Source organism: Bifidobacterium saimiriisciurei (genome assembly GCF_010667655.1).
In the GTDB taxonomy this organism is placed as follows: domain Bacteria; phylum Actinomycetota; class Actinomycetes; order Actinomycetales; family Bifidobacteriaceae; genus Galliscardovia; species Galliscardovia saimiriisciurei.
On sequence record NZ_WHZU01000004.1, the window covers coordinates 1 to 57,671 of the forward strand.

42 protein-coding genes, 1 tRNA gene and 1 riboswitch are annotated in these 57,671 nt (G+C 62.3%); of the genes, 25 read left to right on the top strand and 18 right to left on the bottom strand.

Annotation, left to right across the window (positions count from 1 at the left end; translation table 11 throughout):
* Positions 1-115 precede the first annotated feature (115 nt).
* The 3 genes from GFD18_RS03120 to GFD18_RS03130 are packed head-to-tail and all read left to right on the top strand — an operon-like array spanning position 116 to position 2,886.
* Positions 116-1,459 carry a glycoside hydrolase family 28 protein gene (locus GFD18_RS03120; RefSeq protein WP_100511503.1) on the top strand — a complete coding sequence of 448 codons (1,344 nt, stop codon included), beginning with the start codon at positions 116-118 and terminating at the stop codon, positions 1,457-1,459.
* A gap of 34 nt (positions 1,460-1,493) precedes the next feature.
* A complete protein-coding gene (locus tag GFD18_RS03125; protein ID WP_163199112.1) occupies positions 1,494-2,228 on the top strand; it encodes a hypothetical protein in 735 nt (244 codons plus the stop codon).
* Positions 2,215-2,886 (top strand): SGNH/GDSL hydrolase family protein, encoded by a 672-nt coding sequence (locus GFD18_RS03130; protein WP_163199114.1) that lies wholly within the window; start codon positions 2,215-2,217, stop codon positions 2,884-2,886. The genes GFD18_RS03125 and GFD18_RS03130 overlap by 14 nt, the downstream gene beginning before the upstream one ends.
* A gap of 10 nt (positions 2,887-2,896) precedes the next feature.
* Here the strand turns inward: GFD18_RS03130 and GFD18_RS03135 are convergent, their stop codons facing one another.
* Entirely contained in the window at positions 2,897-3,958 is a 1,062-nt protein-coding gene (locus GFD18_RS03135) for a LacI family DNA-binding transcriptional regulator (protein ID WP_163199116.1), read from the bottom strand.
* A gap of 123 nt (positions 3,959-4,081) precedes the next feature.
* Between GFD18_RS03135 and GFD18_RS03140 the strand changes: the two genes are divergently transcribed.
* The 6 genes from GFD18_RS03140 to GFD18_RS03165 all read left to right on the top strand — a co-directional run bounded on the left by GFD18_RS03140 (position 4,082) and on the right by GFD18_RS03165 (position 14,093).
* Positions 4,082-7,255 (top strand): glycosyl hydrolase 115 family protein, encoded by a 3,174-nt coding sequence (locus tag GFD18_RS03140; RefSeq protein WP_163199118.1) that lies wholly within the window; start codon positions 4,082-4,084, stop codon positions 7,253-7,255.
* A 313-nt stretch (positions 7,256-7,568) separates the two neighbouring features.
* The gene (locus GFD18_RS03145; RefSeq protein WP_163199120.1) at positions 7,569-10,283 is read left to right on the top strand and encodes an exo-rhamnogalacturonan lyase family protein; all 2,715 of its coding nucleotides are present in this window, start codon (positions 7,569-7,571) and stop codon (positions 10,281-10,283) included.
* A 32-nt stretch (positions 10,284-10,315) separates the two neighbouring features.
* The gene (locus GFD18_RS03150) at positions 10,316-11,899 is read left to right on the top strand and encodes a GDSL-type esterase/lipase family protein (RefSeq protein ID WP_100511498.1); all 1,584 of its coding nucleotides are present in this window, start codon (positions 10,316-10,318) and stop codon (positions 11,897-11,899) included.
* A 36-nt stretch (positions 11,900-11,935) separates the two neighbouring features.
* Positions 11,936-12,670, top strand: coding sequence for an SGNH/GDSL hydrolase family protein (locus tag GFD18_RS03155; RefSeq protein WP_100511497.1), 735 nt, complete (start codon positions 11,936-11,938; stop codon positions 12,668-12,670).
* 66 nt (positions 12,671-12,736) lie between these two features.
* Positions 12,737-13,558, top strand: coding sequence for an alpha/beta hydrolase (locus tag GFD18_RS03160; protein WP_100511496.1), 822 nt, complete (start codon positions 12,737-12,739; stop codon positions 13,556-13,558).
* 274 nt (positions 13,559-13,832) lie between these two features.
* On the top strand, positions 13,833-14,093 hold the full coding sequence (locus tag GFD18_RS03165; RefSeq protein WP_100511495.1) for a hypothetical protein: 261 nt from the start codon (positions 13,833-13,835) through the stop codon (positions 14,091-14,093).
* A gap of 662 nt (positions 14,094-14,755) precedes the next feature.
* On the opposite strand, the gene GFD18_RS03170 is transcribed toward GFD18_RS03165, so the two are convergent.
* Positions 14,756-16,318, bottom strand: a complete 1,563-nt coding sequence (locus GFD18_RS03170; RefSeq protein ID WP_100511493.1) for an MFS transporter — start codon at positions 16,316-16,318, stop codon at positions 14,756-14,758.
* Positions 16,319-16,726: 408 nt separating this feature from the next.
* Here GFD18_RS03170 and GFD18_RS11265 point away from each other — a divergent pair, with 408 nt between their 5' ends.
* Positions 16,727-21,532 carry a DUF4982 domain-containing protein gene (locus GFD18_RS11265; protein WP_163199122.1) on the top strand — a complete coding sequence of 1,602 codons (4,806 nt, stop codon included), beginning with the start codon at positions 16,727-16,729 and terminating at the stop codon, positions 21,530-21,532.
* A 41-nt stretch (positions 21,533-21,573) separates the two neighbouring features.
* Here the strand turns inward: GFD18_RS11265 and GFD18_RS03180 are convergent, their stop codons facing one another.
* Positions 21,574-22,572, bottom strand: coding sequence for a LacI family DNA-binding transcriptional regulator (locus GFD18_RS03180; RefSeq protein WP_100511491.1), 999 nt, complete (start codon positions 22,570-22,572; stop codon positions 21,574-21,576).
* A 328-nt stretch (positions 22,573-22,900) separates the two neighbouring features.
* Between GFD18_RS03180 and GFD18_RS03185 the strand changes: the two genes are divergently transcribed.
* The gene (locus GFD18_RS03185) at positions 22,901-24,379 is read left to right on the top strand and encodes an amino acid permease (RefSeq protein WP_163199124.1); all 1,479 of its coding nucleotides are present in this window, start codon (positions 22,901-22,903) and stop codon (positions 24,377-24,379) included.
* 146 nt (positions 24,380-24,525) lie between these two features.
* Here the strand turns inward: GFD18_RS03185 and GFD18_RS03190 are convergent.
* From GFD18_RS03190 to GFD18_RS03200, 3 genes are all read right to left on the bottom strand, one after another.
* A tRNA-Asn gene (locus tag GFD18_RS03190) sits at positions 24,526-24,601 on the bottom strand.
* 256 nt (positions 24,602-24,857) lie between these two features.
* Complete coding sequence (locus tag GFD18_RS03195; RefSeq protein WP_163199126.1) at positions 24,858-26,516, bottom strand: ATP-binding cassette domain-containing protein; 1,659 nt, start codon at positions 26,514-26,516, stop codon at positions 24,858-24,860.
* Between the two features lie 356 nt (positions 26,517-26,872).
* Entirely contained in the window at positions 26,873-27,379 is a 507-nt protein-coding gene (locus tag GFD18_RS03200) for a hypothetical protein (RefSeq protein ID WP_100511488.1), read from the bottom strand.
* Between the two features lie 346 nt (positions 27,380-27,725).
* Here GFD18_RS03200 and GFD18_RS03205 point away from each other — a divergent pair, with 346 nt between their 5' ends.
* The 6 genes from GFD18_RS03205 (at position 27,726) to GFD18_RS03230 (ending at position 34,797) form a co-directional block, all read left to right on the top strand.
* On the top strand, positions 27,726-29,090 hold the full coding sequence (locus GFD18_RS03205) for a site-specific integrase (protein WP_163199128.1): 1,365 nt from the start codon (positions 27,726-27,728) through the stop codon (positions 29,088-29,090).
* 408 nt (positions 29,091-29,498) lie between these two features.
* Positions 29,499-31,412 carry a DNA primase family protein gene (locus tag GFD18_RS03210; protein WP_163199130.1) on the top strand — a complete coding sequence of 638 codons (1,914 nt, stop codon included), beginning with the start codon at positions 29,499-29,501 and terminating at the stop codon, positions 31,410-31,412.
* Between the two features lie 147 nt (positions 31,413-31,559).
* Positions 31,560-31,970: a hypothetical protein gene (locus GFD18_RS03215; protein ID WP_163199132.1), complete on the top strand. Its 411-nt coding sequence runs from the start codon at positions 31,560-31,562 to the stop codon at positions 31,968-31,970.
* A gap of 376 nt (positions 31,971-32,346) precedes the next feature.
* Positions 32,347-32,838, top strand: coding sequence for a hypothetical protein (locus GFD18_RS03220; protein WP_163228256.1), 492 nt, complete (start codon positions 32,347-32,349; stop codon positions 32,836-32,838).
* A complete protein-coding gene (locus GFD18_RS03225; protein WP_163199136.1) occupies positions 32,835-34,361 on the top strand; it encodes a relaxase/mobilization nuclease domain-containing protein in 1,527 nt (508 codons plus the stop codon). The genes GFD18_RS03220 and GFD18_RS03225 overlap by 4 nt, the downstream gene beginning before the upstream one ends.
* A 73-nt stretch (positions 34,362-34,434) precedes the next feature.
* The gene (locus tag GFD18_RS03230; protein WP_163199138.1) at positions 34,435-34,797 is read left to right on the top strand and encodes a hypothetical protein; all 363 of its coding nucleotides are present in this window, start codon (positions 34,435-34,437) and stop codon (positions 34,795-34,797) included.
* Positions 34,798-35,563: 766 nt separating this feature from the next.
* Here GFD18_RS03230 and GFD18_RS03235 read toward each other — a convergent pair.
* Positions 35,564-36,334, bottom strand: coding sequence for a hypothetical protein (locus tag GFD18_RS03235; protein WP_163199140.1), 771 nt, complete (start codon positions 36,332-36,334; stop codon positions 35,564-35,566).
* Between the two features lie 169 nt (positions 36,335-36,503).
* Here GFD18_RS03235 and GFD18_RS03240 point away from each other — a divergent pair, with 169 nt between their 5' ends.
* The 5 genes from GFD18_RS03240 to GFD18_RS03260 all read left to right on the top strand — a co-directional run bounded on the left by GFD18_RS03240 (position 36,504) and on the right by GFD18_RS03260 (position 42,187).
* Positions 36,504-36,656, top strand: a complete 153-nt coding sequence (locus GFD18_RS03240) for a hypothetical protein (RefSeq protein ID WP_156963114.1) — start codon at positions 36,504-36,506, stop codon at positions 36,654-36,656.
* Positions 36,649-39,072 (top strand): EcoAI/FtnUII family type I restriction enzme subunit R, encoded by a 2,424-nt coding sequence (hsdR, locus tag GFD18_RS03245; protein ID WP_163199142.1) that lies wholly within the window; start codon positions 36,649-36,651, stop codon positions 39,070-39,072. Before GFD18_RS03240 ends, hsdR begins: the two co-directional genes overlap by 8 nt.
* A gap of 3 nt (positions 39,073-39,075) precedes the next feature.
* Positions 39,076-40,602, top strand: a complete 1,527-nt coding sequence (locus GFD18_RS03250) for a class I SAM-dependent DNA methyltransferase (RefSeq protein WP_163199145.1) — start codon at positions 39,076-39,078, stop codon at positions 40,600-40,602.
* Positions 40,599-41,432, top strand: a complete 834-nt coding sequence (locus tag GFD18_RS03255; protein ID WP_163199147.1) for a restriction endonuclease subunit S — start codon at positions 40,599-40,601, stop codon at positions 41,430-41,432. The genes GFD18_RS03250 and GFD18_RS03255 overlap by 4 nt, the downstream gene beginning before the upstream one ends.
* Before the next feature lie 62 nt (positions 41,433-41,494).
* Positions 41,495-42,187: a restriction endonuclease subunit S gene (locus GFD18_RS03260; protein WP_163199149.1), complete on the top strand. Its 693-nt coding sequence runs from the start codon at positions 41,495-41,497 to the stop codon at positions 42,185-42,187.
* Between the two features lie 455 nt (positions 42,188-42,642).
* On the opposite strand, the gene GFD18_RS03265 is transcribed toward GFD18_RS03260, so the two are convergent.
* From GFD18_RS03265 to GFD18_RS03275, 3 genes are all read right to left on the bottom strand, one after another.
* Positions 42,643-43,197, bottom strand: a complete 555-nt coding sequence (locus GFD18_RS03265) for a recombinase family protein (protein ID WP_163199151.1) — start codon at positions 43,195-43,197, stop codon at positions 42,643-42,645.
* A gap of 265 nt (positions 43,198-43,462) precedes the next feature.
* On the bottom strand, positions 43,463-44,104 hold the full coding sequence (locus GFD18_RS03270) for a hypothetical protein (protein WP_163199153.1): 642 nt from the start codon (positions 44,102-44,104) through the stop codon (positions 43,463-43,465).
* Positions 44,105-44,193: 89 nt separating this feature from the next.
* Positions 44,194-44,895 (bottom strand): antirestriction protein ArdA, encoded by a 702-nt coding sequence (locus GFD18_RS03275; protein ID WP_163199155.1) that lies wholly within the window; start codon positions 44,893-44,895, stop codon positions 44,194-44,196.
* A 293-nt stretch (positions 44,896-45,188) separates the two neighbouring features.
* Here GFD18_RS03275 and GFD18_RS03280 point away from each other — a divergent pair, with 293 nt between their 5' ends.
* A complete protein-coding gene (locus GFD18_RS03280; RefSeq protein WP_163199484.1) occupies positions 45,189-45,401 on the top strand; it encodes an excisionase in 213 nt (70 codons plus the stop codon).
* A gap of 140 nt (positions 45,402-45,541) precedes the next feature.
* On the opposite strand, the gene glnA is transcribed toward GFD18_RS03280, so the two are convergent.
* From glnA to GFD18_RS03300, 4 genes are all read right to left on the bottom strand, one after another.
* Positions 45,542-46,990 carry a type I glutamate--ammonia ligase gene (gene glnA, locus GFD18_RS03285; RefSeq protein ID WP_100511487.1) on the bottom strand — a complete coding sequence of 483 codons (1,449 nt, stop codon included), beginning with the start codon at positions 46,988-46,990 and terminating at the stop codon, positions 45,542-45,544.
* Between the two features lie 356 nt (positions 46,991-47,346).
* On the bottom strand, positions 47,347-48,066 hold the full coding sequence (locus GFD18_RS03290) for a DUF4191 domain-containing protein (RefSeq protein ID WP_100511486.1): 720 nt from the start codon (positions 48,064-48,066) through the stop codon (positions 47,347-47,349).
* 108 nt (positions 48,067-48,174) lie between these two features.
* A complete protein-coding gene (locus tag GFD18_RS03295) occupies positions 48,175-49,674 on the bottom strand; it encodes an FAD-dependent oxidoreductase (protein WP_163199157.1) in 1,500 nt (499 codons plus the stop codon).
* Between the two features lie 151 nt (positions 49,675-49,825).
* Entirely contained in the window at positions 49,826-50,443 is a 618-nt protein-coding gene (locus GFD18_RS03300) for a DUF3043 domain-containing protein (protein WP_100511485.1), read from the bottom strand.
* A gap of 75 nt (positions 50,444-50,518) precedes the next feature.
* Between GFD18_RS03300 and GFD18_RS03305 the strand changes: the two genes are divergently transcribed.
* Positions 50,519-51,889 (top strand): dipeptidase, encoded by a 1,371-nt coding sequence (locus tag GFD18_RS03305; RefSeq protein WP_100511484.1) that lies wholly within the window; start codon positions 50,519-50,521, stop codon positions 51,887-51,889.
* Positions 51,890-51,913: 24 nt separating this feature from the next.
* Here the strand turns inward: GFD18_RS03305 and GFD18_RS03310 are convergent, their stop codons facing one another.
* The 4 genes from GFD18_RS03310 to GFD18_RS03325 all read right to left on the bottom strand — a co-directional run bounded on the left by GFD18_RS03310 (position 51,914) and on the right by GFD18_RS03325 (position 56,901).
* Complete coding sequence (locus GFD18_RS03310) at positions 51,914-52,714, bottom strand: SDR family oxidoreductase (protein ID WP_100511483.1); 801 nt, start codon at positions 52,712-52,714, stop codon at positions 51,914-51,916.
* A 26-nt stretch (positions 52,715-52,740) separates the two neighbouring features.
* Positions 52,741-54,279 carry an acyl-CoA reductase gene (locus GFD18_RS03315; protein ID WP_163199159.1) on the bottom strand — a complete coding sequence of 513 codons (1,539 nt, stop codon included), beginning with the start codon at positions 54,277-54,279 and terminating at the stop codon, positions 52,741-52,743.
* Positions 54,276-55,403, bottom strand: a complete 1,128-nt coding sequence (locus GFD18_RS03320) for a LuxE/PaaK family acyltransferase (RefSeq protein ID WP_163199161.1) — start codon at positions 55,401-55,403, stop codon at positions 54,276-54,278. The genes GFD18_RS03315 and GFD18_RS03320 overlap by 4 nt, the downstream gene beginning before the upstream one ends.
* A gap of 145 nt (positions 55,404-55,548) precedes the next feature.
* A complete protein-coding gene (locus GFD18_RS03325) occupies positions 55,549-56,901 on the bottom strand; it encodes a solute carrier family 23 protein (protein WP_163199163.1) in 1,353 nt (450 codons plus the stop codon).
* 161 nt (positions 56,902-57,062) lie between these two features.
* A riboswitch (TPP riboswitch) is annotated at positions 57,063-57,168 on the bottom strand.
* A 281-nt stretch (positions 57,169-57,449) separates the two neighbouring features.
* Between GFD18_RS03325 and GFD18_RS03330 the strand changes: the two genes are divergently transcribed.
* Positions 57,450-57,647 (top strand): hypothetical protein, encoded by a 198-nt coding sequence (locus GFD18_RS03330; protein ID WP_163199164.1) that lies wholly within the window; start codon positions 57,450-57,452, stop codon positions 57,645-57,647.
* Positions 57,648-57,671: the final 24 nt, after the last annotated feature.

Consider the following 57,671-nt stretch of genomic DNA (forward strand, 5'->3'; position numbering starts at 1 on the left):
GCCGTCGGCGAGGCCGACCGAGGGGCGTGTCTTGGCGGAATCGTTCCCGGTGGTGTAGACTCGTTGTCATTCATCGATGTTATCGATGTCATTTTCATTCAACGGAGAACCACCCATGGATTACCTCATCACCGCATACGGCGCCGTCGCCGACGGCGTGACCAACAACCGCAAGGCCATCCAACAGGCCATCGACGCCGCCAACGAGGCCGGCGGCGGTCGCGTCGTCGTGCCGACCGGCCGGTTCCTCACCGGAGCACTGGTATTGAAAAGCAACGTGACGTTGCATCTCGGGACCGGCGCATGGCTCATCGGCAGCCTGGACCTCGCCGACGGCATCGACTTCGCCGCCGAATTCGACGACGACACCGAGAACGCCGGCTGGACCGGCGGCTGCTTCCTCTTCGCCCGCCACGCCGAGAACATCACCATCGAAGGCCACGGCACCATCCACGGCCAGGGCGACACGGTGTTCTACGACGACAACGCCGACAATGGGCTGCACGAATGTCCCAAGAACGTACGCACCCCCGCGTGGGAACGCCCGCGCACCACGTTCTTCGAGGACGTGGAGAACCTCACCGTGCGCGACGTCACCTTCCGCGACGCCGCGTTCTGGACCCTGCACATGGCCGGCTGCCGTCACGTGCTCGTCGACGGCGTGCGCATCCTCAACGACCAGCGCGGCGCCAACAACGACGGCATCGACCCCGACACCTGCCAGGACGTCGTCATCACCAACTGCATCGTCAAGGCCGGCGACGACGCCATCGTCGTGAAGAACACCCCGCCCATGGCCGCCAAATACGGCGCCTGCGAGAACATCGTCATCTCCAACTGCGTGCTGTACTCGCATGACTCCGCATTGAAGATCGGCACCGAGACGGCGAACGCCATCCGGCATGTGGTGCTCTCCGACTGCGTGTTCCGCGACTGCTCGCGCGGTGTCGGCATCTGGGCGCGCGACGGCGCGACCATCGAGGACATCCACGTGCATCACGTCTCCGGCAACACCCGTCACTTCGCCGACTGCCCGCAGCGTGAGTTCGCGCCGCGCTGGTGGGGCAAGGGCGAGCCCGTCTTCATCTCCGCGACGCCGCGCGTCAGGCCGTCGTCGCCGCTGCCGGGCGTGATCCGCGACGTGACGTTCGACCACATCTGGATGACCTGCGAATCGGGCGTGTTCATCGCCGGCGAGGAAGACGCGGTCATCGAGAACGTCGACATCGCGGACCTTTCGCTCACCCAGCGCGTGCAGGGCACGCAGAGGCCGGCCCTCTTCGACGAGCAGCCAAGCGTGCACGGCGTCTACGAGCACGAGATCCCCGCCCTGTACGTGCGGCATGGGCGCGATATCCGCGTTTCCGGTACGGTGCGGCGCGAGGGCGAGTTCCGCGCGTTCCCGCTCGTCGAGACCGAATCGTCCGAACGCGTGAGCGTGAACCTGCGCGAACGGTGATGAGGCGAAGTACGGACCTGAAGGAGTGATGATCATGGCGAATGTTGAACGGGCGTCGTATCGGGCGGTGCTGAGGCCCGGGGCCGACGGCACCGAATCCCTGGAGGCCGCGGTCCGGGACGCCGCCGCGCAGGCGAAGCGCCTCGTCGACGACGGAGCGCTGCTTACGGTCGGCATGTACCGGCACGGCGACCAGCTGTTCCTGTACGCCGAGCACATGTACGAAGGCGATTGCCGTTCCGGTTCGGACGCCGTCCGCCGCGCGCCCGACGACTGGGGCTGGCTGCATGGTCTGCTCAGGCCGTTCCCGTCCATGAACGGCCGTGACGTCGAAGAGGTCGAATGGGCGGCCATGCATCCGGTGTTCTGGTTCGACGAGCCGAAAAGCGCGGACTATTACACGCGCCGTCCGAGGCCGGACGCCCGGTGCGGACGCATCGCCGTGCTCTACCCGGACAAGCTCATGGACTACGTATGCCATCATCAGGCCATCGTGCGCGAGGGTCTGCTCGTCGGCGACCGCTACCAGTTCATCTCCATCCACGACAATGTGCTGTTCAGCTACTTCGAACGGCCCCGTGACCGCGGCCGGCGGAACATCAGCGGCGTCGACCGGCCGTCCGAGGAGATTCGGCGGTGGCTGGACGTCGACCCCGCCTCGCATTTCAATCATTTCCCCGAGGCGAACGGTGACGACTTCCTCGTCATCGACACGCTGTTCGATTTCGGACTGTCATCGGTCCAAGAAGGGAATCATGATGATGCGTGATTTCTCACGGGTCTCCATCAACTGTCTCGGCGATTCCACCACATGGGGTGACGACGGCACGCGCGGCGGCGGTCCGACGATCTCCTGGCCGGCCCATCTGCAACGGCTGCTTGGGGCCGGGACGGTGCGCAACTACGGCATCAAGGGATGCAGCGTGGCCAAACACCCCGACCGCACCGACAGTTTCATCGAGCGCTATGGGGATATGGACCCGGACGCCGACATCGTCCTGGTGTTTGGCGGAGTCAATGACTTCAACTATGGATTGCCGCTTGGCGGTATGGGCGATACCGATGTGCGATGCTTTTTCGGCGCGGTCGATACGCTGATTCGCGGGCTCGTCCACCGGTATCCGGATGCCGACATCGTGTTCATGACATCGGCGAAGACCGGAGGGGTGGATCATGGGCATTTTCCTGCGTTTTTCGACCATAACGCCGCCGGTCTGCAGCAGGCCGACTATGCCGATGCCATGAAGCGGGTGTGCGCATGGTATGGCGTTCCCGTCATCGACATGTTCAACGAATCCGGGATGTCGGCATTGACGCCGGAGCATCAACCGGCGTATCTGCCGGATGGACTGCATTACAGCATCGCCGGGTATGATCGGTTGGCTCGGCGCGTCGCCGCGGAGCTGCTGCGGTTCGTGGCGTTCTGAGGTCGCCCGGTCAACGTTCCCCATCGGCCCATCGTGTGGACCGCCTTCGGGGATGTCGCTTCTTCGGGAGAGCGGTTGATGACGTGGAGGCGCGCTGGATCAGGTTGCCCGAAACCGTGATCATGCCGTGATGGGGGTTGCCTTGGATGGCGTCGAGCAGCGCCATCGCCGCCACCCGGCCGATGCGTTCGCAGTCGCTGTCCACGGTGGTGAGCGGCACGGCGGCATCGACGATCTGCCGTTCCCAGTTGTCGTGTCCGATCACCGCCACGTCGTCGGGCACATGCAGGCCGTGTCCCATCAATGTCTCCAGTGCCCCACGGGCGATGCGATCGTTGAGGCAGTACAGTCCGTCAAACGGCATGTCGTCCTGCAGCAGCAGTTCGGTGGCCTTGCGTCCCCAAGAGACATCCCAGCTGCCGAATCTTGGCGGGGCCACCGGGCGAAGCCCATGCATGGCGAACGCGTGTTTCACGCCGATCATGCGTTCGGATGTGGCGCGTGCATGCTCGGGTCCTCCGATCACCGCGATGCGTCTTCGACCGCGGTCGATCAGATGGCTGATCGCCAACTCGGCCCCTTGCCGGGAATCCGCCGTCACGGAACAATCGTCGGGATCGCGTGACGGGCCATAGACGTATACCACCGGGGTGTCCCCGATCAGGCTACGGGGGATGGGGGAACGCGGATCCACGGACTTGTTGACGACGAGCAGTCCGTCAATGTTGCGGGACATAAGCTGCTCTATGCGACTGGTCTCCAATCTGGCGTCGCCGCGCGAATTGGCCAGCAGGATGGAATGCTTCATCGGGCCCAGCGCGTCTTCGGCCCCGATGAGCACCGGCAGCGACGGTCGGCCCTCAAGATCGGTGGTGATGAGTCCGACCATGCCGGAATGCCAGGTCTTGGCGCGTCCCTTGTCGCCCGGGGTGTATCCCAATTGCACGGCGACCTGATGTACGAGTCTCTTGGTGCCGGCCGCGGTGCCGCCGTGGTCGGCCAATGCGCGGCTCACCGTGGACACCGATACGTGCGCCGCTCTGGCGATGTCCTCCATCGTTGGTTTGACCATGCCGGCCATCATAGACGATGCCCATTGCAAAATTGCAAAAACGGATGCGCCGCGAGTGCACTGCCGGAATAGTCGGTACCGTGGGAATGTAATCGATGACAAAGTGGTCTGTAAGGAGTACTCATGACCTCCACCATGATCTACGACGGCGTACGTACTGCCCCGATACTGACTGACGCCGCCTACGAGCCCAACGCATCCGATCCGTTTGCGCCGCGCAGCTACGCGCAGGTCCTACGGGCGGTCGGCGACCTACGCCAGGACATCGCCATGGTCACGGGGGCGATTCGCTATCACGTCGTGCGTGACGCCATGGTCGACGACGCCGTCGCCCGTGATGCCCGACTTGCCGCTGCGGACGGGAACAAGGTCCCGGCGCTGGAGACGGACCCCGCCCTGGTCGCCGGTTCGAATGCGATCATCATCGGATCCATGGCGTCAAGCGCACTGCTGCGTGCCATCGTGGCCAACGGCGGGTTCGACGAAGCGCGGACCATCGCCGGCGAGCGCGAGTCCTATGCGATCAAGTCCATAGACGATCCGCTGCCCGGTATCGGTCATGCGCTGGTCGTCGCCGGCTCGGACGCCAGGGGGACGATCTACGGCACCTACGCGGTGTCGGAACGCATTGGCGTCTCCCCGTTCTACTGGTACAGCGATGTTCCGGTCGTCGTGCGCCCCCATATCGACGTCGATTTCACCGAAGCCCTCGTTGTGCATGCGCCGGCGGTGCGGTTCCGCGGATTGTTCATCAACGATGAGGATCTGTCCGTCACCAATTGGGCGGCCCGCAAGTTCCCGGTCGGTCATGGCACTCCCGACGTGAACTACTACCGGCACCTGTTCGAGATGATGCTGCGACTGGGGCTGAACACGTTATGGCCGGCCATGCATCCCGTATCCACGGCGTTCAACATGGCCGAAGACGATGCCGGCGTGCCGATCAACGCCAGGGAGGCATCCCGATACGGCATCGTCATCGGTACTTCGCACTGCGAAAACATGCTGCGATCCAATCCGGGCGAATGGGAGCCGTGGTACCGTGCGCACAAGAGCGAATACGCCATGACGAGCAATGGCGTCGAGCATGCCGATTACACGGGTGCCCAGCGCGCCCGGTTCACCGGCGTCTCCTTGGAGGCCGACCGCGCGTTCGATTTCACGACCAATCGTGACGCGGTGATTCAGTATTGGCGTGAACGACTGGAGGCGAACAAGGGTTTCGAAAGCATACTCACACTCGGCATCCGAGGCATTCACGACGGCGGATTCAATGCGAGCGGGCTCGACGAATGCTATGAGGGCGCCACCGTTCAGGAGCGTCAGGTGGCGTTCATGACCGACGTGATTCGTACGCAGCGTGCGCTCATCGACGAGGTGTATGGCGAGGGCGCCTCCCGCAGCGTGCCGCAGGTGCTTATCGTGTACAAGGAGATCGCCGACGTCTACAATGCCGGCCTGCGCGACGTCATGACGTCCGAATTCGACGATGTCATGCTCATGTGGGCCGAAGACAACTACGGGTATCTGCGGCAGTATCCCACCGGACGCGAAGCGGCCCGTTCCGGCGGTTCCGGCGTATACTACCACAGTTCGTATCTTGGTTCGCCCGGTTCGTGGCTGTGGCTCAACAGCATCCAGCCGGCTCTGATGGGCGAGCAGTTGCGCCATGCCTACGACACGGGCATGCGCGCTGTGTGGATCCTCAATGTTGGCGATGTCAAGCCGGGTGATCTGGTCACGGAATATTTCTCCCGGCTCTCATGGGATCCCGATATGTGGAGCGCCGACCGGATCCGTGAATATCTGGTGGGACAGGCCCGGCGCGACTATCGGCTCGACGGTCCGGACGCCGCCGCGGTGGCCGAGGCCGTGTCCGACTATCATCGGCTGATCGGTGTCAAGCGAGCCGAGTTCTACACCACGTTCTATCACGATTTCGACCTGAGCGTCACCGACGAGGGGGATGAGGCGCAGCGCATGCTCGATCGCGCCCGCGATGTGGTGGAGCGCCTTGATCGGGTGGCGGCCCGTCTTGACGGGGACGCCGCCGACGCCTTCTATGAGCAGATCCGCTACCACGCGCTGTCCATGTTCGACGTGCTGGACGAGTATGTCAACTGGTGGAAGTGCCGGAGGGCGGTGAAACAGGGGCGCTTCGGCAGCGCCCGTGTTCACGAGCGTGCATCGATCGCCGCCGCCGATCGCATCAGGGCGCGTGTGCAGGACTTCGGCGGGTGCACTCACGGCAAGTGGGTGGGATACATGGGCTGGCAGGGCATTATGTGCACCAATCCGATAGACGTCGAAACCTGGGGCGCCGACATCATCCAGCGTGACCAGTATCCGTATCTTGACGAGCCGGGGACGGGTGTGGGCGCCGTCGCCGAAGGGGAGACGGACGTCCTGCGGTTCAGCGTCCGCGAACCCCGACGGCATCTGTTCCTCGACGTGTTCTCCCGTGCGGACGGGCCGGCTGCGTGGGTCATCGACGCGCCGCAATGGGTGGTTCTATCGTCCCGTTCGGGCGTCACCGACACCGAGCGGCGCATCATCGTGGGCATCGACTGGAATGCGGTCGCCGCCGCCGGCGCGCATGCGGACGTCGTCGTTCGCAACGCGGCGCTCGGCGAGGACGGGGAGGCCGGGGAACCCGGCGACGTGGCGGCCGTGTTCCATGTGGAGGCCGACGCCGCATGGCCTGATGCCGCCGTCGGTGGACATGGTTTCGTGGAGGCCAACGGCCGGGTGGTGATGCGGGCGGAGCATAGCTCAAAGGTCGTCGTGGGGGCGGACGGCAGCGAATGGCGGTATGTCGCCGATGAAGGGCCGCATGGCGGCGTGATGAAGGCGTATCCGCAGACCGGACGGTCGGCTGTCGGTCGCGGGGCGGCGATGCTGTTCGATGCGTATTTCGACCGGGCCGGCGACTATCGCGGCATCGTCAAGCGTCTGCCCACGCTGAGCGAGGGGGTCGAGGACGACGGATCCGAGCGTTCGTGCGCCCTCGCCGTGGAGGTGAACGGCGGCGGCGCGCAATTGCTGCGGGGCAATCGTTCGTGGATCGCCCAGAAAGGCAACAGCTTCACCGTGGCGGACATGGGCAATCCATGGGTCGTGAACATGCTGCGCGGGGTGGAGCCGTTGGAATTTCGTGTCAGGGCCCGCGCCGGATGGAACACCATCGTGGTGCGTCGTGTCGATCCTTCGATAATCGTCGACGGCATTGAGGTCGAAACACGCGAGGGTGCTTTGGGGGCGTCTCTGACCGGTCCTGGTGAGAGTCCTCGGGCGTGAGCGCCGGCCGCCGGATGCATCGATATGACCTTGTGGTGATATCGATAGGGAGATATGCGTATTCATCATGGGTAAACCCTTTGCTATCATTAATGTTATCGATAAAATTACAGAATCAAAAAAAGATATCTATCTATCACGATTTGATATTTTTTGACCTGTAAAACGATGGCAACGCTGATAGATTGTTCAGCAAGAGGCAGCCCGCCGCGAATGCGGCGGACCGCCCGACAAACGACGATGTTGCACAGCGACAACCGTTCCCACCACAACGGCGTAGGACGATGGGGCGGTCGTAAGGAGATGAACGCAGATGAAACTTCATGCGATGCGAAAGAACGGCAGTGGCGGATACGTCACCTTCGGCAGCATGTGGAAGCGCGGCGAATGTTCCGCCGACGCCGCCCGCGCCAATTCCTTCAAAATCACGACGGCCGACGGCGCCGAGGTGCCGGCGCAGTCGCGCATCACCGCCTACTGGCCCGACGGCACGGTCAAGTGGATGGCCCACACCGCCGACGCCGCCAGGCTCGGCGACGAGATCGACGTGACCATGACCGACGGCGCCAACCCCGTCGCCGCCGCCGAATCCCAGACCGTCGAGGACGACGGCACGACCATCACCGTGACCGGCGGCAGGTCCAGGGTCGTCATCCGCCGCGGCGCCAACCGTCTCGTGGAATCCTTCGACTTCGACGGCCGCCGCATCGTCTCCGACGCCGTCGAGGTGCTCGACCTCGAGGACCCGAACGCCGGCGAACATGAGGGCGACGTCGTGCGCCGCACCTCGTACACCGGCCGCATCGACGACGTCGAACTCGAGGAGCGCGGCCCGCTCGTCACCGTCGTCAGGTTCACCGGCACCCACGTGGCCGCCGACGGCACCGAACGACTGCCGTTCATCATCCGCATGACCATCGGCCACGACGCCGACCGTCTCGACTTCCAGCACACGTTCATCTACGACGGCGACGAGAACCACGACTTCCTCAAGGGCCTCGGCGTGCGGTTCGAGTCCCCGATGGCCGGCAAGCCCTACAACCGCCACGTGCGGTTCGAAGGAGACCACGGCACCATCCACGAATGCCTCGCCCAGCTGCTCACCTGGAAGCCCGTCATCCCCAGCCACCTGTACGAGGACCAGCAGGCCGGCAGGCTCATCCACCCCAGCGACGAGACCGGCGAGACCATCGACGCCTCCGGCGTGCTCAACCAGACCGCCAACTCCGATTCCGACAACGAGAAGGTCGAGACGGTGCTCAAGGACATGCCGTGGTGGGACGAATACCACATGGTGCAGGATTCCCCGAGCCACTTCGCCATCACCAAGAAGACCGCCGACGAGCAGGTGTGCCGCCTGACCACGCTGCACGGCAGGCGCACGCGCGGCGGCGCTTCCTTCGGCTCCGAGGCCGGCTCCGTGATGTTCGCCGTCAAGGACTTCTGGCAGAAGTACCCCACCGGCTACACCTTCACCGGACTGACGACGGGCACCGCCACCGCCACCGTATGGCTGTGGAGCCCCGACGCGCAGGCCATGGACTTCCGCCACTACGCGCAGGACGGCTACCAGTGGGCCTACTACGAGGGCTACGACTACAAGGGCGCCGACCCCGTCGGCATCGCCTGCACCAACGAGTTCTCCGTCGCCGCCGGTCCCACGCCCATCCCCGACGACGAAACGCTGCTCGCGTTCTCCACCGCCGTCGACAAGCCCGAACAGTACCTCGCCGACCCCGGGTTCTACCACGACATGGGCGCCTTCGGCCGCTGGTCGCTGCCCGAGCGCGGCACCGAGATGGAGAACTGGATCGAGGACCAGCTCGACCGCGCCATCGCCTTCTACGAGAAGGAGATCGACCTGCGCAACTGGTACGGCATGTTCGACTACGGCGACATCATGCACTCCTACGACTCCGCCCGCCACCAGTGGCGCTACGACATGGGCGGCTTCGCCTGGGACAACGCCGAGCTCGTGCCCACCTACTGGATGTGGTACGCGTTCCTGCGCTCCGGCCGCGAGGACATCTTCGACATGGCGAGCAAGCTGTGCCGCCACGTCTCGGAAGTGGACGTCTACCACCTCGGCCGCTACAAGGGACTCGGCTCGCGCCACAACGTGCGCCACTGGGGCTGCCCCTGCAAGGAGGCCCGCATCTCCATGGCCGGCCACCACCGCGTCTACTACTTCCTCACCGGCGACCGCCGTTTCGAGGACCTCTTCGACGAGCTCGGCGACGTGGAGCAGACGTTCTTCGAGAAGGACCCGCTCGGCGACTGGTACGACAAGGACTCCATGGTCTACCCGGCGCACGCCCGCTCCGGCCCCGACTGGTCGAGCCTGTGCTCCGACTGGATGACCCAGCTCGAACGCACCAACTCGCCGAAGTTCCTGAACAAGATCCAGACCGGCATCGACGACATCAAGGCCATGGACCTGCAGCTCAACTCCGGCGTCGACATGGAATTCGACCCCGCCACCTGCCACCTGCGGTTCATCAACAACGAATCCACCGGCGGCGTGCACCTCGCCATCTGCCAGGGCGCCCCCGAGGTGTGGATCGAGATGAAGGACCTCGTCGACGACCCCGACTGGCCGAAGATGGTCGCCGACTTCGGACGCTTCTACTTCCTGCCCCACGAGCAGGTCGTCAAGGAGTCGAACGGCGCGCTGGCCGACCGCGCCTACCCGTTCCCGTTCTTCGCCTCCGCCATCGGCGCATACGCCGCCGAATACTACGGCGACAAGGACATCGCGCGCAAGGTGTGGAAGTACCTCATCCACGCGCTCATGGACTCCGCCGACCACACCGGATTCGACACCGTGACCCTGCACGACGTCGGCAACCACGCCGAACTCGAGGAGATCCCGTGGGAGAACCCGTGGGTCAAGACCAACTTCGTGGCCCAGTGGTGCCTCAACGCCATCGTCACGCTCGACTTCATCCGCGACGACGCCCCGAAGACCCTCGCCGAAGCCGACGAGCTCACCGAAGGCCTCGGCTACGACACCCAGCGCAAGTCGTGATTTCCCTCCCGACGGATTGTAAGGAAGCTTCAATGACCACCATCACCTTCACCGAACCATACGAGCATGCATTCGTGCGCGACTATCCGGACGAGGCGGCCGGCTGGGTCGACGGCGCCTACGAGCGCCGCGTCGCGACCGTCGCCGACGTGCCCGCCGACGCCTACGGCCCCGACGGACTGCGATTCACCACGCGTCGTCTCTCCGAGGAATCCGAGGCGCTGAACGGCGATCCCAACACCATCGCCCGCACCTCCTACTTCATCGGCACCGCCGTCACCGTGCCGGCGCCGTCCAAGGGCTACCATCTCGTCGCCGACGTGCTCGGCTCCGACGAGATCGGGCGCACCTTCCGCGCCATCGTCAACGGCCAGGACGTCGCCCAGTTCACGCTGCTGCCCGGCCAGCGCCGCGAAATCGGCTTCGACGTGCAGCTCACCAAGCGCGACATCGAGCTGACGTTCGTGCCCGTCGAGGGCGACGACGACGCGACCACCGGCCGGGGTGCGCTCACGCTTGCCTCGCTCTCCTACGAGGAGCTCGCCGCACGGCGCGCCAGCAGCCCGAACATCTTCATCGCCGCCGACTCCACCGTGCAGACCTACTTCGACGAGGAGGCTCCGCAGGCCGGCTGGGGCGAATACCTCTACTGGTTCCTCTACCGTGGCCACGCCGGCACGTACGAGCACGACGCCGCCTCCACGGTGCCGCAGGCCCGCGTGTTCCGCGGCGACGGCCCCACGATCCACAACCGGGCGCTCGGCGGCCGCGGCCTGCGCAGCTACCTCAACGAGCATCGCTTCCACAAGCTGCTCGGCTCGCTCGCCCCGAACGACGTGGTGCTCATCCAGTTCGGCATCAACGACGAGTCGAAGACCCGCCCGATGCGCTACATCCCGCTCGACGAATACGCCTCCTGGCTCGACCGTTACGTGGTCAGCGTCGCCGACCGCGGCGCGCGTCCGGTATTGGTCACCGCCATCCCGCAGTATCCGCAGGGCGCCGGCGTGGCAGTGGGCGAGGCGCTCGACCCGTACGCCGAGGTCACCCGCAGGTACGCCGCGGAACACGACGTGCCGCTCATCGATCTGCGACGCCTGGCGGGGGAGTACCTCGCAAGCCTGCCGGCCGAGAACGTGGACGCCGTCTTCCTGCGCGCCTCCGCGCTGCAGTACCCGCGCCACCTCGACGGCATCCAGGACATCGTGCACATCGGCTTCACCGGGGCCAAGGCCTATGCGCGCCTCGTCGCCGGCCAGCTTGCGAGACTGTATCCGGAATTCACCTTCCACGACGAGGAGGAGGGCGCGCCCGAACCGGTCGCGAACCTCACCGCCGCAGGCGTCACCGGACTCATCGGCGCCGAGGTCGACCTCACCTGGGACGCATCCCCGCACGCGAACTACTATGTGGTGGAGAAGTCCAACGCCGAAGGCCGCCTCTACTCGCGCGAGGTGATCGTCAAGCCCGGGTTCCACGACCTTCCGCTGCCCGGCCAGAGCCGCCACGTGGTATACAAGGTCACCGCATGGCGTGACGCCGTGGCCGCCGAATCAAGGCAAATCAAGGTCACGATTCCCGCCTCCGACGACATCTGCGCCATAATCGAAGACTGAACCGAGCCTGCAAGCCATAAGCAAAGGAGCTTTTCCATGAGCGAATCCATTCTCAACGGCAAGGTGCTGTATGCGTTCGGCGACAGCATCATCGACGGCCACTACTACACCAGGCGTTCCTGCGTGAACGTCGTGGCCGACAACGAGGGCATGACCCTCGTCAAGCGTGCACGCAACGGCGCCACCATCCGCTTCAGCACCATCAAAAACGGCCTTGAGGGGCAGATCCTCCAGCAGGCCGAATTCGTCGGCATCGACCAGCCCAAGCCCGACGTCATCATCTTCAACGGCGGCGCCAACGACGCCTGGCCCGAAACCATCCCCGCCTATCTGGGCGCCGTGGGCGAGGCGAAGGATCCGGCCGAGCTGGACCTCACCACCTACGCCGGCTGCTTCGAGGCCACCATCCTCGCGTTCCGCCGCCACTGGCCGGACACTCCGATCGTCTACCTCGCCGTCGCCAAGATCGGCCGCGACTGGGCCGTGCAGAACTACCTGCGCCAGGTGCAGCTCGCCGCCTGCAGGAAGTGGGGCGTCACCGTGGCCGACGTGTTCGGCGAAACCGACCTCGACGCCCGCGACGAGGAGATGCGCGTGAAGTACTCCTTCGACATGCTCGGCACCGACGGCCTGCCCGGCACCCCCGAGACCGCCACCTACCCCGACCCGGACGTGCATCCCTCCGGCACCCACCCGAACTTCGCGGCCATCGACAAGTACTACGCACCCGTCATCACCAAGGCGCTCAGGACGGCGCTGGGCGGCGAGTGACCGCATCGGCCCATTTCGGCCCATATATTGATTCGTCCGTCAACCATATGAAATCAGGCGTCAATCATGATCAATGAAAAAGTCTCGCTATCCGTGGCCGGTTCCTCCGCCACACTCAGCACGTTCTTCCTCGAGAACTGGGAGACCATCGACCCCAAGCGCAAGCGTCCCGTGGTGCTTGTGGTGCCCGGCGGCGGCTACCACTTCTGCTCCGAGCGCGAGGCCGAGCCCATCGCCCTGCGCATGGTGGCCGAAGGCTTCCAGGCCTGCGTGCTCAACTACAGCGTGGCGCCGGCGCGTTTCCCGCAGTCGCTGCTCGAGCTCGTCAGCGCGGTCGCCTATCTGCGCTTCCACGCCGAGGAGTTCAACATCGACCCCGACCGCATCATCCTGTGCGGCTTCTCCGCAGGCGGCCATCTGTGCGCCAGCCTCGGCACCATGTGGAACGAATCGTGGCTCGTCGACAAGACCGGCATGCCGGCCAACCGATTCAAGCCCAACGGCATGATCCTCGGCTATCCGGTGATCACGTCCGGCGAGTTCGCCCACCGCGGCTCGTTCGACAACCTCGTCGGCACCGACGACCCCGAGCTCGTCGAGCGGCTGTCGCTGGAGAAGCGCGTGAGCGCCGACACCGTGCCCACGTTCCTGTGGCACACGTTCGAGGACCAGCTCGTGCCCGTCGAGAACAGCCTGCTGTTCGCCGCCGCGCTGCGTCGCGCCGGCGTGCACTTCGAGATGCACATCTTCCCGTACGGTCCTCACGGACTGGCCCTGGCCAACGACGAGACCACCACCGTCGGCGAGGACGCCTACAACCAGCCGCTCGCCGAATGCTGGCCGCATCTCGCCGCCGAATGGGTGCGCGCCCTGCCCAAGCAGCAGTAGGTCGCAGCCATGCCCCGCATGTGATTCGACGGCTATGGGCCGGACGAGGCCTCCGACCCGTCTGCCAGACCGTCGAATCCTTAAAGATTTGGTTTGGAAGTATCGCTGTGCTGACAACCGTTGCCAATCCTTCCTGCCTCTCGATATTCCAAGCCAATATGAATCCTCCCCGCGTTGGGTTGCGGGGAGGATTTTTCATGCCGTTCAGGCGCTCCACAGGAACGGTGCGTATCATCGCGTCGGTAACTATCGAGGAATCCCGCAAGGAGCGCATATGCAATCGTCCATCAACGACATCATCCTGTGGTACGGCCAGCTGCCGGACACGGCACGGACGTTGGTCACCGTAGTCGTCGGCGCCATCGTGGCCTACGTCGTCTTCAAGATCGTCGTACGCCTGCTTTCCGGTCTGCTGGCCGCCGCCATCGCCGCGGCTCTGGCGTTCCTGCTCACCACGGTCCCCGGCAACATGCTGCTCTCTCAGGCGTACGACCGCATCGAGCAGGAGGTCTCCAACAGCTCGCTCATCCAGTGACGTTGGAGGGCGAAGAGGCGTCATGGCCCGTATGGAGGTTGTATGCGACGGCATGGAGCGAAATATGGGGTGGTGTCATCGTTCTGTGCCATGCGCTGCGGCAGGGAATGGCGGGATGGAAGGATTTTGGATTGCATGACGATGCAATGTGGCAGGCGATGCAAAAATCCATTGGTTCCGTATTCCGTGCCATGAGATCCTGGCAGGCGGCGCCGAAAACGTCGAAAATCGAATTCGCTGCCGCATCCTGAATGATGGTAGGCAGCCCAATCGTTGCAATTGCAATGATGCGGAGCTGGTTCGCATGGTGTCGCCTGGCAGGGAATCGTCATCGGGGCGGATTCGGTACTCCGTGCCGTGAAATCCTGACGGGGAATATCGAAATCGGTCAGAATCGGTCTGCGTGCCAGTCGACTGCGACGGGCGGCGTAAAAAACGGATGTTATCGGGTTCCGTGCCACGGATGATGGCGGGAACGTTCTTATGGAGAGATGGTTGCGTTCCTCGCCATGGTCGCCGACCTCCCGCGGAGCCGATCATCGATGCCGACGGCCGTTCGTCGGCATCGGCCGGACCGGCAGACGCGAAAAATCCCCTGCCGTAGGGGAAGGGTTCCTACGGCAGGGGATTCGAGAAAGAAAACCGAAAACAGGAGTTACAGATCAGGCAGTGGCACCCTCCTTTTCCTTGTGGGCGGCGTTGATCACGTTGTTGTGGCCCCAGCACTGCTCGTACTTGAAGCCGGAGAGCTCCTCGATGACGGCCTTGGTCTCGTCGTCGACGTCCTTCATGTCGCCGCCGTTGCGCAGACGGGTGACCTCGGCGAGGACCTTCTTGTGGTTGGCGCTGGTCATCTTGAGCAGGCGGGAGACGATGTTGCCGAGGATGACGAGCACGACCGGGACGACGGTGTAGAGAATCATGATCCAGTCGACCGTGGCGGCGGGCTGCGTGGTGGCGCCCTCGACGAAGCCGGTCCAGCTCAGCACCATGCCGATGATCAGGGTCTCGACGGCGGTGAAGATGACGTCAAGCGTGGAGTTGATGCCGGCGTACTGGCCTTCGCGGCGCTTGGAGGTCACGATCTCGTCGACGTCCGGAACCAGGGTGAACACGAACTGGGTGGCGTTCACGACGCCGGAGATGCCGAAGTTCATGAGGATGAGGAACACGACGAACAGGGTGGCGCGCAGGCCGCTGGAGACGCTGGCGTGGAAGATGCCGAGGCCCAGCATGCAGGCGAAGGCGAGGATGCAGGCGTAGCCGCCGAGGCGGAAGGTGCGCATGCCGTCGAGCTTGGCGGTCAGCCAGATCCACATGGCCACGAACGCCATGCCGAAGATGAAGCCGACGCCGGTGCCGAGGGAGACGGTCTGCGGGTCAAGCAGCAGCACGAACATCACGAAGTAGGTGTTGATGGTGCCTCGGATGGCGCGGAAGGTCTGCTCGCAGATGTACATGCCCAGGTAGACGCGGTAGGACTTGACGCGCATGGCGGAGATGAAGTTCCAGAACACGCTGAGGAAGCCCGCGGCCTTGCTGTCGGAATCGGCCTCGGCCACGTCGGTGGACTCGTCGTACGGGCGCTCCTGCACGGTCAGGAAGCCGATGAACAGCACCACGGTGCCGACGATGCCCCACAGCAGGGCGATCTTGAAGTAGGAGTCCCAATCGTCCTTGCCCCAGACGGTGAACAGCCAGATGTTGAGCATGGACAGGGCGGTGCCGCCGATGGCGCCGGCGATCTGGTTGATGCCGACGATCTGGGCGCGCTGGGTGGTGTTTTCGGTCATCTCGGCCGGCAGCGCGTACTGCACGGTGGTGATGCCGGCCCAGGAGGCCCAGTAGAGGATGTTCACGGCGAAGTAGGCCCAGGTGGGCAGGCCCATGACCCACAGGCCCATGTAGAAGACGAAGTTCAGCGGGGTGGCGAGCAGCAGCACGGCGCGGCGGCGGCCGAACCTGCGGCCGAAGGCGGTGCGGTAGAGGCGGTCGGAGAGGTAGCCCCAGAACGGGGTCGCGATGGCGCCGACGACCTTGCCGACGGTGAGCATGAGGGTGACTAGCATCACCGACATCTTGACGAACGTGGTGAAGTAGAACATCTGCCATGTGATGACCATGGTCTGCATGACCCAGGAAAGCGGAATCATGGCGAAGCCGAATTTGGCGAGCAGGGGGACCTTGCCCTGCAGGTCGTAGCTCATGGTGTTATTGCCCGACATTATTGTCGTCCTTTCTCTTCATCGAGATAGAGGGACCGCTGGGGACCCAACTGACTTTAGTTATATCGACGCCGGTTGCAACTCTGCCGGCGGAACACTGGCGGCTGTTGCCGTGGGGCTATGAATAAATGACCTTCATGGACGCTTATTCATAACGAATCCATAACGTTATCGATATAACGTCAAGCTGAAATCGAGAGGTTGTTTAGCTTGTTGATTGGTACTATAACACGAATTTTATCGATGTAAAAATCAGTGATACACTTCAATCATCGACCACGAATAATCGTGGCAAGAACAGGCAGTCGGCAACGTTCGCCGATTGCAAGAATCCATAGTTTTCTGACCGAAGAACCCGCGAAGCCGCGTAGACGTCGGTCACGAATCGACAGCAAAGGAGCGTTGGTCATGGCAACGGACATCAACCACGGCGGCACGGATATTCCGCGCGTGTCGGACTTCAATGACGGATGGAAATTCCATCGCGGCGTGTCGTCGGGCGCGCAGCAGGAGTCGTTCGACGACACGTCATGGAGGGACGTGCGCCTGCCGCACGACTTCGGCGTCGAGGGCGCGTTCTCCAAACTCGCCCGCTCGACCGTCGGATTCCTGCGCACCGGCGAAGGCTGGTACCGCAAGACGTTCGAGGCTCCCGAGGCCTGGCGGGGCCGCCGCGTGTCGCTCTCGTTCGACGGCGTGATGGAGCTGGCCGAGATCTGGGTCAACGGCGAGAAGCTCGCCGAACACCACAACGGCTACGCCCCGTTCTTCGTGGACGTCACCGACGCCCTGCGCTTCGATGCGCCGAACGTGCTGGCCATACACACCAACACGCCCGAGCCGTGCTCCCGCTGGTACCCCGGCGCCGGCCTCTACCGTGGCGTCGAACTCGTCGTCACCGACCGCGTGCACGTGCGCGACTGGGGCGTGCGCATCGCCACGCCGACGCTCGAGGACGACGTGAAGCTCGACGTGGCCAAGGTGCATGCGGAGACCTGGCTGGTCAACGAGACGTCCTCGCCCGTCGACGTGACCCTGCACAGCACGGTACTCGACGCCGACGGCGCGCCGGCATCCTCCAGCGAAAGCTCCTTCACGCTGAATCCGGGCACCTCCGCCGACGTGGAAAGCCACATGCCCGTCAGCCAGCTCATCATGGTCTCGAAACCGCACCTGTGGAGCACCGACGACCCCTACCAGTACACGTTGCGCACCGACGTCGTAGTCGGCGGCAAGGTCGTCGACCGTGTCGACACGCGATTCGGCCTGCGCTGGGTGGGCATGTCGAGCGAGACGGGACTGTCGCTGAACGGAGTGCGCATGAAGATCGCCGGCATGTGCATGCACCACGACCTCGGCTCCCTCGGCGCCGCCGTATACCGCCGCGCCGTGGTCCGCCAGCTCGAGATCCTCAAGGAGGCCGGTGTCAACGCCATCCGCACCTCCCACAACATCGGCTCGAAGATCCAGGTGGAGGAGGCCAGCCGCATGGGCCTGCTCGTGCTCGAGGAGCTCGCCGACATGTGGACCGCGCCCAAGGACCGCAACGACTACAGCAACTACTTCCTCGCCGCCTCGGCCACCGACCTCGAGGCCATGATCGGCCGCGACCGCAACGAACCCAGCGTGTTCATGTGGAGCCTCGGCAACGAGGTCGCCTGGCAGGAGAGCGAACTGCCCCTGGCCGAGAGGCTCGTGGCCGTCGCCCACGCCGCCGACCCGACCCGCCCGGTGTGCATCAACGACTCCTCGTACCTGAGCAAGGGCATCGACGGCATCGGCAACGAGATCCACAAGCGCATGGACGTGCGCGGCTACTCCTACGCCTCCGAGGACCACCTCGTCGCCATCCACGCCAAGCATCCGAACGACCTCATCATCAACTCCGAAAGCGGATGCAGCCTCGGCTCGCGCGGATACTACGTGTATCCGACCGACGTGCCCGACGGCGTGCGCGGCACCGAGTTCCCGTTCGAACCCGGCCGTCAGCCGTGGGACGACGACACGTACGAGATCACCTCCTACGACATCACCGCCAACCGCGGCACGCCCATCCGCAAGGACTTCATGCGCTCCATGAACCTCGACTTCCACATGGGCGAGTTCACCTGGACCGGCTTCGACTACATCGGCGAGCCGGCGCCCTACATCGGCAACTTCTACTGGAACGACCAGTCGCAGACCGAATCCGACGGCACCGTGCTCGCGCCGAAGACCGCCTACTACGGCATCGTCGACTCCGCCGGATTCCCCAAGGACGAATGGTGGCTCTACCGAAGCCTGTGGACCGACCCCGACGACGCGCCCATGGTGCACCTGCTGCCGCACTGGAACTGGCGCCAGGGCGAACCCGTGCAGGTGTGGGCGTACTCCAACGCCGCCAAGGTCGAACTGTTCCTCAACGGCCGTTCGCTCGGCGTGCGCGAATTCGAGCCGCACGCCACCGGATTCCACATCGACACCGCCCACCCCGACAAGCCGTTCGAATACCGGTTCGCCAAGGGCGACCCGCGCGACTCCATCTACCTGCACTGGGACGTGGTGTTCGAACCCGGCGAGCTCAAGGCCGTGGCCTACGACGCCGACGGCGACGAGGTCGCTCAGGACGTGCTGCACACCGCCGGGTCGCCGGCCGCCGTGCGCCTGACCCCCGACCGAGCCGTGCTGCATTCGGGCGAGACCAGCGCCAACGACCGCGACATGTGCTTCGTCACCGCAGACATCGTCGACGTCGACGGCACCATCTGCCCCGACGCCGACGACCGGCTGACCTTCACCGTCGAGAACGGCGTCATCCTCGGCACCGACAACGGCTACCAGGCCAGCACCGAGGCGTTCCAGCTGCCCGTGCGCAAGGCCTACCGGGGCAAGGCGCTCGCCATCGTCGCCTCCGACGGCTCCGGCAGGCCCATCATCGTGCGTGCGAAGGCCAACGGCATCGACGCCGGCGAGACCGTCATCGACGTCAAGGCCGCCTCCGCCGTCGAATCCGTGCCGGCCTCCGCGGCCCGCGAAACCGTCGCGGCCGAGGACGCCGCGTCCCACGACGGCGAACGGCCGCGCGTGCGCCGCCCGTTCGCCGTCGTCCCCCATACCGCCGCCGTCGCCGCAGGCACCGTCCCGTCCCTGCCCGACAACGCAACGGTCGTCTACGACGACGGCGGCAAGCGTTCCGGACACGTCACCTGGCAGATGCCCGACGACCACGACTGGTCCGGCGTCGGCCTGGTGACCGTTCGGGGCGCCGTCGCCGATCCGGATGGCGCCGTCGACGGCGGACTCGCCACGGAGGCCGCCATCCGTGTGCTCGACGCCGGCGAGGACGCATCATCGTCCGTGCTGCTCGACGACCTGCACGTCAACGGCGCGACCATCGACGGCTTCGCCCCCGACAGGCGTCATTACACACTGTCGTTGCCATACGACGCCGGGACCCCCGCATTCGAGCCGATCGCGCGCGACAACGCCGCAGCGGCCGTCATCCCGCCCGTCGACCCGGCCAACGGCAGATACCTCATCGAAATCACGTCCGAGGATCACAGTCGCGGCGCGACCATCGACGTCACCGTCGTCACGCAGCCGGCACCCATCGACTCCATCTCCGCGCACCTCGCCGACGGCGCCGGCCTCATCGAGGACCGGTCCGCGGCATTGGCCATCGAGGCCCGCGACGTACTGGGCCGTCCGATCGACGTCGCCGATCTCGACCTGCACATCGACATCGACGACCCGTCGGTGCTTGCCGTCGTCGGCGGCAACGATGCCGACGGCAACGCCGCCGCAATCGCCGTCGCCGGCACGCTCGCCGGCGAGACCGAGCTGACCGTCCACGCCGCATACGCCGGCGCGACCGTCATCTCGTCGCCGCTGCCGGTCACCGTCGGCAAGGCCGCATACGAGAAGCGGCCCGTCGCCGCGGAACCCGTGCGCGTACGCTGCGAAGTGGGGGAGTGGCCCGACCTGCCGAGCCTCGTGGCCGTACGGTTCGACCATGGCCTCGACGCCACCATGCCCGTCACATGGAGCGCCGACGGCGACCTGTGGCAGACCGTAGGCGAGCACGACATCACCGGAACGATCACTGGACCGGGCGGATTCGATGCCGCCGATGTCGTCGCCAAGGCGACGGTCGGCGTGGTCGACGTCATCGCCGTGCAGAAGACCTCCGCGGCCACGGTGACGGGCATCGCCCCCGATCTGGCCGAAACGACGCCGACCGTGCGCGTATGGTGGAGCGACGGCCTCGCCGAGGAAAGGCCCGTCGTCTGGCATGACGCGCTGCCGGAGGACTACGGCCGGCCCGGATTCTTCACCATGGCCGGCGACGTCGACGGCATCGACGCCAAGGTCGAAGCCACCGTGCGCGTGACCGACGAATACACGAAGAACCGCGACCTGTTCTCGTTCCGCAACGACGTATACCCCACGGTCGAGGCCTCCTACACCAACCCCGACCCCAAGATGATGGAGGACGTCTCCAACCTCATGGACGGCACCGTGTCGTACACCGCCCGCGCCGGATACAACCTCAAGAACCGCTGGTCCACCTACGGCGACCCCAGCCGCGAGGCATGGCTCGAATACCGGTTCGGCTACGGCACCGAGACCCCGTTCATGCTGAACTCCTTCACCATCTACTACTGCCTGGAAGGCGAGGACGTGGCATTGCCGCAGGACGTGCGCGTGCTGGCATGGGACGGCGGCACGGGAGACGACGGCGAGTGGAAACCGGTGACGAACCTCAGGACCCACGACAAGCCGGTCGAGCAACAGGGCAGCGCGGGCTGGATTTACGGCTCCTTCGGCGACAAGACCAAGTCGGAGAAGATCGACCATGGTCTCGAACGCACCTACACGTTCGACATGGTGAAGACCTCGCGCATCCGCATCGAATTCACCGCGAACGAGGGCGAATGCGTGGCCATCACCGAGATTCGCGGCGACGCGCAGGTCGCCGTCGTCAACGAGAGCTGCGCGCTCGCCGGCCTCGCCGTCGACGGCGTCGACGTGCCGGGCTTCTCTCCGGACGTCGAATCATATACGGTAGCGCGCGGCGACGATGACGGCCATGTGCCGGACATCGAGCCGAGGCCGGCCGGCGACAACGCCGCGGTCACCGTCGTGCCGCCCGTTACGGGCGGTGACGCGGTCCTCGTGGAGCTCACGGCCGAAAACGGCGTCACCAAGCGCACCTACACGGTTCGATTCGCGTAGGCATGCCTGCCGTTTCCCATCGGGATCATCCGTCGGCCGGCCTATCGCCTCGTCGACTCGCGTTCGATGAGGCGATAGCCGACCGTCACCGTCTGCGGATAGCGTTCCTCCTCCGGATGATTGATGCGATGCGTCAGCAGTGAGACCGCCGCCTGCGTCATGCTGGTGAAATCCACGGCGATGGTGCTCAGCGTCGGCACGCTGTACTCGCCGTCGGTGATGCCGTCGAACCCGATGACCGCCACATCCTTCGGCACGTTCACGCCGCGGTCGGCCAATCCGCGCAGCACGCCCAGCGCCAGGCCGTCGCTCGGGCAGAACAGGCCGTCGAACCCGAGCCGCTCGTCCGCCCAGCGATGACCGGCCTCCACGCCGCCGGCCCGCGACCACGGCACGCTGATCAGCGAATGCTCGTCGAATTCGAGGCCGAGCTCCTGGCATTCGTGCTTGGCGGCCAGCATGCGCACCTGCTGCGAGGCGCCGGGGTTCGACTCCGGCGGAATGTCATGGCCCACCAGGCCGATGCGACGGCATCCCTTCTCATACAGGTGGCGAATCGCCGCGCGGGTGCCGGCCTGGCTCGGTGCGTTCACCTGATCGTACGGGCTGTCGATCGTGTAATCCTCCAGAAGGACGGAGGGATGCGAGGCCAGCGCCTTCGACGCATGCTTGGCGTTGATGCCGATGATGCCGTCGGAGAACAGATACGACATGTCCTTCTCGTTGCCATGCTCGTCCACCAGATACTGTGACGATTCGATGAGCATGTGCATGCCCTGTTTGTTCAGCTCCGCGGCGAACCGCATGGCCAGGCTGGAGAAGTAGGCGCCGTCGATGCCGGCGGTGAGGAACGTGACGGTGCCGCTTTTGCCCGTACGCAACGATTGTGCGGAGATGTTCATGCGATAGCCGAGCTTCTCCGCGGCGGCCAGCACCTTCTGCGTGGTCTTCGGCGTGACCATGTCCATGCCGCGCAGGGCCCGTGACGCGGTGGTCGCGGTCACCCCGGCCTCCTTGGCGACGTCCTTGAGCGTGACCATGCCGCATCATCCTTTCCCGAGGCGCACAACCGGGCGCCTCGCTCCCATCGTCGTGGTTTCAAAGCGAATTCAATGATGACATCGATAATATCGCGGTCGGCCGAGCGACATTCGCAATGGCGTCACCGTATGGCCGCAGCCGTTGTGCGCTGCGGAATAATAGCCGGCCATAGGCTATTGCTATAGCCTCGATGGCATATTCCTTGGCAAAGGCATGGTGGGGGTGCGCCGCTTCGGCATACAGTGATACGGATCGGGCCGACCGGGGGAAGGGGCCGCAGGTGCGGACGCCGGATCGGCGAAACACAGAACGAAGGGACGACGAACCATGGCTTCGGCCACAACAACCACAACGGACAGCAGGACGGCGGAGCCGGCGACGCACGACGCGGCGGCCGGCGGCACGGCAGGAGCGTCGAACGGCACGGCGAACGGCCACACCGGACTCCAGCGCAAGATGGAGACGCGCCACCTCATGATGATCTCCCTGGGCGGCGTCATCGGCACGGGACTGTTCCTGAGCTCCGGATACACCATCCACCAGGCGGGGCCGCTCGGCACCATACTCGCCTACGCCGTCGGCGCACTCAACGTGTATATGGTCATGCTGTGCCTCGGCGAGCTCGCCACCGCCATGCCGCAGACCGGCTCCTTCCACGTGTACGCCGGCAGGTTCATCGGCCCCGGCACCGGATTCACCGTCGCCATCATCTACTTCCTGGCATGGATGGGCGCCCTCGGCTCGGAGTTCACGGCCTCCGGGCTCATCATGCAGAAATGGTTCCCCGGCTCGCCGGCATGGGCATGGAGCGCCCTGTTCATCGCGTTCATCTTCACGCTGAACGCATTGTCCGTGCGCTCATTCGCCGAAGCGGAGTTCTGGTTCGCCGGCATCAAGGTGGTCGCCATCATCGTGTTCATCGCCATCGGCGCGCTCGCCATCATCGGCGTCATCCCCATCGCCGGGTACTCGCATGCGCCGGGACTGACCAATCTGGTCAAGGACGGCGTGTTCCCCAACGGGTTCGCGCCGGTGTTCTCCACCATGTCGACGGTGGCGTTCGCGTTCTCCGGCACCGAGCTGCTGGGCGTCACGGCGGGGGAGACCAAGGATCCCGGCAAGAACATCCCCAAGGCCATCCATACGACGTTCTGGCGTCTGGCCATCTTCTTCATCGGGTCCATCGTGGTGATGTCGGCGCTTATCCCATGGCAGGACGCCGGAGTCGACAAGAGCCCGTTCGTGCTGGTGTTCGACGCCATCGGCCTGCCGTTCGCCGGCGACATCATGAACTTCGTCGTGCTCACTGCGATCCTCTCCGCCGCCAATTCGGGTCTGTACGCCTCCACGCGCATGCTGTGGTCGCTGTCGAACGAGCATATGATCCCGAGGGTGTTCGCGCGTACCACGAAGCACGGCGTGCCGCTGATCGCCCTGTGCACGGCGATGGTCGGCGGCCTTATGGCGCTGCTCTCCTCGGTCACCGCCGCATCGGTCATCTATCTGGCATTGGTCTCCAGCGCCGGTCTCGCCATCGTCATCGTATGGGTCGTGCTGGCGGTGTGCGAGATCCGGTTCCGCCTCGAGATGCGTCGGGAGGGCAGGGGCGTGGATGAGCTGTCGTTCCATACGCCGGCCTGGCCCGTCGTGCCGATCGTGGCGCTGGTGCTCAGTGTGGGGACGATCATTCTGTCGGGCGTGTATGAATCCATGCGGCAGTCGCTCATTTATATGGCCGTCATCGTTGCGCTGTGCTATGCGGTCTACGGCGTGAAGCGCCTCGTCTCCGCACGACGCCGTGGCTGACCGGACGCGATAAGTCGGATTTGTGGGTCTGCGGCATACAGGAGGACATGGTTTTCGGTGTCCCCGTGTATGCCGCAGACCCGCTTTTCGAAAAAGAAAAGAAAAAATATGAAAAACCCGAGGCTTTATGGCCTCGGGTTTTTCATTGGCTCCTGCGGCTGGGCTTGAACCAGCGACCGTCCGATTAACAGTCGGATGCTCTGCCAACTGAGCTACGCAGGAATATTTCCTGTGCAAGCTTTGTGCTGTGCACAAGACATAAATAATACATATGGAGCGTCGATATGCAAATCATCGGCGTGTCGCGTGTTGTTCATTGTGTTGTACGTAGGTCGTCCGTGGGAACTGATGGAGCGTTTTGGGCATGAATCCCCGCACGACATGGTCGACAATCCCGAAATCCGGAATCTACGGTGTTTTCCGGTCGTTGCATGCACCGAAAACGACCGAAGAACACCGTAAATTGCCGGGAACGGGGCTACCGGCGCAGAATCGAGCCGTTGCCGTTGCCGTTGCCGTTGCGGGCTTCGCATCGCCAGAGCGTGCGGATGCCGGCGTCCCGCAGGAACGCACGATTATGCGAGACGACGATGACGGCGCCGGGGAACGTGGCCAGAGCCTTTGCCAGGGCCTGTTGCGAATGCAGGTCCAGATGGTTCGTCGGCTCGTCCAGCATGATAAGATGCGGATGGCTTCTCGTTCCCAGACACAGCAGCAGCTTGCGCAGTTCGCCTGGGGAGGGGACGCCGCCGGCCAGCAGACGATCGGGGTCGGCATTCAGCTGGGCATAGGCACCGAGCGTGAGCGAGCGTCCGGCGTCGTCAAGGTCATTCAATCGCCGCAGCGCATCCTGTGCGTCGGCGGCCGTGGTGTTCTGTGATATCGACAACGTCGGAACCGGCGGAAGGACATCGTGAAGCCGCCGTAACAGCGTTCGGCACAGCGTCGACTTTCCGCTGCCGTTCACGCCGACGATGCCGATGTGGTCGTGTGGCCCCACACTGAGCGCGGGAATGGCCAGACCGGGGACCGGATCCTCGGCGAGGAAGCGGCCGCCGTGGCCGGAAGCCCTGTCATTGCCGTCCATGCGGCCGTCCGCGCCGATACGGGGTTCCACGGTGTCGCCGCCGTATCGAATCAGTCCCTCCTCCAGCCTCACCAACTGCGGTCGATGACTTGCCTCGGCATCCATCCAGATGTCGCCGTCATAGCGTTTCGCCGCGGTCGCCACGGCCTCCGTGCGCCTTCGCGCCGCATCCGTTCGGGATGCGATTCGCGCACTCGCCGCGCCGGCGCTGCCGTCGGTGCTCAGCGATTTGTGCAGCTTCAGCAGATTGCGTGCGTCATGGTCCCTCCGGTTTACGCCGGCGCCCACGGCGCGCGCCCTTGTGGCCGCCAACGCCGCCTCATGCCTGCGCTGCGCGGCCACGTCGGCCAATCGTGACGCCTCGTGCCGGGACCGCTGCAGCGCCGCGTCCGCCGAGCGCCGGTCGTTTTCCGCCGTCGCGTTGGCCTGGCTGTAGTTTCCCGGTCGGGTTCTCACCACGGTGACGTTACGGCCGTGCACATGGTCGCGTTCGAAGAACACGCATCGTGTGGCCAGTCGGTCGATGAAGTCGACGTCATGCGAGACGACGATGCCGATGCCACGGAAATCTTGCAACGCCGAAACGATGCGCGTGGCGACGGCCTCATCCACATGATTCGTGGGTTCGTCGAGCATCAGTACGTCGGGGCGTTTCGCCAGTGCACAGGCGATCTGCAATCGTTTGGCCTCGCCACCGGAAAGTTCGTCGTACCGCCATGGCCAGTCGTCGCCGATGCCGAGATCGCGTCGGACACGCATCGTCTCCGGTGACCAATCCGCGGCGAAATCGTCGAGGTCGTCCGGCCGCTCGTCGGTGTTCTGCGGACAGTACCCGACGATCGGCGTGCCGGGGGAGGGGCTTACCGTACCGGCATCCGGTCGGAGCCAACCCATGGCGATACGCAGCAGCGTGGTCTTGCCGATGCCGTTGTCGCCGAGGACCGCCGTCCACCCTCGCGGAAACGTTGCCGACACGTTCTCGAACAGCGGTTCCGTCGCCTCCGGCGGGGTGTAGGTGATGTGCGCAAGCGTGAGTGTTGATAGGGGCATGACGGTTCTCCTTTTCGATTCGTTTCAACTGCATACGACGATGTATGGCGGAGAATGCGAAACGTCATGCATGAATGCCGGCGTCTTTCGGTGACGTCGGTGATTCGGGAAATCGAAGGATTCAAGGCAATGCCGTGGCCGTGATCGAAAACGACGGGGTATGCCGCGATAGCCAGCATGACGGGGCGCGACGGCGCAGTCGGCCGTCACATTCCGCATTGTCCGCTGTCTATCGGGAAATCAATTCGAAAAAACTCCTTCATATGGATTCCCTGGCATATCGGGAACCCGTGAAACATTCGACGGCAAGCATAATACCTTTGCCTGCCGTCGTGCAAATCGGTATGGCGGGCGGCCTATAGCTCGCGCTGCATGGGGCCGTGCCAGGAGACGTTGGGGCACATGATGTCGTTGCCGTGAAGGCCTCCGAGACGCACGCAGTCGTCGCAGCGTGCGACGAAGCAGTACGGGCACAGGTAGTGGCAGTCCTTGCAAGCCACCTTCTTGCAGTCCACGCAGCGTACGTAGAAGCGGTCGTCCTTGTGAACGTATTTGTGGCAGACGCAGCAGGTGTCGATGATGCCCTGCTCGTTGAAGGCGAACCAGGTGTGCTGCTTGATCCACCCTGCATACCTGGATTCCTTGGGGGCCATCACGACGGTGTTCGGCGGTGCGTTGCGAAGATCGCGGCCGGGGGCGTACGGGATGATTGGGCTGTTCATCAGGACGCTGTCTGGAATGGTGCGGGTGGTGCCTTGGCCTGTCGACTGGTCGGCCGGCTTGCGTTCGTTCTTTCGCTTCGTCATCTTGACGGCCATGAAGATGCAGAACGCGATGAACGCGAGCATGAGGATGAGAACCATGATGGGGTTTCCTTGGTGGTTGATGAATATCGAGGGAGACGGTCGTGGAAAACGAATAGGCCGTTCATCCGGCATTGCGGATGAACGGCCTATTGACTACCTACTGACTGCCCCTAATGACGGAATCGCCGCATACTGCAACGATTCCGAGGGTGATCGATCAGATGTGGTATCCAAAAATACCGGGTGTGGCGCATCGTTGCAATTGTGCCGATTTTGCGCAGAATTCCAACGTTTTTAAGGCTTTTTCCGGGGTGTGTAAGGAGTCCTCAGGAGTCGCTGGGAGTCGTGATTTGTCTCCCACTTTGACTCCCACGAGATTGCGGTTTTAGCTATGGTCGAATTCATGAGCAATCGATTTACCGTCTACAAAGATGGGGGCCAGTATCGGGCCTCATTCGAAATAGAACCAGACCCGGCCACAGGCGACCGTCGGTTCATCAAACGTCGCGGCCGGACCAAGACGGAGGCGCGCGAGCGTTTGGCCGAAGCGGTCAAGGAGTATGAGGCCACGGGGCATGTTTCGGACAGTCGTAACGTGCCTACGTTGGGAGAGTGGCTTGACCAGTGGCTCGAAGATATCGCCAAGCCGCGGCTGCGCCCAAGCACTTTTGCGACATATCAGTCTGTGGTGAAGGCTAATGTCAAGCCGGCTATTGGGGCCGTGAAGATCGACGCGCTGGCTCCGAAGCACTTCAGGATGCTTGAACGCTACATCACTAAGGGTGACAAGTCTGCAACACCGCCGCGTAAGCCCAAAAGTTCTGCAACGGCGTCATCTGCGTGGCGGACTCTGCATGCGGCGCTGGATGATGCGGTAAAGGAAGGGTTGATAGCATCCAACCCTTGTGACCGGGCCGATTCCCCGAGGGTTATCTACAATTCTCGTTCAACCATGACGCCCGCACAGGCCGGTCGGATGATCGCTGCCGAGGAGGATGCGATGTGGCATTTGATGTGGCGTCTCGCGTTCGAGACGGGGATGCGGCAGGGTGAGCGCTTCGGCCTGACGCCCTCCGAAATAAGGACCATCGACGGACGTCCGTGCATCGTGGTCGAGCAGCAGCTAAAAACCTACGCTGGCGTAGACGTGGAGGATATTCCTGCGTTCCTAAATGCCCGGCATGTCAGCGGGAGCGCCTATCTTGTGCCGCCGAAGACGAACTCAGGCCGACGGGTCATCCCGATCTCGGAATCGCTGCACAATGAGCTGACGGCGTACATGTCCGGCCGCAGGGGTCTGAAGCCGGATGAGCTCATCTTCGTGCAACGCAAAGGCAAGGCCAAGGGAGCTCCGCTGACACGGATGATAGAAGAGCGTGCATGGTCGGCGGCGTTGGAGCATGCGGGCATTGAAGGTCATTATGTGCCGCACTCGGCCCGGCACACGGCAGCAACAGCGATGGCGCAGCTGGGTATGACGGATAACGCCCGAAAGCTCGTCATGGGGCACAGTTCTGCCGATGTCACTAACAACATCTACACGCATCTCGGTGTTGAAGACATCGCTCAGGCGTCATCGGGTGTCTCTGACCTCATCGAGCGCGGGGTCGCGCAGCCCAGCGCGAGCAAACAGGTGGGGGATTCCTTCCAAGATCTAGTGGGTACGTTCGCGGCGATGTTGCCGCAGCTGAGTGAGGATCAGAAGAACGTCTTTCGCGCGATGCTTGGTATCCCGCTGGGGCCGGTCGTCGTGGATTCGGCTGCATGATTCCGTGATACTGCCAGCGCATGTGAGTGTGACACGCCGAGTTGCCGATGCGGTGACGATATGCTAATTATACAAATGGTTCTTTTTTGAATCCCCGGCGCACGCGGGTCGGTCTACCTCTTGGAGGTGTGACGGCGGCGTCAAGCCCCAGTGGAGGGCGCGTATCGACAGTATCGATATCGATACGTTCCGTAGTTTTCGGGCGGAGAACGACAGGCGAAGCCATATCCATACGGTTTGGACATTGGCGAGCGTCATGTTTTAGTTCAAGAAAGTCGCTCGAAACGTGATAATATCCCTAACTCGCGATCGCGAGAATAAAACCACATTCGTGCGTGGTGACGCACGGATTGCAATGCTGCGCAATCTCCTGCACGTCATCACTTCCTCGGCTGGGGAGGTGATCAAATGACCGACGACAGGGGCGTTGTGACGCCCATCGATGACCTCGATGAGGCGGAGTCTACGTTTGACCGTCAACTCGGCGAGCCCGATTTCACCGATGTGCCGTCGAACAAGACCGAAGCGCCGGCCAAGGAGCCCATCTCGATGGACACGATCGTCCGCGAGGAGACGAACGCCGCAATCAAGGCCGCCAAGCGGACGGCCCATGATGACAGCACGCCGCTAGGTGTTGCTCGGGGTGCCGCGATCGACGCGGTGCGCCGCATCTCCGAACGCGTTGACGAGGCGATGAAGGCCGATGGCGGGCGCGGACGACGCAAGAGCGTGATCGACCCGCCGACTCCGTGGACGGCAGCACAGTGCGCGGCGCGGCTCATGCCGCTCGGCAAGATCCTGCTCGACGGCGTGAAGGAAACGGACTACGTTGCAATCGTCTCATACAGCGACAAAAGCGGGCTCTACGAGCTTCTCGATGTGGACGGGCTGGCAGTTTCGTTCAATGCGACGGCGAACGGGAGTTGGCGTCGTGACTTCGAATGCAATCTTAGAGTGGCGTGTAAGCAGCTGCACCGGGAGACGGACGATGACCTGATTCCGGTCAACAACGGGATCGTTCGATATTCGACCGGTAAATTCATGCCGTTCAGTCCGGACCACGTGTTCCTTGGCAAATCACCAGCCAACTGGACGGACCCGTCAACACCGCCACCCGAGCCGGTGCTTGGCGGGATCGCCAACAGCGGCCAGAGCAAGAATATCCTGGCGGGAAGTGTGTTCGACAATTTCTCGAAGGACCCGGACGTCAGGCGCTTTCTGAAGGACATCTGCGTGATGGCGTTGAGGCCTCGGAAGAAGTGGGGTATCGCGCCGGTTCTGTTTGGTGAAGGCAGCACAGGCAAGTCTACCTTCATGCGCTGGCTCGCGGATCTCGTCGGCAAGACGAACTCAACGAGCGCGCAGCTATCCACCATGACCACCAGATTCGGATTGATGCATTTGATCGACAAGACGTTGGCGGTCAGCGACGACGAAAGCGGCACCTACATCGACGACTCGGGACAGTTGAAATCCTTGGTGTCAGGCGACACGGTGTACATGGACCGGAAGAACAAGAAACAAATCGGCTGCCAGCTGCACTGCATGGTCATCGTCGGCACGAACTCGTACCCCAAGTTCAAGGACAAGTCGTCCGGAATCTGGCGACGGTTCCCCGTGGTTCCGTTCGACAACATCGTGCGACCTGAAGATCGCGTGCCGAACCTCGGTCAACTGCTTGCTCAGCAGGAGGTACGTGATTGGTTCCTGTATCACCTCTTGTACGAGCACCCCAAGGTTACCGGCGTGGTGCTGCCTGACGCGGTGAAGAAGGCTAACGCGGAGTTCCGCGAGGCCATCGACCCGGTGAGTGCGTTCTGGAGTGAATACCGGGACGCGTTCACGCGCGATTTTCTTCCACTTCCGATGCTGTGGGCAGCTTTCAAGGTTTGGTACGTCCGGGAGTTCGGCAGCCTGGGCAAGATCAAGAACGCCCGCAGCTTCTACATCCAGCTGCATTCCGTACTACTGCGTGAGATGGGCGACCCGGAGATCTCCGACAGGTTGAAGTGGGTCGAAACATCCGGCAAGGTCAGTGTTCTGGCATGGACCGTTGACACTGAAGATGCGATTGCCGACCTCGCCAGTGAGGAACGCTACAACAAGCCACGCAACAACCAGATGATCGTGTCGCCGTCTAGCGGGCAAATTTCTTTCTGGTTGTCGCCCAATGACGCGCTGTGGCAGCCGATTAGGTGCAGAGGGCTGATACGCAAGTCCTTCTTCGACGAGTACGAGGATCCGAACTCGCCGAAGCACGGCAAGACGCCCCGCGCCCTCAACGGTGGGCGCTCACGATATCCCAGCAACGGCAGGGGTTGATCGACGCTATATGACCGTGGCGCGGCGTGAATGACGCAGCGCCACGGTTCCAGCCAGACGGATCCGGCGCAACTCGATGCGCCGGATACCGTCCTCACCACAACAGACAAACGTGCCGGCGATGAACGCCGGTGTAAGGAGACAACAATGAGCGTGAAAACCCCTAACTACGACAAGAAGATCGCCGCGCTGCTGGCTCAGGTTGAGGACCTGAAGGAGAAGCGGTCCAAGCGCGAGCACCTGCTCGATCTTGCACCCGAGATCATCGACCTCCTCGACAGCTCCGAGGCCCGTTATGAGGGAACCGGCGATGAGATCTTGAAGCAACTGATCGCCAGCGTCGAGCGTCTTCGTGAGATCAAACGCGAAGAGCGCAGCGAGAGGGCGAAGGCCGCCGCTGCGCGGCGCGCCGAGAAAAAGGACAAGGAACGCGCCGACGACTACCCGACGCAGGACGACATGGAACCACAGACGGCATCCGACAGCACGGATGGCGACAATGTTGACAGCAACGGTTCCGATGCCCCGGTGCCGTGGGGTGGGTTCATGAGCAACTGACGCTGCCGAACCCGAGCGTGAATACTGACGGGTGACATTCCGTGAAAACGGGATGTCACCCATCTTGCGTTTTCGGGATGATGATTCAGGTGAGAGTCGTCGAACCGCCGGACGGAAGAGCCACGCGATTCACGTCTGGCGTTCCAGTGAGTCGTCCACTGGAACTTGTGACGTGCTTCATGCCGCTGAGCACGTGCGTGGCACGTTTGTTGGGGTCGAGGGGAATCCCCTCGCGAGTGCGATCGGGCGTCCATGACAAATGGCCGCTTGATCGCCTGCTCGCCATATCCAAGCATGCGCACTTGCATGCGCAAGAGTATAATGAGAATCGTTATACATAGGCGCATGGGTCGGCTCACGCAAGGGAGCATGGCGCATGCGATTGAGCTCGGATGGGAGGCGCACTATGGCACGTTCGATGAGTGCCCAGCGGTCAAGCGCCGGTGCGCGGCGCGAGCCCGCGGACCGGCGTCTGACGGTGCGTTTCCCGCGTCGCCGGTTCGAGCAGCTTGACGTGTTCTCGGGCGGTATGCCGCGCGCCAGATTCGTACGCCAGTGCGTCGAGTCGCGCCTCGACGAGCTGCTTGGCGAACCGCATACGCCGGTGGCACAGCCGGCCGAGTGGAGTCCCTTCGACGACCGCGAGCTCGCCCGGCTCGCGCTGACCGTGAATCGGATCGGAGTGAACTGGAACCAGCTCGTTCGGGCGACCAACGCCGGCAAACCATTGCCGGCCGGCGCGTTCACGGCTGACGACGTTGCGCGCTTCGGCGAGGTGTGGCGCGACATGCGCCGCATGTTCGCCGATGCTGGCATGCCGCTCGGCTACGGTGAGTCGGCAGGGCATCGCAGGGGGCGCGTGAAATGAGCTACACGTCCGTGAGACCGGTGCGCAACATGCCGGCGCTGCTGCAATATCTCCTCTATGGTTCCAAGGGCTCGGAGAAGTACAAGCGGCATCACGCCGAGCATACCGACCGCGCGGCGTTCATCCTGAACGACGCCGGCAGCATCCGAGCGTTCCGCAGTGAGTCGGATCGCCTGCTGCGCAAGCACGGGCGCGACGTGGCCGCATACAGCTACGTGGTCTCCTTCGCACCGGATGAGCTCGACGTACACAACAAGGATGATCTACGCCGGTGCGGTGAACTGGCGTACGAACTCGGCAAAACCATGCACCCAGACTCAGAGAGTCTCGTCATCGTGCACGACGACGGCGAGGGCGGCTGCGCGCACGCGCATCTCATCGTGCTCAACCACGACCACCGAACTGGTCATGCTCTGAGCAAGTATCGCAACGCGAAGTCATTGCACGCGATCAACGATAAGACTATGCGTAATTTCGGCATGAATGCGATGGACGGTCGCGATTCGTGGCAGGTTCGGCGTGAGCGGTTCAAAGAAGGCTCATTCGACCGCGTGCTCGGCGACAGGCTCATGCAAGCCGCCCAGGCCGCGGATTCGTTCGGGGAGTACGTGAAGAAGTGCGACGCGGTGGGTATCGAGGTGAGCGTCAACCCGGACGACGGCCACGGCATCGCCTACAGGATGCGGTTCGACGACGGACGACGCGTGCGCAAGCGCCGCCGTCGAGCGAGCAGCTTGGCGAAGGATTTTGCATTCGATGAATTGACGGCGCGATTCGCCGCAAAAGATGACAACAAAGAACAAGAAAAGGAGGAAACGATGACAACACAGCCAACGGTGTTCGTAGGCAAATCCAAAAACGTGAGCAGCAGGGACTCGGGCAACGTGCGGCCCGAGGTGTTCGTCGCGTCACGGATGGCCGATGACGATGACGACGGCACGCCGATTCTGGAGGTCAGCCGTAGGTGGTTGGAGGAGACGTATGACGACCTCATTGCGGCACGCAACAAGACCTGCCGTGAGCAGATGCGCGTGCTTGCCGACGATGCGGTGATGAAACGCCTGCAAAAGCATCGCACCGATGAAGACCTCCTGCGGCAAGATCTTGAGGACGCCAACGTGAGGATGGAGTGGGCGCGCAACAGGTTCCGCATGCTAAGGGCATCACAGCCGGAAAAGGTCCAAGGTCACGATGCTGTCGTTTGGATGCTTGACCTGCTCGTTGACAACAGCCTTCAACGCCGCGACTGGTTCGTGTTAGCAGTCACCATGCTGCTGCGCGAACAGTACGCACAGCACATTATCCGCGTAAATCGGCAGATCCGCACGCGTCACGATGCCGAGGTGTATGAGGCGCGCGCGGGCATGTGGTCCGCCGAGAAACGCGCGAAAGCTGCCCGCGAAGCTCTCGATCAGGCTATGGCCGACACACTTGTTCGTCGGAACGGATCGGGCAAGTCGGTCCTTCGGATCGCGCCGGTTTTCACTGAGGGGACGCCCCGAGATGACGAGCCACAGTTCTAACCACGACATGCCCGTGGCACGTCGAGACGTGCTGCTCGCGTCTATCGCCACGGGCCGTGACGTAAGCAGTGCGATGAGCAAGAACGAATCCGATATGTTGATGCGCGGCGGCCTCCTACGGAAAAGCCAGGATGGCTGGGCGTTGACGCCACGCGGCGAACGCATGGTGTTGAGCAACGCGGGCGACACGCTTGCTGCGGCGTTGGAGCGTGATCATCTCATCCGCGAAATCGGCCACGTCCTTGACGGGTTCGGACGGACGCGACAGCTTGAAGCGCCGATGCACAACAGGGCACTCGTGAAGGACATGGCGCGCGCTGAGCGGTTGATGCGGCAGGCGCGCGACGTTCTGATGGACGTGCCGCTGCGGCGAGATACCAACGGGAATGACATCACGGCCGCGGAGATCCGTTTCCTCTCGGATAGTCGTCGATGATCACATGGGCTGAAGCCGCCGTGGACCGGCGGCCGAACGGTACAACGAATTGAGCAGGCGACGGATGTCCTAAGTAAAAGGAGGTAAATGATGGAGCCTATATAGCGGACCCGAGCGGGGTGTGAGCGCTCGGGGTGAGTCAACGTACGGCGGGAACTGCACTCGATGAGGTGAGTGTGGTTCCCGCCGTTTCTCTTTCCGGAGATCAATGTCCGACGGGCCGCAGTGTTGATGTCAACGTGGTAGCAGGCGGCAGCACGAGGGGACAGGTTCCTGTTCCGGTCTTCATGTTCCTGAAAATCTGTAACTGGAACCGTGTTTGGAACCTTCGAAATCGTTGGAATTTCAACGTTTTTGCCATTCGGGTTCCTTAGTTCCTGTTTCTTCCCTTTCTAGAAAGTATGGAAGGGAAAAATACAGTAAGCCTATAAATCCCATATATAAAAGGAGATGTGCGATTTTTGGGGAACCTAGGAACCTCCGTCACATCATGGTGCCGTAATCGTTGATATTTCAACGTTTCCTACAGGTTCCTGTTATTGATTTCTTTCGAACGCCTTAGGAACCCGAAGACGTAGAACTGGAACCTCCGGCATCCGCTCCCACCTGCGTGGTCGCCCACTACTGTTGACGTTCTGGAGAGTGAGGGCCCCTGTTGGCTTTGTGCTCATCTCGTAAATCTCGATGATGACGTCGATCCAACAGGGGCGTATGTGCAATGCTACACCTCCTCGGGCGCTTATCCGGAGGGTGCATGCGTTTTTGGCTATATTTCTCCCTTCAGGGCCAGTTCTTTGGCCAGAGCAATGCCCTGCTGCCTCTGGGCCTCGTCGGCCGCTATCCATTCGCGGATAGCGCGCCATTCCTCCTTGGTGAATTTCTGTCGTTTGGGCAGTGTATCGAGATCGTCGCGGATGTAAAGCTCGCCGATGCTGTCGTCATCAAGAGCCATTTCCACATCAAGATTGACGCGACCGAACTTGATGAGAGGTCGTGTGCGTGTGTCGTCCAGCGTGTGGGTGACGTCCATCTTCTTCATCGGCGTGGTCATGACGCTGTTGACGAGCTTTTCGGATGACTCGCGGATACGTCTGGCATAGTCGTTTGCTGGGTCATCGTCTGATGGCCCATCCGCGGATCTCACTCTGGGCGCACCGAGTCCCTCTCCGGTCAGTACGTAATCGAATTGAAAAATGTATGCACGTTTACCGACGGCGACCTCAGCATTTCGCACGTTGAGCCGCACGGGGATGACCCATTTGATCTGGTCGGCAAGACGACGCAGCGCGTTGCGCTCAGCACCGTTGTCGCGTCCCTGCTTGGCTTGGCCGAGTCTGCCGCGCATCCATCGTTCCTGAGCTTTCACTGCGTGGAAAAGGTAGTCGTTGACTGCCAACGGTCGTGGTGCATGGGAGTTTGCGTAGAGGTGATACGGCCCTTCGATGTGACTTGCATCGTCGAGCACGACATCAAATTCCCCGTCGGGCTGTTCGATCCAAGAGTCTTGCTGTATGGCATTGTTCGAGTTTTTGGACATCGAGAATCCTCCTTCATGCGGGCACCACGTCGTCGTGCATGGTGGTGGGACACTTTTTGAAGTCTTATGCAAGTGTACGCCGGATGATCTTCTGGACGTGGTGGGAAGGCGTTCGTCCTTCGCTATATAATTACGTAAATGCGTAAATGATTATTTGAACAGGGGTGCCATGTCGGACAGTGAGGTCAGAACGACGTTGAGCCTGTCGTTGACGGTCGAGGACAAGAAGTTGTTGAAGAAGTACGCCGCGGATAGGGAGACCACGGTCGCCGGCGTGGTTCACGAGTGGATCGAACGATTCTGCGGAGGCGAAGATGACTGACTCACCGCTGGAGGACATCTTCCACAAGACCACGGGCATCAAGCCGTTGAGCGCGGACGACATCGCCGAACAGCTCCGCAACGAGGAGAACACGAAGAAGGCGTTCATCACGCCGGTCCTCGAACAGCGGTGGCCCGGTCAGGACCGCATCGTGATGGAGTATTACGTCAACGACGGACGCATCACCGTGGACGAGTACGGCATCGCGCATCGCGGCAAACCGAAGAAGCTCGACTATCTGCTGCTGTTCCATCAGAACATCCCGTTGGCGCTCGTGGAGGCCAAGGGACGTGACCATGCGGCCGATGAGGGGTATCAGCAGGCGGTGGATTACGCGAACTTGTTGTCGGTGCCGTTCGCGTACGTTACCAACGGCGACGATCTGATCGAACGTGATATGGTCTCCGGTCTGAACCGCGAGCTGAAGATGAAGGACTTCCCCGGCCCGGACGAGCTGTGGCAAAGGTTCGTGTCGGAAAGCGGCATGACACAGGAGATGGTGGACGAGTACACGTACCCCTACTACACGTCGCCGAGCAGCAACATCACGCCCCGCTACTATCAGCGCATCATCATCAACAAGACCACGCAGGCGGTGCTCAAGGGGCAAAAGAAGGTCCTGATCGTCTGCGCGACCGGCACGGGCAAGACCTATATGGCGTTCCAGCTGATCTGGCGATTCTGGAAGAGCGGGCTGAAGAAGCGCGTCCTGTTCCTCGCGGACCGCAACAATCTGGTCAATCAGACCATGCACGGCGATTTCGCCCCGTTCGAGGACAACATGGTCAAGTTCGAGAACTCGAAGCCGGATTACGCGCACTCGATCTACCTCGGTATATATCAGCAGTTCATCACCGCGAAGGACGGTCAGATCAACCGGCATTACCGGAGGTTCCCGCGTGATTTCTTCGACCTGATTGTCGTGGACGAGTGCCATCGCAGTTCGGCGGACCGTACCTCGAACTGGCATGACATTCTCGATTACTTCGATTCGGCCACACAGATCGGCCTGACCGCCACGCCGAAGGACGATTCGGACCCGAACAAAAGCAACATCGCCTATTTCGGCAAGCCTATCTACACGTATTCGCTCAAGCAGGGTATCGAGGACGGGTTCCTGGCCCCGTACAAGGTCGTCGTCCCCGAGCTGGACATCGACCGGGACGGATACCAGCCGCCCGAGGGTACCACGGATGTGGACGGCAACCCGATCGAGATCCGCCGCTACGAGCAGCGCGAGTTCGATCGGAACATCATCGTTCAGGAACGTCGAGAGCTGGTCGCCAAACGTATCAGCGAGTATCTGAAGACCAACGACATGCGGTACTCGAAGACGATCGTGTTCTGCGAGACCATCGAGCACGCGCACGCCATGCAGCGGCTGTTGGAGAACGAGAACGCGGATCTCGTGGCCGAGGATTCCCGGTACGTGACGTGCATTGTCTCCGGCGAGCCGGACAACGAGGCGCGGCTTGACGAGTTCACGACGAACAAGTGCCGGTATCCGGTCATCGCCGTGACCAGTCAGCTCATGTCCACCGGCGTGAACTCGAAGACCTGCGAGCTGATCGTCTTGGACCGCACTGTCGGGTCGATGACCGAGTTCAAGCAGATCATCGGACGCGGCACCCGCGTGGTCGATCACTACACGATGGATGGCGAGGACCGTAGCAAGATGTATTTCACGATCCTCGACTTCCGTAGCAACTATTTGAAGTTCAAGGATCCGGCGTTCGACGGAGACCCGGTGGATGTGCTCACCGTCCCGCCGAACGCGCCGATCCCGAAGCCGCCGATCAAGCCCACCGCGCCGGACGTGCCGCCTACGCCGCCGGAGAACCGCAGGGTGGCGCGCGTCTCTGGCGTGGACGTGGAGATCGTCGGTGAGATGGTCAAATACTTGGACGCCGACGGCAATCTCGTCGAACAGAACCTGAACTCGTGCGTGCGCAACAACATCCTCGGACAGTATCCGACCGTGGACGTGTTCCGCCGGGCGTGGCTCGATAATCACGCGAAGGCCACGTTCGCGCAGAACCTCCTGCTGGAGACGGATTGGGCGGAGAGTTTCCGCATCCGCTACGGTTACGAGGTGGACCCGTTCGACATCATCCTGTGCATCGCCTACGAGGTCGATCCGCCCATGAGTCGCGAGCACCGTGCCCGTCTGGCCTGCGTGCAACGGTTCATCGACCGGGACCGGTTCAACGACGGTCAACGCGAGTTGCTGCGTCTGCTCGTGGACGCATACGCGGCTTCCGGGTTCGAGTCGCTGCGCGATCTGGACATCTTCACGCTGCCGCAGTTCAAGGAGGCCGGCTACACCAAGCTCAAGGCCGTCAAGACGTTGGGCGGGAAGAACAAGTACTACGAGCTGTTGGGCGAACTGGAGAACGCCCTGTACGAGGAGGAATGATACGTGAGTCTTGCATCCCTGATCAAACGCCTTGAGGACATCATGCGTTCTGACCCCGGCATCGACGGCACCGCGCAGCGCCTCTCCCAGATCGTATGGATCCTGTTCCTCAAGGTCTTCGACTACAAAGAGGAGGAAGCCGAACTCGATGACGACTACCGGCCGGTCATTCCGGAAGGCTACCGGTGGCGAGACTGGGCGACCGGCGAATCACTGAAGGACCAACGCACCGGCGACGAGCTCATCGACTTCGTGAACAACCAGCTGTTCCCCGCGCTGCGTGGCGAGGCCGTGGAGAACGGGAACGGTGCGCGCATCATCCCGTTCCCCAGCACCACGCCACGCGCCCTGCTGGTCAAGGAGTTCATGAACCGCAGCCACAACTACGCGGCCAACGGCATCCAGCTTCGTATGGTGCTCAACCTGTTCGACGAGGTGGACTTCTCCGACGCCGACGAGACCCACGAGTTCAACGACGTATACGAGACCCTGCTGAAGTCCCTACAATCGGCCGGCAAGGCGGGCGAGTTCTACACGCCGCGCGCCGTGACCTCGTTCGCCGTCAAGCACGTGGATCCCCGCATCGGCGAGACCGTGGGCGATTTCGCGTGCGGCACCGCAGGCTTCCTCGTCGATTCCCTGCGCCACTTGGAACAGCAGGTGCAGCCGGGCGACACAAAGGCGATGGAATCGTTGCAGAACAGCTTGGTTGGTCAGGAGTTCAAGCCATTGCCGTACATGCTGGGCGTCACCAACCTCATGCTCCATGACATCGCCCTGCCCAACATCACCTATGGTGACTCGCTCGACCGTAAGCGCCTGCTCGATTACGAGGATGAGGATTGCGTGGATTGCATCGTCATGAATCCGCCCTACGGCGGCATCGCCACCGAAGCGGACAAGGCCGCGTTCCCCGCCGACCTGCGCAGCTCGGAGACCGCCGATTTGTTCATGTCGTACATCATCACCCGCCTGCGCATCAACGGCCGTGCGGCCGTGGTTCTGCCCAACGGGTTCCTTGAAGGCGAGGACAACACGCGCGTCGCCATCAAGAAGCTGTTGTTCAAGCAGTGCAACCTACATACCGTGATTCGTCTTCCGGAAAGCGTGTTCGCCCCGTACACGAGCATCGACACGAACATCCTGTTCTTCGACAAGACCAGCTCCACGCAGGAGACATGGTTCTACAGGTTCGACAAGCCCGAAGGTTACAAGCATTTCTCCAAGACCAAGCCGCTTCTGCCGCAGCATTTCCAGCTGGTCGATGAATGGTGGGACGCCCGTGTGGAAATCCCGGACCCGGACGTGGAGGGCGCGTGGAAGGCCAAGAGGTACACGGTGGATGAGCTCGTCGAAGGCAACTATCGTCTCGACAAGTGTGGTTACCCGCACGAGGACGAGGAGATTCTGCCGCCCGATCAGCTCATTAGTAAATACAAGTCCGACAAGCAGCGCATCGAGACCGAGATCGACTCGCTGCTCGCACAGATCATGGACCTCATCGGCAACGACACGGAGGAGAACGCATGAGCGACCTGAAGACCACGCCCATCGCGGCGAAACTGCGCGCGTCCATCCTCCAACAGGCCATCGAAGGCAAACTCGTGCCACAGGACCCCAACGACGAGCCAGCCAGCAAGCTGATCGAACGCATCCGCAAGGAACGCGCCGAACTCATCAAGCAGAAGAAGGCGAAGACCCCCAAGGGCGGCGAAAGCATCATCTGGAAGGACAGCAACGGCTCATGGTGGGAACGCCGAGGCAAAAGCGAAGCCGTCTGCATCGACGATGAGATCCCATTCGACATTCCGGAGAACTGGACGTGGGCCAGAGTGTGTAGTCTGGGGACCTTGGAACGAGGGGCAGGTATCAAGCGGAGTGAGGTCGTCGCAGAAGGGGAACCTTGTGTCCGCTATGGAGAACTGTACACGACGTACCGAGATGAAATCGTAGAGCCTTCCTCTTTCACATCGGAAACCGTCTACATGGCCGCTCACAAGCTCGAACACGATGAACTTCTCATCACTCTTACGGGCGAAAACGACATCGACATTGGCAAGACCGTCGTCAATTCTTTCGGGCGCACCGTTGCATACGGTGGGGATTTGCTTGCGCTGAAGAATCATCTTCAGAACGGACATTTCCTGATGCGTCTTTTCAATTCACCCTATGTCGGCAAACAACGAACCTCGGCATCAACTGGCAACACGATTGTCCACTTGTCAGCCGAAAAAATCAGCAGATTCCTCGTGCCAGTACCTCCTCTGGCTGAGCAGTCTCGTATCGTCAAGAAAATCGACGCTGCGATGAAACTCACAGATCAGCTCGGAATTCTAGAGAGAGAGAGAGCGATGCTGTAGATTCCGCGTTCTGGCGGGATCTGCCCCGTGCCGTCCTTCAGCAGGCCGTCCAAGGCAACCTCGTGCCACAAGACCCTGCTGAAGGAACCGGCTCCGAACTCGTGGAACACATCCACGAGGAGCGTCGCCAACTCGTCGCCGAAAAGAAGATCAAACCGATCAAAGGCGGCGAAAGCACCATCCATCGTGACTCCGCCGGACACTGGTTCGAAACCCACGGTAAGAACGCGGCTGTTTGCATCGACGACGAGATTCCATTCGATATTCCCGACAGCTGGACATGGGCGAGATTTAACAATGTATTGTTTAATCGTGATTCTGAACGCATCCCATTGTCCTCAAATATAAGAAAGAAACTAACAAAAAAATACGATTATTACGGGGCGTCGGGGATAATCGACCAAGTAGATAAGTATTTGTTTGCCAAACCATTGCTTTTAATTGGAGAAGATGGAGCGAACCTCATCAATCGTTCATCCCCTATAGCTTTTATCGCAAGGGGAAAATACTGGGTCAATAATCACGCCCATGTGCTTGATGCGGTTTCAGAGACATTATTGGAGTACTGCTCGATATATGTTAATTCCATCTCACTCTACCCGTATGTAACTGGCACCGCGCAACCCAAGCTAAGCCAGGAACGAATGGGAGTTATTGTAGTGCCTGTTCCTCCGCTTGCCGAGCAGCAGCGGATTGTCGAAAAAGTCGCTGAGTTCAGGTCATTGATCGGAGAACGGTTCGCAGCAGCTTCCTGATTGTTGTTGTACTTGCGCCCACTGTCGTGCGATCCACGCAGTAGTGGGCGCAAGCACAACGTGCGAAGACAACATGGGGGTGCGGCGTGGTTCCCGTTTACCGGCAACTGGTTCCTGGCCGTTTACGAGGGAATTAATAACAGGAACTCGCTAAGAACGTTGAAATATCAACGGTTGCAGCACCATGATGTGATAGAGGTTCCTAGGTTCCCGAAAATCGTGCGATTCTCCCTATATATCGAATAATCATATGTTTTTACGCTGTTCCCCACTTTATATACTTTAAGGAGGTAAGGAACAGGAACTTGGGAACCTGAATAGCAGAAACGTTGAAATTCCAACGATTCAGGAGGTTCCTAACTCGGTTCTGGTTACATGTTTTCGAGAACCGGAAGCCCGAACGGGAACCTTTACCCTTGCGCTGCCCGCTGCCACCACGTGGTTCTTTCTTGTGATTACCGGCCGTCGCCTTCCAGCGCACGTCGGATCGTCGAAATTCCGACGTTATAGCTTTCCGCCAGAGAATGCAACGTTCGACCGCGTGACCGCAGCAGACGGACGTCCTCACGCTGCTGTTCACTGAGCTTCGGTTTCCGGCCGCCCTTCCCTGAAGCGTGCGCAGCTGCCAGACCGGCCTTCGTTCGCTCGATGACAAGTGAACGCTCAAACTCCGCCAACGCCGCCATAAGCGTGAACACCAATTTGCCGTTCGCCGAGTTCGTATCGATGCTCTCGTGAAGACTCTTCAGCTCGGCTCCCTTGTTGTGGATACGGTCAACGAGATCCAGAAGATTGCGTGTGTTGCGTCCAAGCCTGTCGAGACGCCACACCACGAGCGTGTCGCCCTCACGCAGATGGTCCAACGCCGCATCGAGCTGCGGCCTGTGCGCCTTTGAGCCGGAAACGCCCTCGTCGGTGAAGATACGGTCACAGCCATCGGCTTGCAGCGCGTCGAGCTGAAGCTGCGGGTTCTGGTCAAGTGTCGAGACTCGTGCGTAGCCGATTTTCATATCTTCCTCCTTGCAGCGCGGCATTATTGATAACTATTCTCATTTTACCTTCGATGTGCTCGCTGTCCCATGCTCGGGGCCTTGTGGTGCGGTTGCCGTTTTAACCGTTGCGCGGCTGTATTTCGGCAGATTCGATTTCGGCAACGCGAAACGGCAAGTCATGTGCCCGCTTTACCGGCCTTCAGCATGTGGCCGTCTTCTTCGCCGTTTTGCGAACGTAATTCGGAAAACAAAACCCCGCCTTACGGCGGGGCTATAGGGTTGTTCAGTCATGCACGCAGGCCGGGCTGATGCCGCGACTGCACACACTCATCACTATCGCGGCGAGTGTGCAGTCTTGATCGATCAGTAGCGCGGTCATCGCGTGCCGGACCGGTTCGGCTGTGTCACGGCCTGCGAGCCATGTGAGATAGCCCATTGCCGCATGTGGCTGAACGGCGTAGGCTCTCGGCCATCCGGCCATCGTGTCCAGCGTCTTCAACGCGCAATTGAGTCGTTCGCTGTTGATACGTGCGTCCGGGTCCTTGAAGGCGCGAGTAAGCAGCGCGGTCATGCCTTCGCGGGCACGTTCAGACCTTGGGTCGGTCGCGTATGCCAACATGTCATCGACACCCAATGTGTCGTCGATGACTGTGACGATGAGCGCGTCACGTACTGCAAGCTGCATCCGAATGGCCGTGGACATGCGGATCACGTCGCGCTTGGTGACGATGTCCGGTCGCTGTTCGCGCAGCGCTGCCAGCCAATCCGTGAACGCGGGACGCAGGTACTTGGCAAGGGCTTCAGCCCGGTCTTCGGCTGTCAGCCGCTCGCCGAGTAGCTTCATCTCAGTGTCCAGTTTCGCCTGTGTCGGGGCTCCCTTCGCTGTCGCGGTGATGTCGCTTTTCTCGATGGTTATGACGGTCATGGCTTCTCCTTGTCGAAGTGACTTTTGTTGGTCGCATCAACATCCGCGCCGGCTATGCCGGCGTTTTCAGGAGTCTCAGCCGTGCGTTTTCAGCCTAATCCGGCTGCGTCGAGTACCTCGTAGCGGCTGTACTTGTCTGCGTCCGGCACCGGTTGCGAGCAATCGAGCCAGCCGTAGTCACCGAGTTCTACGTACCCCGATGCAACGTCGTCTCTGCCGTATTTCGCGAAATCGAAATAGCAGTCGAGACCTCCGTCGAGAATCGCGCGACGCACGTCGGGATCGCGGTTGATTTTGTCGTATCCGTAGCGTTCTTCACGGTCTGGCGTGTTCTCGACGGTCACATTGTCTGGAAGATCGTACGGTGAATAGGCCACGTCATCGAGCTGGAGGATGGCGTTGCACAGCGTCACCGCGTCCGCTGAACCGGGAAGGCAGTAGTCGATGGCCAGCCCGAGTCGGTCCCAGTCTTCGTCGGTCGTCAAGCGTTCTTTCGCCAGCGTTGCCAGTGCGTTGAGCTCGTCAAGATCCTGATACTCGTAAACCTTCCAATCAAGCCGCGCGAGAAGACCATCCTGCTCATAGTCGTGGATCGCGTATTCGTCGTCGGCACCGTGCCATTGGTAGACGTGCTCATCAAGAAAGTCGTCGAGATCAGTCTGCGATACTGGCAGCGTGATCCAATCGCCTCGCATCATGCCTGCGTTATAGGCGGCGAGGTTGGCGACGTACACGCGGATTTCGTATGGGACGAGACGGAGAGATGCGACGGTTGATTGTGATGATGGCATGATGTCCTCCTTGGTTTGGATGCTTCGGAAGGACCCCCGGCGGCCTTCAGGCCGCTTCCATCAATATGCACCTGATGTGAAGGAATCGTGCTACGGATGTGGCAGTCATATGTATTTCCGTAAATAAGCCACGTGCAGCCCGTTTTCACGGTAATGTGATGCTTACACAAAGGGCCTGACGGCCATCAACATACACAGCAAAACGCACAGGAGCACGTAGGCTTCATTGGACGCGCTACAGCATGACGTCGTAGCGCATCCCACTCAACTTCGAGTGATTGGTCGGTTACGACATGCCCAGTGTCATCCCGCATATTCCCATAAACGAAAAACTCACACTGACCGTTTCCGAAGCGGCCGGGCTGAGCGGCATCCCCGTTCGCGTGGTACGCAGCGCCATCCGGCGTAACGAACTGCGTAGCTGTGAAGCGGGGGAGGCCACGATACGTGTCCGTCGAACTGATCTCGATTCGTGGGTTGCTGCATTGCCTGAGCGCCGACGGTAGTCAATCGGCGTGTCGCGTAGGCAAATGAAAAGACCTTGTGAAACCAAGTTTCACAAGGTCTTTTTCTACGCCGAATGACTCCCATTTGACTCCCACTGGAATCAGAATGGCGTCATTCCAACGTTTCTGAGCCCTAAAACTCAGATGTGGTAGTAGAGCTCGTACTCGAGCGGGGTCGGGGCCAGACGGGCCTGGTCGATTTCGCCGCGCTTGAGGTCGATCCACGTCTCGATGAGGTCCTCGGTGAAGACGTCGCCGGCGGAGAGGAAGTCGTGATCCTCTTCGAGGGCGTCCATGGCCTCGGCCAGAGAGCTCGGAACCTGCTTGATGCCGGCGTGCTCTTCCGGAGGAAGCTCGTAGAGGTCCTTGTCGACCGGCTCCGGGGGCTCGATGTGGTTGAGAATACCGTCGAGACCGGCCATGAGCTGGGCGGAGAAGGCGAGGAACGGGTTGCAGGACGGATCCGGAGCGCGGAACTCGATGCGCTTCGAAGCCGGGGAGGTGCCGGCCAGCGGAATACGGATGGCGGCGGAGCGGTTACGGGCGGAGTACACCAGGTTGACAGGAGCCTCGAAGCCCGGAACCAGACGGTGGTACGAGTTCAGCGACGGGTTGGTGAAGGCAAGCACGGAGGAGGAGTGCTTGATCAGGCCGCCGATGTACCAGCGAGCGAGGTCGGAGAGCCCGCCGTAGCCCTTCTCGTCGTAGAACAGCGGCTTGCCGTCCTTCCACAGGGACTGGTGGCAGTGCATGCCGGTGCCGTTGTCGCCTGCGATCGGCTTCGGCATGAAGGTCACGGACTTGCCGTTGAGGAAGGCGGTCTCGTGAACGACGTACTTGTACTTCATCAGGTCGTCGCCGGCGTGCTGCAGGGTGTTGAAGCGGTAGTTGATCTCCTGCTGGCCAGCGCCGCCGACCTCGTGGTGGGAGCGCTCGAGCTGCAGGCCGACCTTCTGCAGGTTGGCGACCATGTCGTCGCGCAGATCCTGGTAGTGGTCGATCGGCGGGACCGGGAAGTAGCCGCGCTTCACACGGTTCTTGAAGCCGATGTTCGGAGTGCCGTCCTCTTCGGTGTCGACGCCGGAGTTCCACGGAGCCTCGATGGAGTCCACCTCGTAGAAGGAGCGCTGCATGTTGTTCTCGAAGCGCACCTTGTCGAAGATGAAGAACTCGGCCTCAGGAGCGAAGGAGGCGGTGTCGGCGATGCCGGTGGACTTCAGGTAGGCCTCGGCCTTGGCGGCGACCTGACGCGGATCGCGCGAGTACGGCTCGTCGGTCAGCGGGTCGACGATGGAGAAGGCCACGTTGAGGGTCTTGTGCTTGCGGAACGGGTCGACGTAAGCGGTGGTCACATCGGGAACCAGCTTCATATCGGACTCGTTGATGGCCTGGAAGCCCTGCACCGAAGAGCCATCGAACGGCATGCCGTCGGTGAAGGCGTTGTCGGTGAACTCGCTGGCAGGCACGGTGAAATGCTGCTGGACGCCGATGAGGTCGGTGAAGCGGACGGAGACATACTCGATGCCTTCCTTGTTGATCAGCGCTTCGACTTCTTCAGGCGTGTGGGCGAAAATCTTATTCTCTGCCACAATCGCTCCTTTATTCGTGAGAACTTACGTATGAAGAATGTACTCTCGGATATTTCCCGCAGGGTGCCGTTGGGTTACGAGAATGTTTCGCGAAGAGAAAAACAGGGAAAAAGTGTGTGTCAGTATTTGATATGACCTTGACAATCGTTTGAGAGGTTCCCCGTGATGCCGCGCCATGTGACGTGATCGCCGGATAAAGCGTTCGATGCCGGTTCCGAAAGATGCGTTCCGACGGTGATGATGCCGCCTGGAGGGCCGAATACGAAAAATGTCGGTAATGTCACATTTCGTGCATTACCGACATTCCTATGAAATGAATCTTCCGCGATGCGAGACCGAACCGCGGAAGGGACGGGTCACCTGCCTCGCATCGCGCGGCGGCTGACGTGCATCCTGCTCGGGTCCATGCCCTTGGGCATGCCCATCGTGTTCTTGGCCTGCAGGGTCTTCAGACGGGAGTTCAGCTCGTCGAGCTCGTACTTGGTGAGCTTGACCTTCTGCTTCATCACGGTCTTCTGCAGCTTGTCCAGCGGAACCTGCTTCTCGCCGTGGCCGACGCAGATCTTGATGACGGGGATGTCGGAGCCGCGGGTGATGCGCTTGACCTTGGCCTCCTCCTTGTCGATGGCCTTCATCACGCGACCGTACTCGCCTTCGCCCACCAGGTAGACGCCGGTGCGGCCGGTGCCGCGCCAGATGGCGTCCTTGGTCTTGGCATCGACCCACACGGGCTCCTGCGGGAACGAGAATCCGCCCTTGGTGATGTTGTTCAGGATGGCTCCGGTGGCGCCGGGGCGTCCGTCCATCTGACGGAAGCCGACCTTGTCGGCGCGGCGGGTGAGCACCAGCGTGCCGAACAGCAGGCCCACCATGACGCCGAGGATGATGGTGAAGATGTCGGTGATCCAGGAGAACCAGAGGACCGCGACGATGACGGCGGCGACGATCGGGATCACAATGGCACCGGCGATGAGGAACGGCAGCTGCTTGTCGTCCTGGGCGGTGAACTTGTAGATCTGGATGATCTGGCTGATGGTGCCTTGCTTCTTCGGCTTCTGTTCTTTCTTCTCTGCCATGATGTCCTTTTATATAGAGCGTTGTCGGGGTCGTTGAGACAATTGCTGGACAACCAGTGTACTTGGTTTTCTGCCAAATGGCGCCTTCGGCCTTGGTGCCGGCCCCGGTCAGCGCATATGCAGCGGCCGGCCGTCCGCCTTGAGCAGCGCCTCTCCCAATGCCTCGCCGAACGTGGGATGCGGATGGATCAGGCGTGCCGCACGGCTGAGAGGCACCGCGTTGCCGACGAGCTGCTCGGCCTCGCCCGCCAGCTCGTTGACCTCCGGTCCGACCATGTGCACGCCGACGATGACGTGGCGCGACTCGGGCTCGTCGGCCGGCACCGCGCCGATTACCGTGACCGATCCGTTCTCGCCGGTCATCAGCGTGCGGGCGTTGCCCATCATCGGATATATGGTCTCGGTCACGTCGTCATAGCGGTCGTCGGCCTGGGCCTGCGTGCGGGTCAGGCCCACGGCCGCGGCCTCGGGGGAGGAGAACACCACGCGCGGAATCGTCTCCTCGCGCACGGGTTCGGGGTCGAGGCCCGCGATGGCCTCCGCCACGACGATGCCCTGTTCGAATGCGCGGTGGGCGAGCTGATAGCCGCCGGTGATGTCGCCGACCGCCCATATATCTGCCAGGTTCGTGCGACCGAGCCCGTCCACGCGAACGTATCCCGAATCATCGCGGGCCAGGCCAAGGGAATCGAACCATGGGGCGTCCGTGTTGGGGTCGCGGCCTATCGCGACCAGCACGATCTGCGCGGCCGCGGTCCTTTCCTCGTCCGTCCTGTCGGCGTCGACCCGGTAATGCACCGCGGCGCCGAGGTTCACGCCGGTGTCGATGCCGGTCACCGAGGCCTTGGTGACCACGTCGATGCCGCGGCGCTTGAGCTCGCGCGTCATCGTGGCGCTGGTGCGGCGGTCCCAGTTCGACAGCACGCCGTTTTTGCGGGCCAGCAATGTGACGTGGCTGCCGGCGGCGTTCCACAGCGAGGCGAACTCCAGGGCGATGGCCCCCGATCCGATGATGATGACGTCGTTCGGGAACTCGTTGAGCTCCAATGCGGTGTCGGAGTTGATGACGCTCTGGGAGAAGGGGATGCCGGGCAACGGACGGGGCCGCGAGCCGGTGGCCACGACCACGTGACGGGCGAGCAGGGTCCGGGATTCGCCTTCCCCGCCGGACCGCAATGTGACGTCGACGGCGTATGCGGCGGCATCGTCTTCCCCGCCGTTCGCGCGGGCGACGCCGCGCACCTCGCCATGGACCATCTCGACGCCGCGGAAGCGAAGCAGGCCGGAAAGCCCCTCGACGACGGTGTGCACCGTGCCCCGGCGGTAGTCGCGCAGCGCGCCGAAATCGATGCCGTTGACCGACATGTCGATGCCGTAGCGCGAGGCGTGACGGCCGGTCTCGACGCTGCGCGCAGCGGTGATGAGCGCTTTCGTGGGAATGCACCCGCGATTCAGGCAGGTGCCGCCCGGCCTCTCGTCCCTTTCGACGAGCGCGACCTTCAATCCCAGTTCGGCGGCGCGCAGGGCGGCGGAATATCCGCCGGGCCCCGCGCCCACGATGACGACGTCATAATCCATCGCGTTCTCCTCGGCAGTGATGCCCGTCATGATGGAACCCCCTTATTCGAATGTATTCGAATGTATATGTATTGATATGGTCGTGAACGAATGACGCCTGATGACGTCCGGTCATGAAAAAACGCCGATACCCAGCATAATTCGCCGGGCATCGGCGTTCTCGCTCATACGCTCCGTTTCATCATTCCGGCCACACGCCGCGCTTCTGGTTGCGCGGGCGGGGCAGACGCCAGCGACGCATCTGCATGGAACGCGACCAGGCGTAGCTGGCCGAACGCGTGCCCTTGGCCACGGACTTCTCGCCGTACTTGGCGATGAGCTTCTTCTTCAGGCCATGCCACATGATGGCGATGTCAATGATCGCCGCGAAGAAGTAGGCGTACATCACCAGCATGAGCAGCCACGTGATCTGCGGGTTCGTCGACGTGATGAACATCGAGGCGACCAGCATGATGATGACGAACGGCATCATGAACTCGGCCAGGTTCCAGCGGGCGTCAACATAATCGCGGATGTAGATGCGGTAGTCGATGCGCTCCGACTTCGGCATATGGGCCAGGTCGCCGCTCTTCATGGCGGCGTACTCCGAATCCTGCTTCTCACGCAGCTTCGCCTTGGCGACCTTGTTGCTGGCCTTGCGGTCCTTCGGCACCAGCGGACGGATCTTCGCCGCCTGCGCGTCCTTCATCTTCGGGGTCGGACGGTTCTTCTTGCCGTTATTCGGCTTCGTCTCGGCCGCGGCGGGGGATTCCTCGCTCTTTTCCTTGTCTTCTGAACGTTTGAAGGGGTTCCATGTCATGCGAACAGGTTACGGTGACGCCTAGACTCATTCGGCTTGATTGCCAATGCCGAACACCTATCGAAGGAGGTTGCAATGACGGACATCACCGTGGAGGAGCTCCGCGCGCGCATCGACGACGACTGGAAGCGCGTGGTGGCCGCGCTGAGCGACAAGATCGCGCTCGGATCGGTCTCCGCCAAGGGCATCACCGGCGAGCACATGAAGCGCTCCGCCGAATTCGTGGCCGACCTGCTGCGCAAGGAGGGCGTCGACGCCCGCGTCGTGCAGTCCACGAACCCCGACGGCACACCCGGCGCATGGGAGGTCGTCGGCTCCCGCATCGTGAACCCCGAAGCCCCGACCGTGCTGCTGTACGCCCACCACGACGTGCAGCCCGTGCCCGACCCGGCCGAATGGGAGACCGAACCGTTCGTCGCCACCACCAAGGACGACGGCCGACTCTACGGCCGCGGCGCAGCCGACGACGGCGGCGGCATCGCCATCCACTCCGGCGCCCTGCACGCGCTCGGCGACGACCTCGGCGTGAACATCAAGGTGTTCATCGAAGGCGAGGAGGAGATGGGCTCGCCCAGCTTCATCCCGTTCATCGAGGCCCACAGGGACGAATTCGACTCCGACGTGATCATCGTGGCCGATTCGGGCAACTGGTCCGCCGAAATCCCCTCGCTCACCACGTCGCTGCGCGGCAACACCTGCGTGGACGTGACCGTGCGCGTGCTCGGACATCCCGTGCACTCCGGCCAGTTCGGCGGCCCGATCCTCGACGCCAACACGCTCGCCTCCATGCTCATCGCCTCCATGTACGACGAGAACGGCAGCCTCGTGGTGCCCGGCGTCGCCTCCGAGGAGCCCATCGGCGGCCTGCAGCGCGATCTCGACGAGGCCTCGCTGCGCGCCGACGCCGCCATCGTGGACGGCTACCGTCTCGCCGGCACCGACTCGCTCGCCTCCCGACTGTGGACCAAGCCCTCCGTCACCGTCATCGGCTTCGACGCCCACCCGGTCGACGGCTCCTTCAACGTGATCGCCGACTCCGCACGGTTCCGCCTCTCCATGCGCACCTCGCCCAACCAGAAGCCGGCCGAGGCGCAGCAGGCGCTCGCCGACTTCCTCGTCGCCCACGCGCCGTTCGGCGCCGAAGTGAGCGTCGAACCATTGGAGAACGGCCAGGGCTGGGCCATGGACCCGGACAGCACCGTCGTGAAGGACGCCGAGGAGGCGCTCGCCGAGGCGTTCGAGACCGAGCCGGCCAACAAGGGCGAGGGCGGATCCATCCCGTTCATCCCCGAACTGCAGCGCATCTTCCCCGGCGCCCAGGTGCTCGTCACCGGCCCCGAGGACCCGAAGGCCAATGCGCACAGCCCCAACGAGTCCATCGACCTGCCGAGCCTGAGGAAGAACATCCTCGCCGAGGCACTCATCCTCGCCAAGCTCGCGAAGTAGGTTCCGGCCGGCTCCATCGCGGTCCTAGCGCATCACCAGGCCGCCGTCGGCGTGCAGGGTCTGGCCGGTGATGAACGCGGCGTCGTCGCCGGCCAGCATCACCACGGCCCCGGCGATGTCGTCGGCGGTGGCGAGACGTCCCAGCGGCGTCATCGCCACGATGCGCTCGCGCACGTCCTCCGTGGTGGCGCGGCTCGAATCCGTGCCGACGGTGAGCCCCGCCGCCACGGCGTTCACGCGGATGCCCCACTTGCCCAGCTCCTGGGCGAGCGAACGGGTGAATCCCACGAGCGACCCCTTTGCCGCCGTGTAATCGTGGTATGGCACGATCGGCGCGTCGACGAGGTTGCTCGACACGTTGACTATCGCGCCGCCGGCCTGCCTGCGCATCCGCGGCAGGCAGGCGGCGCATGTGTTGTAGGCGCCGCGCAGGCAGCCGTCGATCTGCTCGCGGTAGTCGTCCCACGAAATGCCGTCGAACGTGCGGCGCTGGCGCGGGTCGAACGAATAATGGCTCAGCGCGTTGTTGACGAGGATGTCCACGCCGCCGAACGTCTCCTCGGTGAACGCCGCCAGCGCACGGACCTGCTCCTCGTCGCGCACATCCGCCCTGAACACGGCCACGCGGCCTTCGGCGCCGGTCTCCCGTTCGATGGCCGTGGCCGTGGCGAGGGCGCGCTCGTCGTTGCTCAGATAGTCGATGACCACGGCCGCGCCGAGCTCGGCGAACCGTCTGGCGATGGCCGCGCCGATGCCACGGCTTGCGCCGGTGACGATCGCCGCCTTGCCGGCGAGGGGCAGGGTCGGGGATGATGCTGTTGTCATGATGATGCTCCCGAAATGTATCGTTGTTATTCGAAGTCGTCGTCGAAGGAGTCGGCGAACCGGTCGGTGCCGCGTTCCACGTCCACCGCACGCACCAGGTCGAGCAGGTTGAATCCGCCGTCATGATGCCATCCCGACTTGGCGCGGTTCATTTCACCGACCGGGCATATGCGGTCGATGCCTAGTTCTCCCACCCGCTGCGCCAGCGGGAACAGCCGCGTGCTGTCCACGGCCACGCCGCACGACTGGAGCCATTGGCGGTACGGTGCCATCACCGGCAGGGCATCGGCGAGATCATCGACCGCCACCACGGTGATGGTGCGGTTCAACGGGGAGGCCGGCGTGGGCAATGACGCCGCATCCGGGTAGTGCAGCACCGTCCAGTCGGTGCCATTCGGCGACGCGATGACGAACGGTCCGGAACCGTCGTCGGCCATGCCCGTGCCGGGGCCGCCGGCGAACAGCGACATCATCTCCACGGAGGAGCGCACGCGCCGGATGGCCAGCGACTCCTCCTGCGTGGGCGTGGACCGCGGGTACTTGCGCTGCTGGGACTCCAATTCATGGGCCAGCAGCTCGGCCGTCTCATGCGGAGCCAGCACGCCGCCACGTTCCACGAACACCGTCTGCGCGGCCAGACAGCTTTGCTGGTCGTACGTGGCCACATCCACCGCCATGCGATGAATCGTGGACTCGTAGCAATCCGCACGCAGCGACTCCCGGCCGACAAGCGAGAACCCGATGCGCGCACCATAGCTGAGGAACGGCTTGCCCTCCGCCACCTTCGGACGCAGCAGCTCCGTCGTATGCGAGGAACCATAGACGATGACCGCGTTCGCCTCCCCGATGGCAGCGTCCTCCAACGGCTGCGTCCCGCCCTTCCACGGCACCACGGCGATCGCATCCGCCAGTTCGGGGTCGACCTCGCGAATCGACTTCGCGAACAGCACCGGCATCAGCGGCTCGTCGAACGACGACTTGCCGACGATACCGCTTTTGACCAGCAGGCCCATCGTCATGCTCCACACCGGAATCCCCGGCACGTTGCTTGAAAACACGTGGAACGAGAGGTCCGGACCATACAGTCGCGTATAGCCGCCGGACCTGTTCGGACGGTACTCGTCCAGCATCTGCGGACACGGCAGGTCGTCGTCCACGAACCTCAGCAGCTCGCGACGACGGAACATGCGCATATAGCGTTTGAGCTCGATCCGCGTCATATCCGCGTCGTAGCCGGTGATCGCCGGGACCAGCCGTTCGGCAAGACGACGCAGCGGATAATCGGGGTCCGTCCACAGTTCCACGGCCTTCGCCAACACGTCGATGATGTCGTTCACGGGCATGGAAGCAAGACAATCATTGCGGTTCTTCCGAACGTCATCGCACAACGCATGAATCACATCGGCGTCAAGACGCGGATACCGCAGCGACACAGGTCCATCGGGCGTCGTGATTTCGCGTGTATCGAACGCAGTAAACGAAAAACCGGCCGGAGCATGGAAGACATCGACGATATCGGCGTTATCGACGACATTGCCGCCAACGGAGACGCCGTCGCCGCTCATGCGTTCGCCGCCATGACCTCGTCCACCGTGATGGAGCAGCCACGCGCCTCCGCGCCCTTCGCACGACCCAGCAGACGATAGCCATCCGCCGAGCGCACACCCAGATCCTCGGTGAGAATCGCCAGACACGAATTCCAGTTCGCAAGATCATAATGCGCGATCACACCGGTCTCGCCGTCGGCCACCGGCGTCAGCGTCTGCGGATCCAGCATGACCGAACGCACCCACGCCGGCGTGGCCTTCAGCGTATTGACCGAACCATCCGTGTAGTACGACAGCAGATTCTGATCGTAGATCTGCGAGCTCAGTTCCGTCATGCCGTACATGTTCACGCAGTGCGTGCGGTCCACGCCGAACACGTCGGCGAACATCGCATACATGTCATCCACGGTGATGCCCGTCTTCGTGCTCTTGAAACCGCCCGTATCGAACAGGCGGGAATCGTCCGGCAGAACGAACGTACGGCCCGACTCGCGCAGATGCTCCAGCAGATACCAGTACGCCGACGACGCGCCCATCAGCATCACCGGCACATCGTCCGTCACTGCCTGCTCGAGGAATCGTTCGATGCGATCGAACTCCAGTCCTTTCTCGTGGAAGAAGTAGTCACTGCCCTCGGCGCCGCACTGCTCAAGCGCGCGCGTCAGATACCGCGACAGCGACGAATGCTCGTTCATATCCCACGCCGGCGAGATCACGCCGATGCGGATGCGCTCGCGGTCGGGCAGGATGAAATGACGGAACGGGCCGATCATCGACGCATCCCAGACCTCGAGGTCGGGATGGAAATTGCGGCCCTTCTGACCGGGGCGCGTGGTGCCGCTCGTCGTGAACACGGCCTCGCAGTCGGCCTCCGGCGTGGACGTGAGCGTGAGCATCTTGAAGCCGTCCACCGGCATCGGCGGAATCGACGACCAGCTGTCGAGCGTCGGCGGCGTCACGCGCTTCGACGTGCAGTAGGCGCGGTACGGCGCGTTGTTGGCGAACTGGAAGGCGAAGATCAGGCGGGCGAGCCTGTCGAACGCCTCGTCGGGAACCTGATTGCAGCCGTAACGATTGATGAAATCCAAAACCGCCTGCTTGACGGTTTCACGGGTGGGGGAGACGACTGGCTGTATGGGCATGATGGGTCCTTTCCTTGGGGGCTGCCGGGCCTGCTATACGGACATATGGAACAGGCGCGAACGATGCTTCCGTCCGCGCCTGTTCCATATGCCTTGTGACATGGGATATCGGCTATCGTCTGATACCGATTCTAAATGGGTGAGACTACTTGGTCTCGGCGCCGTCGCCGGCATCAGTCGTTTCGGCAGCCGCCTTGGCAGTGGTCTTGCCGGTTTTCCTGGCGACGAGATTCGGCAGGTCGATGAGCAGCAGCTTGAGGATGACCACGGCGAACGCACCGACGAGGATGCTGTTCGAGAAGAACACGTGTGCGCCGCCCTCGAGGCCGCTCAACGCGCTCGGCAGGGCGATGCCCAGCAGCAGCGACAGACCGATGACCACCTGATTGCGTTCGGTGGACTCCACCTTGCGCAGCGTGTTGAAGCCGGTGGAGATGAGGCTGGCCGCGGCCGGCAGGAAGATGCCGCCGATGACCGGTGAGGGGATGAGCGAAAGCACGGCGCCGGCCTTGGGGATGAAGCCCAGCACCACGAAGATCACGCCGGCGATGATCACCGGCACGCGGGTGCGGGTCTTGCCCTCGTCCGTCACCTTGAGCAGCGCCACGTTCTGCGGGTAGGCGGTGGTGGTGAAGCCGCCGATCAGCGACGAGAGCGCCGAACCGGCCGCCTCGCCGGCCAGACCGTAACGCACCTGCTTGTTCTCCAGCTTCGTGCCCTGGATCTCCGTGGCGGCCTGGTAGACGCCCAGCGCCTCCATGACGGCCACCATGTAGGCGATGAAGAACGGCACGAAGATGGCGGCATCGAACGTGAAGCCGCCGTACGGCATGAACGTGGGCAGGCCGATCCACGGCTTGGAGGCCACGCCGGAGAAGTCGGACAGGCCGAAGGCGATGGCCAGGGCGGTGCCGGCCACGAGTGCGATCAGATACGAGAGCGAACGCCACAGACCCTTGCCGAACTGCGAGAGCACCACCACGAGCACGGTGGTGAGGATGGAGACGGCCAGCACCTTCGGATCGGCGAAGCCCTTGTCGCCGGGCGCTCCGCCGAGGAACTCGCTGAGCGTGAAGCCGGAGAGCGAGACGCCCACGAGGAAGATGATGACGCCGGAGACGATGGGCGCGAACAGGAACCGCAGGTTCTCGATGACGCGCGTGAGGCACAGCACCAGGAAGATCAGCGAGGCGATGAAGATGGACGTGCCGGCCGCGGCGAGCGAGCCCGCGGTGCCGGCGGCGATCATCAGCGCGTCGAACGCGGCCGACGGGCCCTGCACGATCGGCAGGCGGACGAGCCTCGTGGCCTGCACGAGCGTGACCAGGCCGGAGATGATGAAGATGGCGTTGACCATGTTCGACGACAGCGCCAGCGGCAGGCCGATGGCCGCCGCGACGAACACCGGATCGAGCCAGACGTTGGAGACGAGCACGTGCTGGAAGCCCAGCAGTATGTTCTTCGGGGTGAGTTTGGGGCTCAGTGATTGCTGAGTCATGGAGTCTCTTCCTCTCGGTTTTCGGGCCCGCGCGGCGTCACGCATCGCGACGTATTGTGTTTGTCGCTTGCGCTGCGTGCGTTTCATTGGGGTGCCAAGAGGCCGAAGACCGGTGCCTTTCCTCGCATGTGTGGGCACACGAGACCGGCGTGCATGGGCCGGCATGATGCGGCGTGACATCCCTACGCAGGCATTATCCTGTTCAGGTCAACGGGTTCGGGCGGCGTTCCGCCCATCTCAGCCATGAAGGCACCCCCGTCAGTCCGTCCCACAGACGATACCGAAAACCCGCGCGCCACGCAATAGTCGGCCACGGAATAATCGATGCCCAAAACCGTCCGCCGACATCGTCTCATCCACCGTTCGTCAGGATTTTTGCACGAAAGCGCCGTTTATTTGTCAGGATTTTTGCATGAAAACGGTATTTCGTCGTCTAAATTTTTGCACGAAAATGCCGTTTATTCGTCGGAATTTTTGCACCGATGCGGGAATATCGGTGATGGGTTTTTGATTATCGGAAGAGTCGGAGTACGCAAGGAGATCGGAATATGGACATGGAGACTCGACGGAAGCTGCAGATGCAGCTGCTTCGCATTGACGGACTCAAGGACGAGATAGGGGAGTTGCGGGGCGGTCTGCGGGAGCCTGGCGCCGATGCCGAGGCCATTACGGCGCAAATTGCACAACTGCAAGACGAGATCGACCGGATTCATGAGACGGTCGAACGGGCGAAACGCGGCGAATAGGAGCGTGCGGCCGATAGGACTCGC

Excerpts from the sequence above, each read along its gene's own strand:
- GFD18_RS03120 (WP_100511503.1), top strand. The coding sequence starts at position 116 with ATGGATTACCTCATCACCGCATACGGCGCCGTCGCCGACGGCGTGACC.
- GFD18_RS03125 (WP_163199112.1), top strand. The coding sequence starts at position 1,494 with ATGGCGAATGTTGAACGGGCGTCGTATCGGGCGGTGCTGAGGCCCGGG.
- GFD18_RS03130 (WP_163199114.1), top strand. The coding sequence starts at position 2,215 with ATGATGATGCGTGATTTCTCACGGGTCTCCATCAACTGTCTCGGCGAT.
- GFD18_RS03135 (WP_163199116.1), bottom strand. The coding sequence starts at position 3,958 with ATGGTCAAACCAACGATGGAGGACATCGCCAGAGCGGCGCACGTATCG.
- GFD18_RS03140 (WP_163199118.1), top strand. The coding sequence starts at position 4,082 with ATGACCTCCACCATGATCTACGACGGCGTACGTACTGCCCCGATACTG.
- GFD18_RS03145 (WP_163199120.1), top strand. The coding sequence starts at position 7,569 with ATGAAACTTCATGCGATGCGAAAGAACGGCAGTGGCGGATACGTCACC.
- GFD18_RS03150 (WP_100511498.1), top strand. The coding sequence starts at position 10,316 with ATGACCACCATCACCTTCACCGAACCATACGAGCATGCATTCGTGCGC.
- GFD18_RS03155 (WP_100511497.1), top strand. The coding sequence starts at position 11,936 with ATGAGCGAATCCATTCTCAACGGCAAGGTGCTGTATGCGTTCGGCGAC.
- GFD18_RS03160 (WP_100511496.1), top strand. The coding sequence starts at position 12,737 with ATGATCAATGAAAAAGTCTCGCTATCCGTGGCCGGTTCCTCCGCCACA.
- GFD18_RS03165 (WP_100511495.1), top strand. The coding sequence starts at position 13,833 with ATGCAATCGTCCATCAACGACATCATCCTGTGGTACGGCCAGCTGCCG.
- GFD18_RS03170 (WP_100511493.1), bottom strand. The coding sequence starts at position 16,318 with ATGTCGGGCAATAACACCATGAGCTACGACCTGCAGGGCAAGGTCCCC.
- GFD18_RS11265 (WP_163199122.1), top strand. The coding sequence starts at position 16,727 with ATGGCAACGGACATCAACCACGGCGGCACGGATATTCCGCGCGTGTCG.
- GFD18_RS03180 (WP_100511491.1), bottom strand. The coding sequence starts at position 22,572 with ATGGTCACGCTCAAGGACGTCGCCAAGGAGGCCGGGGTGACCGCGACC.
- GFD18_RS03185 (WP_163199124.1), top strand. The coding sequence starts at position 22,901 with ATGGCTTCGGCCACAACAACCACAACGGACAGCAGGACGGCGGAGCCG.
- GFD18_RS03195 (WP_163199126.1), bottom strand. The coding sequence starts at position 26,516 with ATGCCCCTATCAACACTCACGCTTGCGCACATCACCTACACCCCGCCG.
- GFD18_RS03200 (WP_100511488.1), bottom strand. The coding sequence starts at position 27,379 with ATGGTTCTCATCCTCATGCTCGCGTTCATCGCGTTCTGCATCTTCATG.
- GFD18_RS03205 (WP_163199128.1), top strand. The coding sequence starts at position 27,726 with ATGAGCAATCGATTTACCGTCTACAAAGATGGGGGCCAGTATCGGGCC.
- GFD18_RS03210 (WP_163199130.1), top strand. The coding sequence starts at position 29,499 with ATGACCGACGACAGGGGCGTTGTGACGCCCATCGATGACCTCGATGAG.
- GFD18_RS03215 (WP_163199132.1), top strand. The coding sequence starts at position 31,560 with ATGAGCGTGAAAACCCCTAACTACGACAAGAAGATCGCCGCGCTGCTG.
- GFD18_RS03220 (WP_163228256.1), top strand. The coding sequence starts at position 32,347 with ATGCGATTGAGCTCGGATGGGAGGCGCACTATGGCACGTTCGATGAGT.
- GFD18_RS03225 (WP_163199136.1), top strand. The coding sequence starts at position 32,835 with ATGAGCTACACGTCCGTGAGACCGGTGCGCAACATGCCGGCGCTGCTG.
- GFD18_RS03230 (WP_163199138.1), top strand. The coding sequence starts at position 34,435 with ATGAGCAAGAACGAATCCGATATGTTGATGCGCGGCGGCCTCCTACGG.
- GFD18_RS03235 (WP_163199140.1), bottom strand. The coding sequence starts at position 36,334 with ATGTCCAAAAACTCGAACAATGCCATACAGCAAGACTCTTGGATCGAA.
- GFD18_RS03240 (WP_156963114.1), top strand. The coding sequence starts at position 36,504 with ATGTCGGACAGTGAGGTCAGAACGACGTTGAGCCTGTCGTTGACGGTC.
- hsdR (WP_163199142.1), top strand. The coding sequence starts at position 36,649 with ATGACTGACTCACCGCTGGAGGACATCTTCCACAAGACCACGGGCATC.
- GFD18_RS03255 (WP_163199147.1), top strand. The coding sequence starts at position 40,599 with ATGAGCGACCTGAAGACCACGCCCATCGCGGCGAAACTGCGCGCGTCC.
- GFD18_RS03265 (WP_163199151.1), bottom strand. The coding sequence starts at position 43,197 with ATGAAAATCGGCTACGCACGAGTCTCGACACTTGACCAGAACCCGCAG.
- GFD18_RS03270 (WP_163199153.1), bottom strand. The coding sequence starts at position 44,104 with ATGACCGTCATAACCATCGAGAAAAGCGACATCACCGCGACAGCGAAG.
- GFD18_RS03275 (WP_163199155.1), bottom strand. The coding sequence starts at position 44,895 with ATGCCATCATCACAATCAACCGTCGCATCTCTCCGTCTCGTCCCATAC.
- GFD18_RS03280 (WP_163199484.1), top strand. The coding sequence starts at position 45,189 with ATGCCCAGTGTCATCCCGCATATTCCCATAAACGAAAAACTCACACTG.
- GFD18_RS03290 (WP_100511486.1), bottom strand. The coding sequence starts at position 48,066 with ATGGCAGAGAAGAAAGAACAGAAGCCGAAGAAGCAAGGCACCATCAGC.
- GFD18_RS03295 (WP_163199157.1), bottom strand. The coding sequence starts at position 49,674 with ATGACGGGCATCACTGCCGAGGAGAACGCGATGGATTATGACGTCGTC.
- GFD18_RS03300 (WP_100511485.1), bottom strand. The coding sequence starts at position 50,443 with ATGACATGGAACCCCTTCAAACGTTCAGAAGACAAGGAAAAGAGCGAG.
- GFD18_RS03305 (WP_100511484.1), top strand. The coding sequence starts at position 50,519 with ATGACGGACATCACCGTGGAGGAGCTCCGCGCGCGCATCGACGACGAC.
- GFD18_RS03310 (WP_100511483.1), bottom strand. The coding sequence starts at position 52,714 with ATGACAACAGCATCATCCCCGACCCTGCCCCTCGCCGGCAAGGCGGCG.
- GFD18_RS03315 (WP_163199159.1), bottom strand. The coding sequence starts at position 54,279 with ATGAGCGGCGACGGCGTCTCCGTTGGCGGCAATGTCGTCGATAACGCC.
- GFD18_RS03320 (WP_163199161.1), bottom strand. The coding sequence starts at position 55,403 with ATGCCCATACAGCCAGTCGTCTCCCCCACCCGTGAAACCGTCAAGCAG.
- GFD18_RS03325 (WP_163199163.1), bottom strand. The coding sequence starts at position 56,901 with ATGACTCAGCAATCACTGAGCCCCAAACTCACCCCGAAGAACATACTG.
- GFD18_RS03330 (WP_163199164.1), top strand. The coding sequence starts at position 57,450 with ATGGACATGGAGACTCGACGGAAGCTGCAGATGCAGCTGCTTCGCATT.